50 protein-coding genes and 1 tRNA gene (2 of these 51 running past the window's edge) are annotated in these 57,671 nt (G+C 63.8%); 27 read left to right on the forward strand and 24 right to left on the reverse strand.

The genetic code is table 11. The features are described 5' to 3' along the window. The 10 genes from vgrG to LZC95_08380 all read left to right on the forward strand — a co-directional run. A protein-coding gene (gene vgrG / locus LZC95_08335; protein WXA96843.1) for a type VI secretion system tip protein VgrG crosses the window boundary here: on the forward strand, window positions 1-2,025 show its 3' portion. It extends 207 nt beyond the left edge of the window; 2,025 of the gene's 2,232 nt are visible here — the last part of the coding sequence; its start codon lies beyond the left edge, outside the window; the stop codon is at window positions 2,023-2,025. 7 nt (window positions 2,026-2,032) lie between these two features. After that, on the forward strand, window positions 2,033-3,319 hold the full coding sequence (locus LZC95_08340) for a hypothetical protein (protein ID WXA96844.1): 1,287 nt from the start codon (window positions 2,033-2,035) through the stop codon (window positions 3,317-3,319). Then, window positions 3,316-4,359, forward strand: coding sequence for a PAAR domain-containing protein (locus tag LZC95_08345; GenBank protein ID WXA96845.1), 1,044 nt, complete (start codon window positions 3,316-3,318; stop codon window positions 4,357-4,359). The genes LZC95_08340 and LZC95_08345 overlap by 4 nt, the downstream gene beginning before the upstream one ends. After that, window positions 4,359-8,018: a DUF6531 domain-containing protein gene (locus LZC95_08350; GenBank protein ID WXA96846.1), complete on the forward strand. Its 3,660-nt coding sequence runs from the start codon at window positions 4,359-4,361 to the stop codon at window positions 8,016-8,018. Before LZC95_08345 ends, LZC95_08350 begins: the two co-directional genes overlap by 1 nt. Before the next feature lie 21 nt (window positions 8,019-8,039). Beyond that, a complete protein-coding gene (locus LZC95_08355) occupies window positions 8,040-8,624 on the forward strand; it encodes a hypothetical protein (GenBank protein ID WXA96847.1) in 585 nt (194 codons plus the stop codon). A 155-nt stretch (window positions 8,625-8,779) separates the two neighbouring features. Then, a complete protein-coding gene (locus LZC95_08360) occupies window positions 8,780-9,232 on the forward strand; it encodes a hypothetical protein (protein ID WXA96848.1) in 453 nt (150 codons plus the stop codon). Window positions 9,233-9,344: 112 nt separating this feature from the next. Then, on the forward strand, window positions 9,345-9,926 hold the full coding sequence (locus LZC95_08365) for a hypothetical protein (GenBank protein WXA96849.1): 582 nt from the start codon (window positions 9,345-9,347) through the stop codon (window positions 9,924-9,926). A gap of 492 nt (window positions 9,927-10,418) precedes the next feature. Beyond that, entirely contained in the window at window positions 10,419-10,754 is a 336-nt protein-coding gene (locus LZC95_08370) for a hypothetical protein (GenBank protein ID WXA96850.1), read from the forward strand. Window positions 10,755-10,939: 185 nt separating this feature from the next. Beyond that, window positions 10,940-12,505, forward strand: a complete 1,566-nt coding sequence (gene istA, locus LZC95_08375; protein ID WXA96851.1) for an IS21 family transposase — start codon at window positions 10,940-10,942, stop codon at window positions 12,503-12,505. Then, complete coding sequence (locus LZC95_08380) at window positions 12,502-13,320, forward strand: ATP-binding protein (GenBank protein ID WXA96852.1); 819 nt, start codon at window positions 12,502-12,504, stop codon at window positions 13,318-13,320. Before istA ends, LZC95_08380 begins: the two co-directional genes overlap by 4 nt. 622 nt (window positions 13,321-13,942) lie before the next feature. Here the strand turns inward: LZC95_08380 and LZC95_08385 are convergent. From LZC95_08385 to LZC95_08410, 6 genes are all read right to left on the reverse strand, one after another. Then, window positions 13,943-14,554 (reverse strand): hypothetical protein, encoded by a 612-nt coding sequence (locus LZC95_08385; GenBank protein ID WXA96853.1) that lies wholly within the window; start codon window positions 14,552-14,554, stop codon window positions 13,943-13,945. Between the two features lie 304 nt (window positions 14,555-14,858). Next, window positions 14,859-15,395, reverse strand: coding sequence for a hypothetical protein (locus tag LZC95_08390; protein ID WXA96854.1), 537 nt, complete (start codon window positions 15,393-15,395; stop codon window positions 14,859-14,861). After that, window positions 15,392-16,354, reverse strand: a complete 963-nt coding sequence (locus LZC95_08395) for an AAA family ATPase (GenBank protein WXA96855.1) — start codon at window positions 16,352-16,354, stop codon at window positions 15,392-15,394. The genes LZC95_08390 and LZC95_08395 overlap by 4 nt, the downstream gene beginning before the upstream one ends. Beyond that, window positions 16,351-17,358 (reverse strand): PD-(D/E)XK nuclease family protein, encoded by a 1,008-nt coding sequence (locus tag LZC95_08400; GenBank protein WXA96856.1) that lies wholly within the window; start codon window positions 17,356-17,358, stop codon window positions 16,351-16,353. The genes LZC95_08395 and LZC95_08400 overlap by 4 nt, the downstream gene beginning before the upstream one ends. Next, entirely contained in the window at window positions 17,355-17,534 is a 180-nt protein-coding gene (locus tag LZC95_08405) for a hypothetical protein (GenBank protein WXA96857.1), read from the reverse strand. Before LZC95_08405 ends, LZC95_08400 begins: the two co-directional genes overlap by 4 nt. Next, window positions 17,521-17,880, reverse strand: coding sequence for a hypothetical protein (locus LZC95_08410; GenBank protein ID WXA96858.1), 360 nt, complete (start codon window positions 17,878-17,880; stop codon window positions 17,521-17,523). The genes LZC95_08405 and LZC95_08410 overlap by 14 nt, the downstream gene beginning before the upstream one ends. A gap of 27 nt (window positions 17,881-17,907) precedes the next feature. Between LZC95_08410 and LZC95_08415 the strand changes: the two genes are divergently transcribed. After that, window positions 17,908-18,195 carry a hypothetical protein gene (locus LZC95_08415; protein WXA96859.1) on the forward strand — a complete coding sequence of 96 codons (288 nt, stop codon included), beginning with the start codon at window positions 17,908-17,910 and terminating at the stop codon, window positions 18,193-18,195. A 521-nt stretch (window positions 18,196-18,716) separates the two neighbouring features. On the opposite strand, the gene LZC95_08420 is transcribed toward LZC95_08415, so the two are convergent. Next, entirely contained in the window at window positions 18,717-19,370 is a 654-nt protein-coding gene (locus LZC95_08420) for a hypothetical protein (GenBank protein WXA96860.1), read from the reverse strand. Window positions 19,371-20,720: 1,350 nt separating this feature from the next. Here LZC95_08420 and LZC95_08425 point away from each other — a divergent pair. Together LZC95_08425 and LZC95_08430 are read left to right on the forward strand one after the other, a co-directional pair. Next, window positions 20,721-21,659, forward strand: a complete 939-nt coding sequence (locus LZC95_08425; protein ID WXA96861.1) for a site-specific integrase — start codon at window positions 20,721-20,723, stop codon at window positions 21,657-21,659. A 659-nt stretch (window positions 21,660-22,318) separates the two neighbouring features. Then, window positions 22,319-22,648: a helix-turn-helix domain-containing protein gene (locus LZC95_08430; GenBank protein WXA96862.1), complete on the forward strand. Its 330-nt coding sequence runs from the start codon at window positions 22,319-22,321 to the stop codon at window positions 22,646-22,648. 509 nt (window positions 22,649-23,157) lie between these two features. On the opposite strand, the gene LZC95_08435 is transcribed toward LZC95_08430, so the two are convergent. From LZC95_08435 to LZC95_08455, 5 genes are all read right to left on the reverse strand, one after another. Beyond that, window positions 23,158-23,808, reverse strand: coding sequence for a hypothetical protein (locus tag LZC95_08435; protein ID WXA96863.1), 651 nt, complete (start codon window positions 23,806-23,808; stop codon window positions 23,158-23,160). Between the two features lie 16 nt (window positions 23,809-23,824). Further along, window positions 23,825-23,897 (reverse strand) — tRNA-Ala (locus LZC95_08440). Window positions 23,898-23,994: 97 nt separating this feature from the next. Further along, window positions 23,995-24,591, reverse strand: a complete 597-nt coding sequence (locus LZC95_08445) for a hypothetical protein (GenBank protein WXA96864.1) — start codon at window positions 24,589-24,591, stop codon at window positions 23,995-23,997. Between the two features lie 93 nt (window positions 24,592-24,684). Further along, window positions 24,685-25,134, reverse strand: coding sequence for a response regulator (locus LZC95_08450; protein WXA96865.1), 450 nt, complete (start codon window positions 25,132-25,134; stop codon window positions 24,685-24,687). A 75-nt stretch (window positions 25,135-25,209) separates the two neighbouring features. Continuing rightward, on the reverse strand, window positions 25,210-26,772 hold the full coding sequence (locus LZC95_08455) for a 3,4-dehydroadipyl-CoA semialdehyde dehydrogenase (protein ID WXA96866.1): 1,563 nt from the start codon (window positions 26,770-26,772) through the stop codon (window positions 25,210-25,212). 72 nt (window positions 26,773-26,844) lie between these two features. Between LZC95_08455 and boxC the strand changes: the two genes are divergently transcribed. Genes boxC through LZC95_08470 form a run of 3 tightly spaced genes read left to right on the forward strand, consistent with a single transcriptional unit; the run spans window position 26,845 to window position 31,330 of the window. Beyond that, the gene (gene boxC / locus LZC95_08460) at window positions 26,845-28,515 is read left to right on the forward strand and encodes a 2,3-epoxybenzoyl-CoA dihydrolase (protein WXA96867.1); all 1,671 of its coding nucleotides are present in this window, start codon (window positions 26,845-26,847) and stop codon (window positions 28,513-28,515) included. A 24-nt stretch (window positions 28,516-28,539) separates the two neighbouring features. After that, window positions 28,540-29,976, forward strand: a complete 1,437-nt coding sequence (boxB, locus tag LZC95_08465; protein ID WXA96868.1) for a benzoyl-CoA 2,3-epoxidase subunit BoxB — start codon at window positions 28,540-28,542, stop codon at window positions 29,974-29,976. A 10-nt stretch (window positions 29,977-29,986) separates the two neighbouring features. Continuing rightward, window positions 29,987-31,330 carry a 3-deoxy-7-phosphoheptulonate synthase class II gene (locus tag LZC95_08470; protein WXA96869.1) on the forward strand — a complete coding sequence of 448 codons (1,344 nt, stop codon included), beginning with the start codon at window positions 29,987-29,989 and terminating at the stop codon, window positions 31,328-31,330. Between the two features lie 164 nt (window positions 31,331-31,494). On the opposite strand, the gene LZC95_08475 is transcribed toward LZC95_08470, so the two are convergent. From LZC95_08475 to LZC95_08495, 5 genes are all read right to left on the reverse strand, one after another. Further along, the gene (locus LZC95_08475; protein WXA96870.1) at window positions 31,495-33,210 is read right to left on the reverse strand and encodes a hypothetical protein; all 1,716 of its coding nucleotides are present in this window, start codon (window positions 33,208-33,210) and stop codon (window positions 31,495-31,497) included. A gap of 31 nt (window positions 33,211-33,241) precedes the next feature. After that, window positions 33,242-34,093, reverse strand: coding sequence for a hypothetical protein (locus LZC95_08480; GenBank protein ID WXA96871.1), 852 nt, complete (start codon window positions 34,091-34,093; stop codon window positions 33,242-33,244). An 8-nt stretch (window positions 34,094-34,101) separates the two neighbouring features. After that, the gene (locus LZC95_08485) at window positions 34,102-34,956 is read right to left on the reverse strand and encodes an endonuclease/exonuclease/phosphatase family protein (GenBank protein ID WXA96872.1); all 855 of its coding nucleotides are present in this window, start codon (window positions 34,954-34,956) and stop codon (window positions 34,102-34,104) included. A gap of 290 nt (window positions 34,957-35,246) precedes the next feature. Beyond that, window positions 35,247-36,197, reverse strand: coding sequence for an NAD(P)-binding domain-containing protein (locus tag LZC95_08490; protein WXA96873.1), 951 nt, complete (start codon window positions 36,195-36,197; stop codon window positions 35,247-35,249). A 124-nt stretch (window positions 36,198-36,321) separates the two neighbouring features. Then, complete coding sequence (locus LZC95_08495) at window positions 36,322-37,893, reverse strand: TolC family protein (GenBank protein WXA96874.1); 1,572 nt, start codon at window positions 37,891-37,893, stop codon at window positions 36,322-36,324. Window positions 37,894-38,108: 215 nt separating this feature from the next. Here LZC95_08495 and LZC95_08500 point away from each other — a divergent pair, with 215 nt between their 5' ends. From LZC95_08500 to LZC95_08525, 6 genes are all read left to right on the forward strand, one after another. Further along, window positions 38,109-38,885, forward strand: coding sequence for a haloacid dehalogenase-like hydrolase (locus LZC95_08500; GenBank protein ID WXA96875.1), 777 nt, complete (start codon window positions 38,109-38,111; stop codon window positions 38,883-38,885). Window positions 38,886-38,976: 91 nt separating this feature from the next. Then, window positions 38,977-39,909, forward strand: a complete 933-nt coding sequence (locus LZC95_08505; protein ID WXA96876.1) for a protein phosphatase 2C domain-containing protein — start codon at window positions 38,977-38,979, stop codon at window positions 39,907-39,909. A 28-nt stretch (window positions 39,910-39,937) separates the two neighbouring features. After that, complete coding sequence (locus LZC95_08510; protein ID WXA96877.1) at window positions 39,938-41,077, forward strand: acyl-CoA dehydrogenase; 1,140 nt, start codon at window positions 39,938-39,940, stop codon at window positions 41,075-41,077. Continuing rightward, window positions 41,077-41,799 carry an AgmX/PglI C-terminal domain-containing protein gene (locus LZC95_08515; protein ID WXA96878.1) on the forward strand — a complete coding sequence of 241 codons (723 nt, stop codon included), beginning with the start codon at window positions 41,077-41,079 and terminating at the stop codon, window positions 41,797-41,799. Before LZC95_08510 ends, LZC95_08515 begins: the two co-directional genes overlap by 1 nt. A gap of 19 nt (window positions 41,800-41,818) precedes the next feature. Beyond that, entirely contained in the window at window positions 41,819-42,475 is a 657-nt protein-coding gene (locus tag LZC95_08520) for a hypothetical protein (GenBank protein ID WXA96879.1), read from the forward strand. Further along, window positions 42,465-43,613, forward strand: coding sequence for an acyl-CoA dehydrogenase family protein (locus tag LZC95_08525; protein ID WXA96880.1), 1,149 nt, complete (start codon window positions 42,465-42,467; stop codon window positions 43,611-43,613). The genes LZC95_08520 and LZC95_08525 overlap by 11 nt, the downstream gene beginning before the upstream one ends. Here LZC95_08525 and LZC95_08530 read toward each other — a convergent pair. Then, window positions 43,588-44,472: a DMT family transporter gene (locus tag LZC95_08530; GenBank protein WXA96881.1), complete on the reverse strand. Its 885-nt coding sequence runs from the start codon at window positions 44,470-44,472 to the stop codon at window positions 43,588-43,590. The genes LZC95_08525 and LZC95_08530 overlap by 26 nt on opposite strands. Window positions 44,473-44,546: 74 nt before the next feature. Between LZC95_08530 and LZC95_08535 the strand changes: the two genes are divergently transcribed. The 3 genes from LZC95_08535 (at window position 44,547) to LZC95_08545 (ending at window position 47,692) form a co-directional block, all read left to right on the forward strand. Beyond that, complete coding sequence (locus tag LZC95_08535) at window positions 44,547-45,407, forward strand: LysR substrate-binding domain-containing protein (GenBank protein ID WXA96882.1); 861 nt, start codon at window positions 44,547-44,549, stop codon at window positions 45,405-45,407. A 400-nt stretch (window positions 45,408-45,807) separates the two neighbouring features. Further along, on the forward strand, window positions 45,808-47,223 hold the full coding sequence (locus tag LZC95_08540) for a hypothetical protein (protein WXA96883.1): 1,416 nt from the start codon (window positions 45,808-45,810) through the stop codon (window positions 47,221-47,223). A gap of 10 nt (window positions 47,224-47,233) precedes the next feature. Further along, window positions 47,234-47,692: a hypothetical protein gene (locus LZC95_08545; GenBank protein ID WXA96884.1), complete on the forward strand. Its 459-nt coding sequence runs from the start codon at window positions 47,234-47,236 to the stop codon at window positions 47,690-47,692. Window positions 47,693-47,719: 27 nt separating this feature from the next. Here the strand turns inward: LZC95_08545 and LZC95_08550 are convergent, their stop codons facing one another. Both LZC95_08550 and LZC95_08555 read right to left on the reverse strand, forming a co-directional pair. Beyond that, window positions 47,720-50,905: a CusA/CzcA family heavy metal efflux RND transporter gene (locus tag LZC95_08550; GenBank protein ID WXA96885.1), complete on the reverse strand. Its 3,186-nt coding sequence runs from the start codon at window positions 50,903-50,905 to the stop codon at window positions 47,720-47,722. A 1-nt stretch (window position 50,906) separates the two neighbouring features. Beyond that, entirely contained in the window at window positions 50,907-52,103 is a 1,197-nt protein-coding gene (locus LZC95_08555) for an efflux RND transporter periplasmic adaptor subunit (GenBank protein WXA96886.1), read from the reverse strand. 203 nt (window positions 52,104-52,306) lie between these two features. On the opposite strand from LZC95_08555, the gene LZC95_08560 reads away from it, so the two are divergent. Then, window positions 52,307-53,515, forward strand: coding sequence for a hypothetical protein (locus LZC95_08560; protein ID WXA96887.1), 1,209 nt, complete (start codon window positions 52,307-52,309; stop codon window positions 53,513-53,515). A 13-nt stretch (window positions 53,516-53,528) separates the two neighbouring features. Further along, window positions 53,529-54,170 carry a hypothetical protein gene (locus LZC95_08565; protein ID WXA96888.1) on the forward strand — a complete coding sequence of 214 codons (642 nt, stop codon included), beginning with the start codon at window positions 53,529-53,531 and terminating at the stop codon, window positions 54,168-54,170. Between the two features lie 150 nt (window positions 54,171-54,320). Here the strand turns inward: LZC95_08565 and LZC95_08570 are convergent, their stop codons facing one another. The 4 genes in view from LZC95_08570 to LZC95_08585 are tightly spaced (at most 46 nt apart) and all read right to left on the reverse strand, a layout consistent with a single transcriptional unit that may run on beyond the window. Further along, complete coding sequence (locus tag LZC95_08570; GenBank protein WXA96889.1) at window positions 54,321-54,794, reverse strand: hypothetical protein; 474 nt, start codon at window positions 54,792-54,794, stop codon at window positions 54,321-54,323. A gap of 46 nt (window positions 54,795-54,840) precedes the next feature. Further along, window positions 54,841-55,611: a methyltransferase domain-containing protein gene (locus tag LZC95_08575; protein ID WXA96890.1), complete on the reverse strand. Its 771-nt coding sequence runs from the start codon at window positions 55,609-55,611 to the stop codon at window positions 54,841-54,843. Window positions 55,612-55,628: 17 nt separating this feature from the next. Continuing rightward, window positions 55,629-56,075, reverse strand: a complete 447-nt coding sequence (locus tag LZC95_08580) for a hypothetical protein (GenBank protein ID WXA96891.1) — start codon at window positions 56,073-56,075, stop codon at window positions 55,629-55,631. A 30-nt stretch (window positions 56,076-56,105) separates the two neighbouring features. Then, window positions 56,106-57,671 carry the 3' portion of an amidase gene (locus LZC95_08585; GenBank protein WXA96892.1) on the reverse strand. The gene runs 117 nt beyond the window's last position, so 1,566 of the gene's 1,683 nt are visible here — the last part of the coding sequence; the start codon falls outside the window, past its right edge; it ends in the stop codon at window positions 56,106-56,108.

Consider the following 57,671-nt stretch of genomic DNA (forward strand, 5'->3'; position numbering starts at 1 on the left):
TTTCAGATCCTCCGCGACGACGAACCCTTGCGGATCGTGCGCGGGATCGTCGAGGAGGTGACGCCACGCCGTTCCACCGATCGCCAGCGGCTGATCACCGTCAAGGTTGTCCCGAAGCTCGCCGAACTGCAATACACGGTCGACACAAGGATCTTCCAAGACCTGCCCGTGCACGACATCGTGGCCGAGTTGGTGAAGCCGCACAACATCGAGCTCGAATGGCGCCTGGACCGCCGACCGGAGCCACGCCCCTACCGCGTCCAGAAGGACGAAACGGATTACGCCTTCTTCTGTCGAATCCTCGCCGACGCGGGGATCGCGTTTCACTTCGCGTCCGACGAAGCCAAGGTGATGCTCGTGAACAGCCCCAAGGGCTACGCTCCCATTGATGGGGACCCCGAGCTTCCCTATCGGGAAACGGGAGGGGCGGTCACCGTCGACCATGTGGGGAGCATCGTCCGGGCTCGAGGCCTGCGCCCCGGTTCGATCGTCATGCGCGACTACGATTTCAAAATGTCGCGGGCCGACCTGACCGCGCGCAGCGAAGTCGAGGCGCCGCACACGGGCGAAAACGCGCCGAAACGCGAAGTGTTTCTTTTCCCCGGCGATTACACAGATGCGACCGAGCCGGGAAAGACGCTCGCGGCCATTCGACTCGAAGAGTCGCGGACCACGGCGATCGCGTTTCATGGTCAGAGTTCCTGCGTTCGTCTTCAGGTCGGTCGCAAGTTCACAGTCCACCAGCACCTTGACGACACCTTCAATCAGGAGCTCCTGATCACCGAGTTGAGATCGAGCGGCCAGCGCGCGGGCATCCTCGCCGACACGGGCCAAGGCGGTCATGGGCCGGGGTTCACAAGCACGTTCATGGGCATTCCGAGCAAGACCCGGGTCCGTCCCGAGCGCTCGGCGCAACCCTACGCGCCGTCCGAGCCGGCGCGCGTCGTCGGGCCAGAGAAAGGGACGCCCTTCGTCGACGAGTTCGGACGCGTCAAGGTGCAGTTCTTTTGGGATCGCGAAGGCAAATGGGACGAGAAGAGCTCCTGCTGGCTTCGCGTGATGACGCCAGCGGCAGGCGCCAATCGCGGCATCTGGTTTCCGCCGCGGGTCGGCGACGAAGTCATTGTCCACTACCTCAACGGTGACATCGATCGGCCGTACGTGGCGGGAGCTATCTACAACGCGCAGGAATCGCAGCCCCAAGTTCTTCCAAACGATGCCTCCAAGAGCACGATCAAAACGCTGACAATCCCGGGCGGAAAGGGGTTCAACGAATTGACCTTCGAGGATCGCGCCGGCCAGGAGGAAATTTTCCTGCATGCGCAGAAGGACCGCAAAACCGTCGTCCTTCACAATCATACGGAAGCGGTGGGCGCGAACCAGTCCTCGGCTGTCGCCGGAAACCAAAGCATCGCGGTGGGTGCGAATCGCTCCGTGAGCGTGGGTGCGAACGAGACGATTGCGGTGAAGGGTAAGCGTACGGAGACCGTGGATACGGCGGAGAACGTGACCATCAAAGCCGGTCGTACCCATACCGTGGCCACCGGCGACGACAAGCTCGAGGTCACGGCGGGAAACCGAGACGTGAACGTCAAGTTGGCCGACACCCTCGAGTCGAAGTCGAAGAAGGACACTATTGAAACGACTTACGAGCTCAACGCCGGAGCTTCGATTTGGGCGCACATGGCAGGCGGCGATGCGGAGATGAAGATTGAACCCGGGGTGGCGACACTCACCACCCAAACGAAGGTCGCCCTCTGGACACCATCGGGCAGCATCACGCTCGCGGACAACAAGATCGCCATCAACGCCGTTGACGAAATTCTCCTCACTTGCGGCCCCTCATCGTTATCGATCAAGAACGACGGGACGATCACGCTCAAAGCACCGAAGGAGATTAACAGTGCTTCGGCCTCGAGCTCCGTCAGCGTCACGCCCGCGAAGGCCGCATTGAACGGCCCGAACATTGATGTCGTGGCCAAGGCGATCAACACCGTCGGCGGCGCGCTCGTCAAAATCGGGTGATGCTGCCATGCGCGAACTGCTTGACCAGCTCACGGATCGTCTACGCTCCTTCATCGTCAAGGAGGACGACAAGGTCGTCCTGGTCGTGGAGGTCGTCGACGCGGCGAATGGTCTGGTCGCCAAAACGGTCGATTTGCTTGATGACGAGATCAGGGACGCAGTTTGGCTTTTCGTTGACGGTTATGCGACCCCGGTCGACTTCGCCGATCGCATTGCTCAGCGCGTCTATGAGCGACGGGAACGTGCCTGCAAGCTGCTCGAGCAGGCGAAGGAGCCGCTTTGGCCACCGATTCCGCTGCAGGTCTTCGACCGCAACGCCCCCCCGGTAGCGCGGGTCCGCGCCTCGATGGTCTACGCACGTTCCCTTGCCCCGAACCCGGACGCCGTCCGTGTGGTGTGGGGCCTCTTTCCGGGGCATATCGGCGATCCCGTCTCGTACCGGGCATTCATTCTCGAGTTGCTCGCGCACGAATTTCCCGCCCCGTGGTGCCACCACCTGCGCGTGTTGGTGCGCGACGACTCGGCGCGACCGGCCCTCGCCGACGCCGACCGCCAGCTCCCAGGAACGGCGACGTATACACCTCGCCTCAGTCCAGAAGCGTTCGAAGCCGAGGTGGAAGATCACGCGAGCGACCGCAACCGACCTATCGACGAGCGCATGCCGTCCGTGCTCACGCTGGCGGGGCTCGACCTCGCGCACAAGCGCTTCCCCGAGGCGATTGCCAAGTACAAACTTGCTGCGCGCTACTACGGCGGAATCGGCAACCTGGCGCTCTACGCGTTGGCGCTCAACGGGATCGGCGAGGTGCACGCGCGAGCAGAGCGCGCGAACGAAGCACTCGCCTATTTCGAATCGGCGCTGACTCCCGCGTTCCAACGACTTGAGCAAACGGACAACCCCGGCCGGGTCGATGCGGTACCCATCTTGCTCAATATCGCGTTGAACCTCGGAAATTTATACCTCACCCAGCAGCGGTGGGCCGAGGCGGGAGCCTACTACGAGGCCGCGAAGGGGATGGCGCACGGAATGGCGCACACTCAAGTCGAGATCCAATGCTTCGAGAATATTGGCGTCTGCCATTACCAACTCGGGCAGCACGTCGAAGCTATCCGAGCGTGGGACGCGGGTAGCGCCCTCGCGCGAACCTTCGAGGCGTTCGAACACCTGCACAACCTCCTCGTGCGCCGACGTGACGCGTATTACGCCCTGCACATGAGCGAACGCTACGAGGCTACCGTGGCCGAGATTCATCAACTCGACGCGTACCTTGCGCGCGCTCGGAAGGCGTCATGAGCCTTTCTGACACGGCGATGGCGGGGCTCGCGCAAGATGTGCAGAATGCCGTTGCTCCATTCAAGGCCGCCGCAGAAGGAGGTGCTGCGCCGGCCGGCGGTCAAGGCGGCGTGGGCGGCGGAGGCGCCGGCGGTGCAGGTGGAGCGGGGGGTGGCCCGGGGGGAAGCAGTGGTTCAGGGGACGAGCCGCCGCCGCGGCCTCAGAACGCGAGCCGAAGGTGCCAAGAGGTGGCCGGCGGAGTCATGGGACTTTTGAGCCTCCCAATCGAGATGGCCAACACGGGCGTGGCCATGGCGACTGCGGGCGTCGCGTCGCTTTTCCCGCATTTGCCCGCGGCGACCATGGGCTCGATGTACGTTGCGCCACCCCACGGGCACATGCACCCGCCGAGCTTCACGCCGCCCGCGACGCCGTCCCCGATTCCGCTCCCCAGTTTCGGCGTGGTCTGCCTTGGGTGCTCCCCGAAAGTGCTCGTGAATTACCTACCGGCAGCTCGCGCGGGCGACATTGGGTTTGCGCTCACGTGTGTCGGGCTCATGCCGATGTTCGAGATCAAAACCGGATCCTCCCAGGTGTTCTTCGGCGGCATGCGCGCCGCGCGCATGTTGGATTTCGCCCAGGCGTGCTTTCCGAGCGAGGGCGGCCCCGTCCGCGCCGCGCTCAAGGGGATGCTCAGCGTCGGTACAGCGGTCGGTGTCCTTGGCATCGCCGCAGATATTGCAGACGCCGCGGAGGAGCCCGATCCCGAGATGGCCAAGGCCGACGCCATCGCTGCGGCAATCGACGCCGCAGCGATGGCAATCGACGCGGCAGCAATGGCGATAAGCGCTTCGATGGGCTCCGACATGGCCGTCCCCCCGAGCCGCGGGGTGGTGCTCACGGGAATGCCGAATGTGCTCGTTGGCGGGTTCCCAATGCCCAATATCCCCGATCCCATGCAAAAACTCTTGAAGAAGCTCAAAGGCAAATTCAAAAAGAAGAAGCCCGAAGAGGGGGGCGGCCCGGAAATGCCCGGCGGGTGCCGGTGCAAGGCGGGGTGATGATGCACTGCCATGGGTTTGCAGATCGCGAAGATGGCATTCGTTTTGTCGGCGATCCGGTCGACGTCATCAGCGGCGCGCTCCTCGAGACCACGTACGATTTTCGGCTCGAGGCGCCGTTCGCCTTCGAGTTCCTGCGTCACTACAACAGCGACAAGTGCGGGGAGAACCGCGGCCTCGGCTGGGGCCACCGGCACGACCTCGATGCCGAGTTGCGTTTCACCTATGACAATCGGGTCGGCTATACGGGCGCCGACGGAACGCACGTATCTTTTCCTCTTCTCTACGCAGACGGCACCCGCACGGCCCGCCTGGGGTATCAGCTCGAACGCGTACGATCAAACTGGTATCGCGTTCACTTGCCTGACGATCGCGTCCTCGAGTTCGACCTATGGCGCTCCGACCTGCCAGCGCGCTTGGTGGCCATCTCGCATCCTGCGGGGCGGGTCCAGCTCTATTACGATCGGCAAAGTGGCCTGCTGACATCCCTCGTCGACGCACTCGGACGGACCGTGCGCGTGGACTGGGTTCCGATTTCAGATCCGTTCGGCGGACCCCCGCGGTCTCAGATATCTACCTTCACGCTCGAGTCATCCCCGCCCGGCGGCGCGGCGGAGATCCTCCTCACGTACCATTACTCCAGCAATGGGCACTTGATCGGGGGCACGGACCGATACGGCAACTCGTTCGCTTTCGACTACGACGCGAACGGGCGGATGTCGAAGCTTTCCGATCGCCGTGGCTACACGTTCCATTACTCATACGACAGCCGCGGACGCTGCGTGTACTCCGGCGCGGAAGACGGCGTGGAGGCCGTGCATCTGGAGTACCTCGATGGCGCCACCATCGTGACGCTCGCGGATGGCGGGCGGTGGCTTTATGAGCACCACGATAACTACTTGGCGCGTGTCGTGGACCCCTACGGGGGCGAGCATGTGCGCGAACTCGACGACGACGGGCACCTCGTCGCAGAGGTGGACGCCGCGGGGCGGCGCTTCACCATCGAGCGTGATGCTACCGGCAAAGCCATCGGGCGCCGCGACTCCGTGGGGCGCCTCTGGCCGATGGGAGAGGCGCCCCATGAGCCCGAGCATTACGTCGCGCAAAACCCGCGGGAATGGGAGTTTGGTCTGCTCCTCCCCACCGAGCATGGGCTTCCCATACGCCGCGATCTAGAGGCGGATTTTCTCCCGGAGCACATCGTCGACGCACTAACGCCACGCCGGACGGGAGACATCAATGTAGACGCCGCGGAGCGGTGGAAAGAGACCACCGTTAGCGATGTTCAGGGGCTTCGCCTCCGTGTCGAACGCCTCGATGGTCGTCGCCGGTCCTGGTCATATGACAGCTCGGCGAACCGAACACGGTTCACCGATTTTGACGGTGCAACGTGGCGCTGGACGTTCGCCTCTTGGAATAGCGTACGCAAGATCGAGAATCCGCTTGGCGCGGTTACCGAATTGACGGAATCGCCGCGGCTGAAGCCGGCCAGCGTGGTCGATGCGAGCGGGCTGCTGACCGAATATGGGTACGACCTGAAGAATCGCCTCACGAGCGTCAAACGCGACGGCGCAGTGCGCGAGACCTACGTGCGCGACGCGACCGACGAACTCTCGGAAAAGTTGGATGGTCGCGGTCGCTGGCTGCTTCGATTCGAACGAGGGGATGAAGGCCGCCGGGTCACACTGGACATGGCCAGCGGCGAGCGGCATCAACTCATCTACGATGCCGCGCGCAGGCTCGAATCTGGGGTCATCGAGACGCCGGATGGCCGGACTCATTCCTACGCATTCCAATACGCCTGGGGCCACGCAACGCGCGACGTACGCAACGAGCTCGGGGTCGAGCGCACATTCGACAACGCCGACCTCGCGGAGGTGCGCGTTCTCGGCTTGTTTGCCACGCGCTACCGCAGAACGTTTCGAAACACATTGGAGATCAAGGACCCGACAGGAGCCGTTCAACGGCTGCAGGTCTGCCGCGGCGGAGTGGTCTCGCGCAGGATGTCCAACGGCCGGACCGAAGTCACGCAATACCACCCCGAAGGCTATTGCGTGGCGAAGATCGCCTACACGGGCCAGGGGCAGCGCTGGTCCAGGCATTACGAGCGATCCGGCGAGGGAGACCTGCTCGCAACTCACGACAGCTCCCGGGGTACCCACCGCTATTCGTACGATACGGCTCACCGCCTGACCGGCGAGGTGCTTCCCAACGGCACCGCGTATTCATTCCTCTACACGCCGGGAAACACCCTCATCGAGGCACCTGGCCTCCGCGGCGCGACATCAAGCCATCAGCGCGTCTACGATGCGAACGGCAGCCGGCTCGAGTACGACGAGCGCCAGCGCGTTTCGCTGCGCCGCACACCTTGGGGCACGTTTCAATTTACCTACGATTCGCGCGATCAGCTCCTGGCCATCCACGGCCCAGGCTTCCAATGGAACGCGCGCTACGACGTTCTCGGCCGACGAATTGAGACCACGTTCAACGGGAAGACGACGACCTTCTACTGGGACGGTGACCGCCTTGCTGCGGAGATTCGGCCGGACGGGCAATTGCGCATGTACGTCTACGCGGATCACCTCGCGCTCGTGCCCCTGATGTTCGTCGACTACGCGAGCATCCACGCTGATCCAAAAAGCGGCAAACGCTATTTCGTATTTGCCACCCATCTGGGCGCGCCCGAGCTCATCGAGGACGACGCTGGGAATGTCGTCTGGCGCGCGCGATACGAGGCTTATGGGACCGCCCACGTCGAAATGGGAGCAGATTTTCATCAGCCGATCAGGTGGCCGGGCCATTACTTCGATGAGGCCACGCGGCTTCACTACGTTCGCTTTCGCTATTACAGCCCGGAGCTGGGGCAATTTCTACAATCGGATCCGCAGGGGGTTCAGGGGGGATGGAACCTCCACGCGTACGGCCAGGGCAATCCGCTGAAGTACGTCGACGTTCGGGGGTTCAACGACTGCCCCGAACGCGAGGGCCCGAACAAGAAGAAGAAAGGGAACGCGGACGAGGAAGGGGCACACGCGCCTCCGGCGCCCGACGGGCACGCGGCAAAGCCGCCGGCGAAGAAGGCTCTGAAGGATATGAGCCATGAGGAGCTTCGGGCTCATTGCGAAGAGCGGGCAAAAGCCCTAAAGAAAGCGTTTGCGGCGGCAAACCCAGAGGCCGAAGAGAAGACCACGCTCTCGGTGGGGATCGTGGAGAAAAACGGCGATCCTTCCACACGCAAGGTGGTGGTCACGACGAGCGCGGACAACCAGAAACTCCCGAGACCGGTCGTGAAGGCCATGGAACCCGGCGAGGAGCCACGCCAAGCACCGCCGCACATTGCGCGCAGCCCTCGCCGAGACAACCCGAATTACGACGAGAACGGACCGAAAAATCGGGTGACCAACCCGAAGAGGACAACGGAGCCGCAGATCGTCGATTCCGACGGGAGTAGGGAGTCCTATACTAAGGCGAATCGCGGCGAACCGGTCGAGGGTACCCAACATCACGCAGAGCAGAGAATGGAAAATGGGGCAGCAGAAAACGGCGAAAACCTCTTGGCACAACAACCCACCAAGCCATGCTGCCCGGGGTGCACAACCGTGCTGGGTGAAGGCGGCAATCTCTCGAAGGTTCCGAATCCCACACTTGCTGGATGGTAGGAAGTCATAGGAAAGGCAAACATGGATCTCATAGCTTCTTTATCAGCGCGACTCCGACCAACCGACGCCCACGCTCGAATCGCCCTCGCAGCGGAGCTGGCGGACAGGGTATTCCCGCTCTACCAGGAGTACTGGACAGGCACCTACTCTGAAGAAGTCCGCCGATCCATTGAGCTTGTATGGGCTCGCGCATGCGATGAGCCTGTCGACGACCATGAGTTGCAAGCTTGCCTAAAGGAAGTTCGCGAGACCAATTCCTATTATTTGGATGAAGGCATCGATGTCCTCGCAAACGCGGTCACAGTGGTTCTCCGAGCAATTGAAGCAGTGGTAGCGAGCGAAGATGACTCGATCCTGGCAGTCGCGAGAGCGCTCACCACGGCGATAGATGCCGCGGTTGCGGCCGAAGCAATGGCGAATCAAGAGTCGTCGAACGACCAGCAGAAGGAGTTGGCGGAGGCTGAAGAGGAGAGCTGGCAGGAGCGCGCGCTTGCCCTTGTTGATGGTTGGAAGGGGGTAGCACGGCGCGATATGTTCGCATCACTCGGAGGTAAGCCCCCGGCCTGGCTCGACGACTGGAAAGTGCGCACTGCAAACGTGCGATGACGGAACGACCAGCACTCGAAACCTCGTCGAGCGGCCAAGCGTTGGCGATGAGCTGTGACCTGGGGCCGGCGACACCGTCTGGCTTGCGCGAGAAGAGGCCTATGGGACCGACACTCATCCAAGGCGTAGACGCTCTCCAGCAAGTCGGATGGAAGGTGAAACATCTTGCAGCACCGCAAGGGCTCCCCCTGGCCATCACGGCGCGCTACAAGTGGCTCCCGCCTGATGTGGCAGCTCTTATGGAGTCACTGGAGGAGGTGGCGAGCCCCGACGACAAGTCCTGGCTTTTGACCGTGAACGACTTCAGTGGCGCGTCGCCCTCCGCGTACGCTTGGAATGAGTGGGAGGTGCAATCCTTGGCGGGCGCGGCCGCCGCAGATCAGGATCAGGGGCGGGCAACCCGCATCGAGAACTTCTGGGCTCAACACTTCCCAATTGTGATGTCGCTCAAATCGGGATACGCCTACTTCGCCATCGAATCAGAGTCGCTCGAAATCGTCGTAGGAGAAGAGCCCGAATTCGAGGAAGTGAGCAAGGTTGCGTCAAACATTTCCGATTTCTTGGAAATGATTCTCCGCCAAGATCTGAAGATAGCACGCTGGATTTGATCAATATGGCGCGCCAGAGCCCGTAGCCAAAGGAGTGCGTGAGTCGCGACCCACGGTCGGTCGCAGCCATCGCCGAGACACGTGCCTGAAGTGCTACACGAAAGGACGAACGATGGATGCTATTGACTCAGCGATCGCACGACTTCAACGGATAAGCGCGACCGCTCGCATTGCACTGGCGGCGGAGATCGGCGATCGGGTCTATCCCATTTATGAGGAGTACTGGATTGGAACTTATTCGAACCATGTCCGGCGTTCAATCGACCTGGCCTGGTCGCGTGCGGAGGGCGGTGTTGTCGACCAGAACGACTTGCGCTCTTGCCAGGCAGATATCGAGGATCTCGTTGCGTTTTACGGCGAAGAAGAAGAGAACGACCTACTTCGGGCTGTCGTGACGGTTGTCCTCCGAGTCCTGCAATCTCTTTCGTCTGACTCCAGTGAATCGGACCTCGCGGTCGCGAGAGCGCTCTTGGAAGCTCAAAACGTCGCCCAGGCCGCGGAGGCCATGGCCGATGAGGCGCAGCCGTCGGGCAAGGAGATCGCCGCATTGGAGGAAGAGGAATGGCAAGATCGCGCGCTGGCGTTCCTCGACTCATGGAAAGGGCCCCCTCACCGGCACATGTTCGATGCCGTCGGCGGCAGACCCGCGAAATGGCTTGAGGACTGGAGGGCGCGCACCGCCAACACGCGATGACGTCGTCTCTCGACGAACTTCAAGCATGCGTTCGAGGCGCCAGGCGGCAATGGACATCTTCGATTCGTTGATTGCCCGACTTCGCCCAGTGGCCTCACGGCATGGGCCCATGGGTCCGGCGCGCGGGTGCAAGGTCAAGGAGCACGAAATGAACTCAGTGGAAGCGCCGGCACGGGCTGTTCGGAATGTGGTCCGTTTGCGAAGGATTGCGCTCGCTGCGGAGATGGCTACGAGGACACACTGGAACAGGTTCTCCGGCACATAGGCCGGGCGCGGAACCCCTTGTGCCCCCGGAGCTCCGCCACCGGCTCACGGCCGTACGCAAATCCACGCCGCGGGGCTACCGAGATCCTTCATGCAGAGGGACGTGGAGTCGTCTTCGCGGCGGCGACCGGCTGCGAGCTCAGCGAATTGGCGCTCAGTCGAAAGAAAATGCGCCCCGCTGGCTGGCGCGGGTGGCTGTCGGCAGCGGCAGCGCCTAGCTTTGCCGTCATGACCACAAAAAGCAAAGACCGCAGGGACGACCGCAAGCCGCGCGTCATCGCGGCCGTCGGCGCGAACCTGGCGGGCCCCGTTCTCGACCTGCTCGAGCTCACCGAGCTCGCATGGCATAACCTCGTCGGCGAAGAAGTGCTGCCGGATGACATCATTGACGATATTTTGGCAGTCTCCGAAGGCAATCTGGCCACGATGATGATGGCCGCGCGCCATGCTCTCCTGGATCGAAAAGACTTGAAAGTATGGGCGGAGGATGCCAGTTTGCAGGGGGATGGGGCCAGGTTTCGGCGTTTTGTGCAGGGTCATGGGGCCAGCCACAAAGCAGGATGATGGGGCCACCCGCACGGGGGACGTGACGGAGTTTTTTGCAGGGTCATGGGGCCAGCCTTTTGGGGAATTAAGCAGGGGGAAGGGGCCAGCCCGGGATGATAGCGATCGGGACGTGAGACAGCCTTGTTCCGACGACGGCGCGGGTCGCCGTCGGAAGGAGGCCCATGACCTACCGAGAGCTGATCATGATGGACGTGAAAGAGATGCTTCGGCGCCGCGCGGCGAAGCAGAGTGCGCGCGAGATCGCACGTGAGACGGGAATCGATCGAAAGACGGTGGCACGCTACTTCGCCGCGGCGGCGACGTTGCCATTGCCAACGGACCGAGAAGCGACGGACGACGAGATCCACGAGGTCGCGCAGCGTGTGCAAGCGCGGCCCGTGGTGGATGCGAGCACGCAGTGGAAGCGGGTGGAAGCGCACCGAATCCGTATCGAGTATTGGCTCGGGCAGAAACGCCCGCTTCGCCTCCGGAAGATCCACACACTCCTTCGGCGCGATCACGGGCTCGACGTAAGTTACGACACGCTTCGGCGATTCGTTCGCAAGGAGCTTGGATGGCGCGTCAAAAAGACCACGGTGCGCCTGGCCGATACTGCGCCGGGAGAGGTCGCGCAGGTGGACTTCGGCCTGATGGGGATGCTCGCAGATGCCGATGGCCGAATGCGACGCTTGTACGCGCTGATCATCACGCTGGCCTTCAGCCGCTATCAGTTCGTGTGGCCTTCGTTCGAGCAGTCCACGGAGGCCGTGTGCGCAGGACTGGACGCGGCGTGGCGATTTTTCGGAGCCATGGCCCGCGTGGTGTTGCCCGACAATATGAAGGCGATGGTGCAAGAGGCGGACGAGCTTGCGCCAACTCTCGTGCCTTCGTTTCTCGACTACGTGCAAACGCGCGGGCTGTTCGTCGACACCGCGCGCGTGCAGTCGCCCAAGGACAAGGCGCGGGTCGAAAACCAAGTGCCGTATGTTCGCGAAAGTTGGTTCGACGGTGAATCGTTCTGCGGGCTCGAGGATGCTCGCCTCGCGGCGGAGCGCTGGTGCCGCGACGTCGCGGGCGCGCGCGTGCACGGCACGACGTGCGAGGTGCCGCGCGAAGTGTTCGAAGAGAAGGAGCGGCCGGCCATGAAGCCCGCGCCGACGAGTCCTTTCGACGTGCCGCATTGGACCGATGCCAAGGTTCATCCCGATCATCACATCCAAGTGCTTCGCTCCCTCTACAGCGTGCCGACGCGTTGGGTCGGCAAGGTGGTGCGCGTCCGCGCCGATCGCAAGACGGTGAAGGTCTACGCCGGCACGGAGATGGTGAAGATGCACGGGCGCGTTGCGCCCGGAAAGCGCTCCACCGATCCGAGCGACTACCCGGTGGGCAAAGGCACCATCGCTACGCGCGATATTGCATCGCTCGTCGCGACGGCCAAGAAGTCAGGAGAGCACATTGGGATCTACGCAGAGCGCCTCTTGGCAGTGCCATTGCCCTGGACGCGGATGCGATTGGTCTACGGCCTCTTGCGTCTGTGCCGGAAGTACGGAGATGGCCGTGTCGAAGCGGTCTGCCAGAGTGCACTCGCATTCGACGTCGTCGACGTTCGGCGCATCACTCGAATGCTCGAGCAGGCACAGAAGCCGATGCTGCCGTCGAGCGACGGCGACCGTAAGGTGATCCGACTCGAGCCTCCGCGCTTCGCGCGCAGCATCGAGCACTTCGCGACGCGCGGCGCGATCAAAGGCAGCAAGGATGGTGCAAAATGACTGCGCCGATCGATCCCGAGCTGATTGCCGTGCTCAAACGTCTTCGGCTTGGAAGAATCGCACTCACGCTTCCGGAGCGGCTCGTACTCGCCGAAAAGCAATCGATGTCCCACGAGGAGCTTCTTCTGCTAGTCCTCACCGACGAGATCGCGCGCAGGGAGGCGAGTGCGACGGACAATCGCGTGCGCGCCGCGGAGCTCCATCCCGACATGCGTCTCGAGCTCTGGGACAAGACCGCAAAGGTCTCCTTCGACAAGCGGCTGCTCGCGACGCTGACGAGTCTGCGCTTCTTGGAAGAGCACCAGCACGTAGTGATTCTCGGGTCCGTTGGCGTGGGGAAGACATTCCTCTCGAATGCGCTCGGACACATCGCGTGCAAGCATGGCTACGGCGTGCGCTTCCTGCGTGCCGACGCGATGCTGAAGCTCCTGAAACAGAGTCGGCTCGACAACTCACGTGACGCGGAGATGGCCGCACTCACCTCCGTCGATTTATTGATTCTGGATGATTTTGCATTGGACGCGATGAGCAAAGAGGAGAGCAAAGACGTCTATCAACTCTTCCTCGAGCGCACGGGCCGTGCGTCGATGATCGTGACATCGAATCGCGACACGGCCGAATGGCTCGCGATGTTCGACGACGTCTTGCTCGCGCAGAGCGCTGTCGATCGTTTCAAGAATGCGGCTTACGATTTCGTCGTCGAAGGCGAATCGTATCGACCGCGCCTGAAACCGCAGCTCGATCCCGACACGAAGGAGCTCGTGTCTCCGCGCAATAAGCCTCCGGTGAATCCTCGCAGTCGACGTCGACGCTAAACACGATGGCCCCGGCGAGGATGTTCTCGTCGGGGCTCGCCTTCGGCACCGGTGACGAGGCTCGTCGTCGCCGCTCATGCCAAACGGCGCGGTCACGCGCGCCTCGGGGCGATCAGAACTTCATTCCAAGACGCGAGGATCGGGCCCCCGAACTGACACCCGTGTGGCCCCATCCCCCTGCGTAAAAGATCCACGTCGTCGGTCGCTACGCGACCGACTCCGGAACCCCTCGACACGCTCCGCGGTCTCGGGCATCGTCAACCCGATCGCTGTGTCTCTCCCCCGGCCCCATGTCCCTGCAACGAGGTGGCCCCATCCCCCTGCAAACTGGCAGGAGGACACGCGCAACGCTGCGCAGTAATGGCCCGTGGAAACAATCGCTCAGCGGCCGGATGCCGGATGGGGAGAAGGCTTTGGTGGAGCAACGACGACTGCGCCGAGGCCGTGACACTCGCGACACTCGCGCCGTTCGGCGAGATGCCGTTGATGTTGGCCAGCACATTTCCGCTGGGGCGTGCCCTGTTCTTCTTCCGGGAGATGGGCAGCGGAGGGCTACGTCGCGGACGTGCTCCATAGAGCGCCCGAAGGGTGTGTCGGCGATCTCGTCAGTTTGGGGCATCATTCATCGGCCCTCCCGCGTGGTGTTTGGAACGCGGTGGGTATCCGGCGGCGCGTCGTTCTGCCGCTGTACGCCGATCTGGCGAACCCCGGTGACATCGTTGTCCTCATCAGCCACGGGCCGGCGAATCGCGCGCATCCAATGGAATAAATCAGAGAGGTCGACGACCCGCCCTGTTTCGGGCTCATAGGCCGCCTTGGTGGCGAGCTTGCTCAAGATTTCTCCTGACATGTGGACCCGTGCCTGCGTGTAGCCCGTCGCGTCCGAGGGGAGATTCAACCGTCGAACAAGCGGCGCACCCAGGTGAAATCCACTCCCGTGCGCGAGCATCACGATCGGCACACGCTCGCGGTTAAGCCGAAGCTCCCCAACTGCCCCTTGCCCGGCCAGGCCGAAAGCCCTTTGGATAGCGCGAAAGCGTCCATCGCGAACCATGAGTGTCTTCACGAAATAGGGATCCTCGAGCGGCCGAAGGGCCGAGGCCGGGCGAATGTCCGTAAGGTGGATCGCGGGCAAAGCCGCCGGATCGACGACTGCGTAGAGGTCGCGGTCATGCGACGCCGAATGCGAAAACCAAACAGGAAACTCTAAATCGAAGGCATAAGCGCCCAGCATTGCCCCGCTCCTGAAGACATCGGGGTGCACCCCTCCATTCCCCGTGGAGGGGCGGTTCCCCGTAAGTAACCTCGATTTTGACCTCCGCGCTTACCACCACGGACGGCTCCCCGTGCCGTCAGGGGTCACGTGCGGTTTTTCGCCAGCGAGCGGCCATCCTAGAGATGTCCGATCGCCGCGCCTCGACCAGATAACCAAACCGCTGAGCATGCGCAACCTAAAACCTTTGTAAGATTAAATTTGGTTCACATTCTCTTGTAGGGCTCGATTGGAAGATAAAAGCGGTCGATTAGTCGCGTCGCGACTAGCGGCCTGCCGGCTTGTTCAGGGAGAAGCCGCCGCCGCTGCGGGTCGGCGTCGGTTCATCCCAGTTGGCGGGGTAGCCGCGATTCGACGGCCCGGAAGGCGCGGCACCCGGGGCTGCGCCGCGCGCGATCCGTTGCAGGAACGCCCCAACCTGAGTCTCGCTCATCTCCCTCTTGAAAGGCTTCCGGGGTCCCGCTGGCTGGTCAAAAATGTTGACCTCCATCTTCGTCTTTCCCTGGAATTGCCGGTATTGAATGCCGACACGCACTTTATGTCCCTTGATTGCGGCTCCGACGGCGGCCGCGTCACGCTGACCCGTCCAACCGCATGCCGTCAGTTTCGCGACGGAGTGCTGAAGGGCCTCCCCGGCGAAGGCAAGATAGCTCGTCACGAGGTTGCCGTCGATATCGAGCTGAATAGCAACCTGCTCGCCGTCGCTTTCGCTGAGTCCAAAGTCGACAACGCCGGTGCAGGTTGCATCGTAAAAGCCCTCCTGGATTCTCGGTGTCGTATTTTCTTGTTCGTTCGGATTCATGTTTGCGTGTCCTTTTTGGCAATTTCGTTGGCGAGCACGTTCACAACTTCTTCGAGGCGCGACGTGTCGTCGTCGGGGGCCTCTGCGATGTAGTCGAGCGCCTGCTGCGCGGCGCTCTCGTCATTGAGCTCGAGGAGAAGTTCATCCACCCGACTTCGAAGGTCTTTCTTTCGCGTTGAGACGGCGGCACGCGCCTCCATAAACGCGCGCCACGACACGGGCAGCGTTCCCGGAAGGGCGGGACGGGACTTCGCCCGGAAATACGGCATTGCAGTCGCGTGCATCACGAGCGAGCCGTCTGTCGTGCCGCGAAAACGTTTATCCTTCCCCTTCGTCGTCCAGATCCTCTGTTGAACGAACAGGACGTAGTCGCACCATCGATCAAGGAGGTGAGCCGCCTTCTGATTCTTCAGCGCAATAACATACTTGTCGAACGTCTCTACATCTGGACTTGTCTCCGTTTTCTTATCGGCGTGTGCAATGATGACGATGTGCATCCCCGCGTAATAGAGCTGCTCGATTTCATGCAGAAGCACGCGCCACTGGTCAAAGACCGCTTGGGGGCCCCGGCCGTACCCGGGCTCTTCGAGGGTGGCCCAACCGTTGTCGCGACGAACCTTTTCCTCTACGAATGGTTCGAAGAAACCAAGAGGGTCGAAGACGAACGTATCGTGCTTGTCTCTATGTTGTCGTGCATCGCGAATCGCCTCGACCACCTCCTCGTAGCTCTGGGGATCGGGGTACCGCGCAACGGGAAGATGATCCGACCCATTCTCTCCACCCAACCAAATCGGCCTGGGGGCATGCGCAGCGAATGAACTCTTCGCGAAGCCGGCCTCGCCGTAGATCAGAATTTTCATGGGCCTCTCGAGGACGCCCTTCGTGACGTTTGCGTACACCATACGCGACGGCGGTTTCGGCGCCGCCGTCGGCCTGCTCACAATGGTCGTGACATTCATGCCGCCTCATCCTCCATGGTCTCGAGCTCCTCGTGCGCCTTTTCAGCCACTCGGAAGCGAGGGTCGTCGATATCGATCTCCCCGGAGCAAATCGGAAGGTAGTCGCAGGCCCGTCGATACATTACGCATGCATCACTGTTGCGTCGATATCGGCGAGAGCGTTCCACTCCGCGCATTTCGCCCGCGGTCTGCCACAGGTCGAGGGAAGCCTCCTCCTCTTCGGAGGCCAATCGAATGACCTCAACTCGGGCAAAGTACTTTTCGGGGTTGCTCGTAATTTCCTCAATCAGCCGAGCTTCATATTCTCCGGGGGTTTCGTCCCGTAGGCGCTGGTTGGCGCACGGCTCGCCATCTTTTCGGTACTTGATTTCGGCGGTTTTTTTGTACGGGCGGAGGGTTGGCTTCCTGATCACATCCCACAGGCAGCCTTCCGGCGCGAAGCCGAGCGCGCGAGCGCCCACCAGGTAGTTGCTTATCTGGGAGTCGATGCGAAGTCGTCGCATATAGGGAGAGCCCCCCGTAATATCTTCCGACGTCGTCTTGTGTTCGCAGATCAGCACACGACCGTCGGCGGAGTATCGGAGTATGGCGTCGATTTTGCCGCCGAGTCGGTAGTCCAGTGACGCCGCGCCAGTCGTAGGGTCGATGATGTCGGTCTCGAACTCAGCCTCGACGGCGAGCACTTCGATGGGCTCCGCTCGCCAGCGGGCATCGTATCCCGTCATGAGCGCAACGGCCATTGCCAGGTCAAATGGATCGGTATCGATGCCGCGCTCTTCGAGCTCCCTCCGCGCATGCTCGCGCATGGCATCGATCGCAAGCGCGAGGTTTACCGTCTTCCACCAGACCTCCAAGCCGACGTGAGAGATCGTTCCGAGCTGCAGCGGGCGCGCCTTGACCACCGGACGAATGCGGATGCGATAGGCTAAATGATGCTTTCTTCGACAGGAGTTGAAGGTTCGCACTTCGCTCGTACTGATAATCGGAAGCCGCCGGTTGCTCATGGCTTCACCTGCTCCTTGTGCGCCTTGTAGAAGCGCTCAAGCGCCCGGGTGTAATCGAGTTCGGCAAGGCGCAACGCTTCCGGCTGCGCGCCCCCCAGTCGCAAGGCGCCCAATCGAGCGCGCGCACTTTCGACGGCGTGGGTGACGCCGTTTTCCTTCTCCTTACGCTGCTGCATCGTAGTGCTCCTTTGCGAGGGTCAGGTTTCTGGCTGCGTACCGGATCGCGGAGTCGAGGAGCGCGGTGACTCTTGGGGCGACCGACGGCGAGACTTCCTCGACGATGAGACCGAGGTCGTCGCACGCTCGGCAGATCGTTTCCTGTCGGAGGTTCACGGCCCTCGAGCCGCCGCACATGTAACAAGTCCGCGCAACCTCGTGGGTTGGTGTCGTGGGCTTGGGCGCCCGGGACGCGATCGACGGGCCGGCGGGGGCCGGGTCCTCGGGGGGCCGGCACTTCCAGTCGTCCAACCCAGCGAGCCCCTCATGCGACCACGCGAGAGCGTAGTCTTCGCGGGCGTCCATTTAGGCGGCCCTCCGCCGCTCGTTCTCTTGAAAGTAATCCAACAGCGCATCGTGCATGGTGTCGTCAGCAGCTCGCACGCGAGCCTGGGCTGCGGCGATCACCGTTTCGTCGTGCTCCTCGCCACGGAAAAGGGCGGAGAGGGCCTTTTCGGCGAGGTCCTCCTCCTCTTGCGCGCGATGGACTCGCGCTACAAGTTCGTCGAGGTCAATTCGCATAGCGCGACTCCGCGGGCCGCGGGCTCGAAGCTCGATGACGTGCACGAAGCTCGTCGAGGAGCTTTTCGGCACGCTCGGCGTGGCCAATGGACGTCATGAGGGCCCGAACCTGTGCGACGCGCTCTGCGGTGATACGCGTCCCGATCCGTTCGCACTCGTCGCAAACATGGGTATTTTTGCATCGGCTGCATGGGCAAGGGTTCGGTCGTTCTGCGGGCCAAGCGGCGCAGATCGCGCACGTGCGAGCTTCGATCATGATGTCCTCCCGTCGGACACGTCGTCCGACCATGAGAGAACAATAAGAAACATTAGCGAACATTCAAGGGGAACGTTCACTGATTTTGTGAACGTCGCCCTCTCGGGCCGGCGGCCGGACGCGAATGGAAATGAGAAGGACGTTCCGAGGTCGAACAATCTCCGCACCCGACGGTCGAGGAACGTGCTGCAATGGCGGGGCACACCACCGCAGGCCTCCGGCCGTTCGGCGCGACCGAGAGCGGGTCGCCGGCCGTTCGACCTGCTTCCTGCCTACGACGGTGCGCGGCAGAGCGCGCGCCATCGCATCACGCAGGAAAGGTGGAGCTCGTCAGCCTGAGCGCCGATCGATGGGACCGCACTGACTACGTCGAGCCTTGCCCAGACGAGCCGCGGTGCGGCGCGGGGGGATTGCGACGTCCTCGTTCACTCACGTTCTCGCTCTGAAGGAGGTTGTCCCCACGCTCCACCCACCAATCGACGGTGGGATCTCCGTACGGGATCGGAATGACCAGAAGCTGCTTCTTAACGGTGTCCGTCCAAAATGGCCGGAGCTCCATAGCCGTGGCGAGGTTCGCAGACTCCGCCCCAGTGATTCCGTCGTCGTCTTCTTCCATCATCGGTACCCCGCGCTTCCCCGCGAGAACTTCTGCCCGCATCTGGTCATAGGGCAGGCCGAGCCATTTGGTAGCGATGACTTGCATGACGTTCAGGCTGGGATCTCGCAAGGGCGGGTCCCTCAGAATGTACGAGATGTTGGATTTGGAGAGTCCGGTGACGCGCGCCAGCATCGCGGGTCCACCGCGGTTCGTGGCAGCCTCCCGCATGACGCTGCGGATATATTCTCGGACACGGCGCTCCCCCGTTAACGGCCCCGCGGATTTGGCGCCAGCTTCGCCCGCCAATGGCCGCTGTGCAGCTCGTTCCTTGGGCTCGTCGGGCGATAGCTTCCCCTTCGTCGGCAGACGTTGCTCGGCGTGCTGCGCGCTCTTGGGACCCCGCGAGTTCGGCTTCACCACGTCCAGCACCCTAACAGATGTTAGCCAATTCGTTCTCTCGATCTGCTCGGGACCTTGATTTGTTCGCGAACGTTCATTATTTGTTCGCTCATGCTGTCGCACGGCGCGTTGGCCTTCGGAGCGTTCCTTCGAAGGCATGGAATTTCACAAGCCGCGGCTGCGCGGGCGCTCGGCGTGACCGACGTGGCCATTCACGAATGGCTGGCGGGCTCGCGTCGTCCGCGTGGGCATCGCGCTGCCATTGCCATCTGGACTCGGGGGGAGGTTCCAGAGGACCTGTGGCTTCTTCCGGGAGAGCGGCGCGCGCTCGCTCGAATTCGGCCGTTTGCAAGTGATCGACATGCGCGCTCCCTCGCTGGATGGTGCTACGTGGCGGCACCGCTTCATCAGTCTGCGCGTGCCGCCGAAGCCGCGCAAGTGCTGCGAGCGCGGGGGGTGCGCGTGTGTTCACGGTGGCACGATCTCGTCGATGCGTCCGGGGCCGACCCGCGAGATGAGGACGAGCGTCGCGTTCTGATGCAGGAAAACCTGCATGATCTCTCGAAGGCGAGCGTCATTCTTGCCCTCACCGACCGCGGCACTCCGCGAGCGACCTACGCCGAGCTTGGGTGGGCGCTGGCTCGTGACATTCGCGTCGTGTGGCTCCAGACGCCTCAAGGCGAAGGGGGCAACATTTTCGACGCGCATCCACGAGTCTCCCGCGTCTTCGATTTCAGGGACGCAATCGAGATCGTGGCCTCGAGCAGCGACCCGATCATGAACGTGCCTCTTGGAACTCCAGCCCTTGGAGCTATGACGGACGCAGGGAGCTGCTCATGAGCGAAACCAACGAAGACGTCGTCGCCTGCGACGCTCCGACGCTGAAGGTGCTCGATATGGAAGCGCTGGCCGAAGCCGCGGAGCGCTTGCTCCAAGACGAAGAGGGAGCATCGAAATGAGAGTGTACGTCGCAAGTCCCTATACGAACGCGTCTGGGGTGCGAGACGTTCACGTCCGCCTAGTCGAGAAGGGGATCACTCCTACCTCCGCATGGGCGGAAGCAGCGACCGGCCGCGAACGCCTCAGCGCGTTTTTCGCATCTGAGTTTCGAGCCCTCGCAGAGGCGAACGATCGCGCACTGCGCGTAAGTGACGCCGTCCTGGTGTGGTCCCTGCCCGAAGGCGGAGGGGAGATGTACGCGGAGGCCCGCTTCGCGCTCGTGCTCGAGATCCCTGTCTATTGGGTGGGCCGCCCAATCCTGTCTGCTTATCGGCGTGGCGTTCGACTGTTCGACGACATCGATGCCGCAATCGCTGCGCTGAGCGAAAAGGCACATGCAAGAGCGGTGACTTCGTGAATCGGGAGGAACTTATGAACCAGGAAGAGACTTTGGTCGATGAGAAGAAGGTCCCCACCCTGCGCGAATCGGCGGAGCGGTATCTCGCAGTCCGCAAACGCCAGGTCAGCCCCCGAGCCTGGCTCGAGGAATGGCAATATCTCAACGTGGATATTCTGCCCAAGCTCGGAGACCTTCGATTGGCGGAGTTGCTCGACAACACGGAACTCATTCCGGAATTGTTTCGCGAGCTGGGGACGCGTCGCCCCACACCGTATTGCCTTGCGTGCCACACGGTCTTGCGCCAGCTCATCGAAGCCTCGATATTCGGGGCCGAGTCTCCGTTGACCGTGGCAGGGGGGCGGGCGCATGAGCAGCGCCCACGACAAATCATTCCGATCGCAACTGCCCAACGGCTCCTCACCTCATCCTCCGTTCCGCTCGAACGCCGAGCGGAGTACGCCGTGATGGTCGGCACCGGAGCACGAATCGGCGAGATGCACAGCGCGTGTTGGGGGCATCGCCACACGGCGGCGCCAATCCCTTATTGGGTGGTGGGGGACGGTCATTCGCATTACTGGCGCGTGTCGCGGCGCATTCCGCTCGCGCCCTTCGTTCTTGCAGCTCTCGAGGTGCTGCACGACAGCGCGCGGCTCGCATTGTGCCGCGACCCTCGGCCCGAAGACCTCATGCTCCGGGAGATCCGTCGCCCCGTGCGCCCCGAGGTTCTGCGCGCTGACCTCCAGGCTGCGGGCCTGCCCTCCGACCTGCATGCTTTTCCATTCGTGCTTCACGATGTTCGTCGTTCTGTAAACAAGTGGCTCGAGGACGCCGGCGTCGACGGCGAGACACGTGATGCCTTCCTCGGGCACTCCATCGTTGCGTTCGGGATGGAGACCGAAACCATTTCGCTCGAGCGCATGGCGGCGGCGGTTGCACAGCTCCCGTTCCAGTTCTCGGCGGAGGGTGGGTAGGCCCATGGCTACCGCAAAGCAGAGGGCGAGACACGTCATCCCAGTCGCGAGTGCGCAAGCGCTCCTCGCGTCGCCGCAGGTTCGACTCGTACGTCAGGCGCAATACGCGGTCATGTTTGGCACGGCGGCTTCGATTGGTGAGCTTCTCGCTGTTCGTTGGAAGCATCGGTGCCTCAATACAGCCATTCCCAATTTGGTCGTTGGGAACCGTATTTGCGAGCGCCACATTCCGATCGCCACGTTCGTGGCTGCCGCACTCGATGTTCTTCATGAGGACGGGCGTCGCGAACTAGGACGCGAGCCTCTGCCCGAAGACCCGATATTCGCCGAGAGCCAGCGTTCGATCGATGCAGCCCGCCTCCGCGCCGACCTCCGGGTCGCAGGCGGCTTGCCGAGCGATCTCGAAAATCATCCATTCAGGCTGTCCGACATTCGGCGATCGTTCTGCCTGTGGCTCCGCGCGGCTGGAGTTGACCGCTTGACATGCATGGTGCTCTTGGGTCACCGAATCACGGACTCCGGCATCAAGGCCCCCATGCCGCTGGAACGCGTGGCGGACGCCGTTGCGCGCCTTCCTCTTAGGTTCTCAAAGGATGGTGGGTAATGATGGGCGCTACGAGACCGTTTTCCTCGTCGTCGGGAGCGGAGGAGGTGGCGTCGTGACCGAGCCCGCCCAGGTGACGGTCCTGCCCATGAGCGCGGACGCGTTGCGGTCGCTCGTCAGGGAGGCCGTGCGCGAGGAGCTCAAGACCAATGCGTCTGACGACGACGTTCTCGATCTAGAGGACGTCGCGCGGCTTCTAAAGATATCCACGAAAACGGTGGTGAAATACATCAATAAGAGGGGATTGCCCGCAACGCGTTTTGGTCAGAATTGGCGCTTTCGGCGTGACAATGTTCGTAGCTGGTTGCAAGAGCAAGCGGTGAAGTTCGGCGCTCCGAGCGAGCGCTATGGGGACAAACTGCGCGCGGTGAAAGGGGAAGGCTGATGTCCGTTGAAACCAAGAAGAGGAAAAAAGGCGCCACCCATTACGCAGTATTCAGTTGGCAAGGGGGGCGTGTATGGGAGAAGGCTGGTAGCGAAAAGCGCGAAGCGGAACGTCTCGAGAAGCGTCGACGAGCGGAGGTTGCAAACGGTACGTACGTGCCTCCGGCGATGAGCAAGGTTACGACGGTGGGGCAGTACCTGCGGGCTTGGCTTCTAACGCGAGAGAATCGTACGGCGACGAACGACCGAAGCCGGATGAAGTACTACGTGCTCCCGAAGGAGTGGTTCGTCGAGATGCCCATCGCCGATGTGCGGCCACGCCACATCATCCAGTTGATCCAGGAGCTGAAGAAAACGATTGGCCATCGCACGCGCAAGCCGCTGCGACCCAAGACAGTGGCAAACACGTACACTGCCCTGCGGACGATGTTCCGTGATGCTCGCATCGCTGAGCTCACGAACGTTGACCCGTGCGTGATTCCCAAGGGGCTCGTTACGCACAAGACGGTTTCACGTCGCGGACCCTACGAACTCGTCGAGATTCGCCCGCTCGTGCGAGATGAAAAGGTCGAACCGAACAAGCGCGTCTGGAACGCGCTCTTGTTCTTCACGGGGATGCGGACAGGCGAGGCCGCGGGGCGCCGGTTTCGGGATTGGAAGCGTGATGCACATCCTCTCTCTGCTCTCGAGGTGGACACACAATTCAACGACCAACTCCTCAAGACAGATCAGCAGGTGGCGGGCGAGCACGCGCGCCGGATTCCGGTCCACCCCGAGCTCGAACGTGTTCTCGACTGGTGGTGGAGAGAGGGGTTTGCTCAGTTCTACGGGCGCCGTCCGAAGTTGGACGACTTCATCGTTCCTCTCGAAAGCGACGTGCTTGCGTGCCACACGAATTCGAGCGCCTATCGAGTGATGCGGACCTCGTGCAAACGAGCGGAGGTCCCGCTTCGGGGAGTCCACTCGTCGCGCCGTTCCTTCATCTCGCATTGCCGGCGGGGTGGCTGCGCTAAGGATGTGCTCGAACGAATCACCCACAACGCTTGTGGTGACATCATCGACATCTACACATTTTGGGACTGGAAGCCCCTCTGCGACGTCGTCCTTTGCCTCGACTTGGACCGCCCAGAATGTAGAAAAAGTGTAGACGGACTCGCGCAAGTACGCGGAACCTTTGTGGAGCCGAGGGGGATCGAACCCCTGACCTCATCCATGCCATGGATGCGCTCTCCCAGCTGAGCTACGGCCCCTTGGGTGGAGGGTCATCTACTGCGACGCGCGCCTCTTGTCTACTCCCTCGATGAAGGAAGCTCACAAAAGACGCGGTACCCCTCGTTTTTCCGCGGATTATTTCGCGTCCTTGGGGGCCGCGATGTCGACCTCCCACTGCACCGTGGTGTCGCCGCCGGCCCAGGGCGGGTAGACCAGGTTGGCGAAAGCCTGGGTAGCGCAGCGCCCGGTTGGCTTCCCATCGAAGGGCGCCCCGACGGTGGCTCCCTTGGAGCGCCCGTTGTGACCGAGGTTCACGGTCACCATCGTCTTGCCCCACGGCCCGGATGCCTTGCCGTTTTCGTCCTTCGCCGAACCGCAGTTGTCCTTCACCTGGCGGGCCGCACGCTTCAAGACGACCTCCGTCGCCTCTTTGTCGTACGAATCCGTTCGGCGCTGCGATGTGCCTCCCGCCGGAGCAGCCGCAGGTGCGGGCGCTGGCCTCGAGCCATCCGCGGCGGCCGGTGCCGGCGCGGGCGACGAGGAGAACTGCGGATGCCGCGCGTTGTCCGCGGATTCCGACGAATCATCCCATTTGGGGGCGGGCTCCGACGAGGCCGACGACGTCGAGGCGCTCGAACCGGAAGAAGGATCGGTGGCAGGCTTCGACGACCCCCCGCACGCTGCCGTGCCCACCCCAAGACACAGCGTGATCCACAAATATGTCTGCCGCATAGGACAAATTCTGAAACACAATTTTGCGTAATTCAAATAAAGCGAAATTCTGTTTCTCGAATCTTGGACGGATCCGTTGTCCTTATAAAAGTACTAACTCGACTTGTCCTCCGCGTCCTTGGCGCGCTTGAGGCTAATCACCTTGAGTACGGCGGCCAGAAGATCGCCCAATGGGCACGGTTTGGTCAGGTATGCGTCGCAGCCGCGGTCTATCGCGTCGCGCCAATGCTCCGGATAAGCTTGGCCCGTGACGACGATGACCGGAACGGTTTGGCTTGGGTCGGCATCACGCAAGCGTCGCAGCATTTCCCGTCCGTCCATCACCGGCAGCGAAATATCGAGCACGATGAGATCCGGTCGGAGTGCCTGCGCGCGCTCCAGCCCTTCGGCGCCGTTGCTGGCCTCGGTCACGCGAAACCCTGCTCGCGTCAGGAACGCGGCGTACAGCGCACGGCTGTCCTCGTTGTCCTCGACGCAAAGGATGAGAGGGCGGCGCTGCGTCCTAGGCTCCGGACGGCGCGGAATGGGCGTCGCATCGTTCATATAGGGATCTCCTACAGGCCCCAGGGGAGAACCTTGAACCCTGGGACCTCGATCGCAAGCTCCTCCGCGCGAGCTTTACGCTTTCTCTTCGCGCTGTCCGGAAATCATCTCGAGCAACGCCCGGTCACCCTGCAAGGCCACGCGCTGCATGTAAAAGGCCAGTCCGCGGCGACCGCCAAGCTCTTCACCGCTGCCCGCGCGCCCCGGTCCGCCGTGTACGAGCGGAGCCAATACGGTGCCCGGAGGCACGGCCTGTCCCGCGATTTTCGAAGAGCCCACGGTTACGCGGCCATGGTACGGCGCAATGCCGAGCACCACGGATCGCACGAAGGCCTTGTCGTCCGAGTAGACGCTCGACACCAGACCTCCGCCACCTGCCGCGACCCACTTCACGGCATCGGCCGCATCGGAATACGGCATCACGGTGGCCACGGGGCCGAAGACCTCGTGATTGTGCACTGCATCACCCGGATCGGGCCGCTCGCCGTGTAGCAACACGGGGCTGATGAAATAACCCTTCTCGTGCACGGCCTCTGCGCTTCCGAACACGGCTTTTCCATGGGCCGCGAGCTTGGCGACGCCGGCGCGAACGTCGGCCAATTGTTGCGCTGTCGCAAGGGGGCCCATGCCCACGTCCTCGCGCGAAGGATCGCCCACCTTGATGGCCGCGAGGCGCTCGCGCAGCCGCTCGAGCACCGCAGGCACCTTGTCCGCGGGCACGTACACGCGGCGGATGGCCGTGCATTTTTGCCCCGTCTTTTGGGTCATGTCGCGCACGACATCGCCGACGAAAAGGTTCATCACCTCGGAGTCGTCGCCGACGTCGGGCCCGAGCAACGCCGCATTGAGGCTGTCGGCCTCCACGTTCACCCGCACCGAGTGTTCCCGCACCGCATGCTCGGCGCGCAGGTGCGCACCGGTCGTTCCTGCGCCCGTGAACGCGAGGACGTCTTGCCCGCGCAGGTGCTTCAAGAGATCGCCCGGGCTGCCGGCAATGAAGGAGAGCGCCCCCGGGGGAAGCAGTTTTTCCTCGACCCAAAGGCGCACGATGCGGTGCGAAACCAGGGCGGTGCTCGAGGCGGGCTTGCTCACCACGGGCACGCCCGCACAGAGCGCCACGGCGGCTTTTTCCGCGAGGCCCCACGCCGGAAAGTTGAACGCGTTGATGTGCACGGCCACGCCCTCGCGCGGCACGAAGATGTGGGCCCCCACCAAACGCGGGCTTCGGCCGAGCGGAAGGCTCGGACCATCGAGCAACACCGGCCCGTTCGGCGCCTCTTTTGCCAGTTCCGCGGCGACGTCGGCGTACGCCGCCAAGGTGAGGGACGCTCCGTCGATATCGAACTTCGCATCCCCGCGCGTGTTGCCCCCGTTCTCGATGGCCAGCCCGATGAGCTCGTCGCGGTGGGCGTGGATGCACCGCGACAAAGCGCGCAGCATCTCCCCACGCGCCGCGAAGCTCATGGCTCGGAGCGCGGGCCCGCCCACGTCACGGGCGTAGGCGAGGGCGACTCCGAAATCGAGACCCTCGGTGTTGGACGTCGCGATGGGAGCTTCCGTCGACGGATTGACCAGCGTGCTCGCACGTCCGCTTCCTCGTACCCAGGCGCCTTGCAGATAGCTTTCGAGCTCGATCATAAGCGGACTGTCCGCCGTCTTTCGCTTCAGAGCAAGACTCTCATCGCGGCATCGGGTACGGTTTGGGGTGCCATGGCCGACGCCCTTCACACCGTTCACGCTGGAGTCACGAGTCCGGTCCGATTCGAAACCCATCCCGATCGCTACCGTCATTGGCAACTGAGCTTTCCCGCGGAGTACGGTGGTGCCGTCGCGCGGCTGGCCATGAACGTCAAAGAAGACGGCGGCGGCGACTACGTGTTGAAGCTCAACTCGTACGACCTCGGCGTCGACATCGAGCTCGCCGATGCCTTGCAGCGCATTCGCTTCGAACATCCCGCCGTCAAAGCGCTGGTCATCACCAGCGCGAAAGACCGTATTTTTTCGTCCGGCGCGAACATTTACATGCTGGGAGGCTCCACCCATGCCTTCAAAGTGAACTTCTGCAAATTCACGAACGAGACGAGGCTCTACCTCGAGGAGATGAGCGCCGAATCCGGCGTCTCCAGCGTCGCCGCGCTCAATGGCACGGCGTCGGGTGGCGGCTACGAGCTGGCGCTGGCCTGTGACTCCATCGTCCTACAGGATGACGGCTCGTCGGCGGTGAGCCTGCCCGAGGCGCCGCTGCTGGCGGTGCTTCCGGGCACCGGCGGGCTGACGCGCCTCGTCGACAAGCGCAAGGTGCGTCGCGATCTCGCGGACGTCTTCTCCACCTTGGCCGAGGGCATTCGCGGCAAGCGCGCCGTCGCGTGGAACCTCGTCGACGAGTCGCCCTCGCGTTCGCAGTTCGACGCGGTGGTGAAGACGCGCGCGGAGGCTTTCGTCGCCGCATCGAAGCGCAAGGCCCACGCGCCCATCGTGCTCGCGCCGCTCGAGGCGAACCGCAGTGATAACGGTGCAGAATACAAGTATGTCTCGCTGGTCCTCGATCGCGCCGCGCGGACGGCGACGTTGACCGTGCGGGCGCCGGGCGCGGGGCAGCCCGCGACGCCGGACGAACTCGCCAAGGCCGGTGCCGATGCGTGGATCCTGCGCGCGTTCCGCGAGCTCGACGATGCGCTGCTCGATCTACGCTTCAATCAGCCGGACATCGGCGTCATCGCGCTCAAGACCGAGGGTGATCCCGCCGCGGTGCTCGCCGTCGATGCCTTCTTGCACGCGCACCGCGAAGACCCGCTGGTGCGCGAGGTCACGTTGCTCGTGCGGCGCGTTCTCAAGCGGCTCGATCTGTCGGCCAAGACGTTCTTCGCCTTGGTCGAACCCGGCTCGTGCTTCGCGGGCACCTTGCTCGAGCTCGCCCTGGCCTCGGATCGCGTTTACATGCTCGACGACGATGGCGTCGCGCTTCAAACCTCGAAGCTCAATGCCGGCGCCTACCCCATGTCGAACGGCCTCTCCCGCTTGGAATCGCGCTTCCTTCGCGAGCCTTCGCGGGTGGCGCGCGTGCTCGAACGCACGGAGCCCTTCGACACGAAGCAGGCCCTCGACGAAGGGCTCGTCACCTTCGCGCCGGACGATCTCGACTGGGAAGATGAAATCCGCATCGCTTTCGAAGAGCGCGCCAGCTATTCGCCCGACGCCCTGACCGGCATGGAAGCAAGCCTTCGCTTCGCCGGCCCCGAGACCTTGGAGACCAAGATTTTCGGCCGCCTCACCGCCTGGCAGAATTGGATCTTCCAGCGTCCCAACGCCGTCGGTCAACGCGGCGCACTCACCCTCTACGGCAGCCCCGAGCGCCCCGAGTTCGATTTTCGCCGCACTTGATGCATCCAGGAAGCGAGCAATGTCATGAGCACCACTGCGATCAGCGACGAGAAGATCCCGAACAACGTCAACCTGGCCGGTGACCGCAAACTCCAGCGAGCGCTCGAGGCGTGGCAGCCAAACTTCGTCTCGTGGTGGAAAGAAATGGGGCCCTACGGCTTCCAGACCGACGACGTGTACCTTCGCACGGCGATCAGCGTCGAATCCGACGGGTGGGCTCATTTCAATTACGTGAAGATGCCCGATTACCGCTGGGGCATCTTTCTCGCGCCGGCGGTGGCCGATCGCACCATCGGCTTCGGCGACAACTTCGGCGAGCCGGTTTGGCAGCAGGTTCCCGGTGAACACCGCAATACCTTGCGGCGCCTCATCGTGACCCAGGGCGACACGGAGCCGGCCAGCGTCGAGCAGCAGCGCATGCTCGGTCACACCTGTCCAAGCGTGTACGACCTGCGCAACCTCTTTCAGGTGAACGTCGAGGAGGGCCGCCACCTCTGGGCGATGGTCTACCTCCTCCACTCGTACTTCGGGCGCGATGGCCGCGAGGAGGCCGAGGCCCTGCTCATGCGCCGCAGCGGCGATCGCGATACGCCGCGCATTCTCGGTGCGTTCAACGAGCCTTGCACCGACTGGCTCTCCTTCTTCATGTTCACGTTCTTCACGGACCGGGACGGCAAATTCCAGCTTCTCGCGTTGGCCGAGAGCGCGTTCGATCCGCTGTCGCGCACCACGCGCTTCATGCTCACCGAGGAAGCGCACCACATGTTCGTGGGCGAGACCGGCGTGGGGCGCATCGTCGAGCGCACCGCGGAGCTGATGGAGAAGAACAAGGTGACCCACCCCGATGACGTGCGAAAGCTCGGCGCCATCGACCTTCCGACGATGCAGCGGTATTTGAATCTTTGGTATTCGCTGTCGCTCGATTTGTTCGGCGGCGAGATTTCCTCCAACGCCGCCTCGTTCTTTGCGACGGGGCTCAAGGGGCGCGCCAAGGAAGACAAATACGAAGACCACCGCGCGCTCGACGGAACGTACGCGATCGACGTGGTCAAGGATGGCGCCATCGCCACCGAGCAGGTTCCCCTGCGCAATGCGATGAACGAGATTCTGCGCGACGAGTACGTCGCCGACTGCCAGCGCGGTTTGGATAAATGGAATCGCCAGCTGGCCGCCCACAACGTCGAGTTCAAATTCGAACTACCGAACCGTCGTTTCCATCGCCACATCGGCATTTATTCGGATATCAACGCCGATCCGTCGGGGAAGTTGATCTCCGCGGCCGACTTTGCCCAGCGCCGCGAGGATTGGCTTCCGAGCGAAAAGGACAAAGAGTACATCCGCAGTTTGATGCAGCATCCCATCTTCGATCCGAAGCAAATGGCCAATTGGATTTCCGCACCCAAGCAGGGCATCAAGGGGCGTCCGGTCGATTTCGAATATGTTCGCCGCGGCGAAGGCTGACGTGGAAAGCATGGATAACGACTGGTCTCCTGTTTCGTGGCATGACAAGCCGGTGACGCAGCAACCCGCGTACGAAGAGTCGGACAAGCTGGAAAGTGTCCTCTCGGAGCTCGGGAAGCTGCCGCCGCTGGTAACCTCGGGGGAGGTGCTTGCGCTCAAGCAAAGGCTTGCCCAAGCGCAGGAGGGAAAAGCTTTTCTGCTGCAGGGCGGCGATTGCGCGGAGCGTTTCGACGATTGCACGTCGGGGCATATTTCCAACAATTTGAAGGTGCTCCTTCAAATGAACTTGGTGCTCGTCCACGGGCTCAAGTTGCCCGTGGTGCGAATTGGGCGCATTGCGGGGCAATACGCGAAGCCGCGCTCGGCCGACGTGGAAACGCGGCAGGGCGTTTCGCTTCCGAGCTACCGCGGCGACTTCGTGAATGGCCCGGAATTCACCGCGGAGGCGCGCAGGCCGGATCCGCAGCGCATGCTGCGCGGTCATGCGCACTCCGCCATGACGATGAATTTCGTGCGCTCGCTGCTCGACGGCGGCTTTGCGGACGCTCACCACCCCGAATACTGGGACCTGGAGTGGATGAGTTGCTCGCCGATGCACAACGAGTACCGGCGCCTGGTGCAGGCCATTGGCGATTCGGTGCGTTTCGTCGAGGCGCTGAGCGGCGATCGCGCCGGCGGTGCGCGCCCGGAGTTCTACACCTCGCACGAGGCGTTGGTGCTGCAGTACGAGCAGTCGCAGACGCGGCAGGTTCCGCGGCAGGACGGGTGGTTCAATCTGTCGACGCACTTTCCTTGGATCGGGATGCGCACGGCCCACGTGGATGGGGCGCACGTCGAATACTGCCGCGGGGTGCGCAACCCCATCGCGGTGAAGGTGGGCCCGGGCTTGGAGTCGGACCACCTGAAACGGCTGCTGGCGATTCTCAATCCGGACAACGAGCCTGGGCGCCTCACGCTGATTCACCGCATGGGCGAGCGCAACATCGAGAACGATCTGCCACCGCTGATCGCGGCGGTGTGTCAGGAGGGCGCGCGCGTCCTCTGGTGCTGCGACGCCATGCACGGCAACACGGAGACGCTCGGCAACGGCGTGAAGACGCGCCGCTTCGAGAACATCCGCACGGAGCTCGAACGCGCTTTCGACGTGCACGCCGCCTGCGGCAGCCGCCTAGGAGGCGTCCACCTCGAGATGACCGGCGAAAACGTCACCGAGTGCCTCGGCGGCGCGCGCAACCTGCGCGAAGAAGATCTCGCGCGCCACTACCGCAGCCAAGTCGACCCCCGCCTCAACTGCGAACAGGCCCTAGAACTCGCCATGCTCATCGTCCGCAAGCACACCAGCGCTGCCCCCTGATAAGCCTAGGAGAGAATTCACATGAAGGCGGGAAGGCGGGAAGGAGTTCCGGCGCGAAGCGTCGCAGAAGGCTTTTTTGGGTGTTTCAGTGCGCCCACTGGGCCGATTGAAAACTCAAAACCTTCCCGCCTTCCCGCCTTCATGTGAAATTCTCCGGGAGCGTGCTACGAGTCCGCGGTGCGTTCGATTTCGAGCGAGAGGATGCGGCGGACGATGGCGATGGCGCAGGCGTAGGTGCTGTCGACGCCGAAGTAGCTCAGGCTCTTCGAGAGGAGCGATTGGCGGCGTGAGTACGGGGTGTCCGATGCGTAGTGCACGAATCCCACGTCAATGGGGACGGTGGCGCTCAGGTTGATGATCTCGTCCTGCGGAACCCGCGTGGGGTGCACCAGTTCGTAGACGGCGGCGAGGAAGGGGCCGGCCTCCATTTCGAGCACGGTGTAGCCGTCGCGGTAGAAGGCGCTCATGTAATTGCGATTCTGCAGAAACGCGCTGCGTACCGTCAGGGCCGACTGATTGTCGAATACGCTGCCGTAACGAAGGTACGGCCGAATATCCTTTGCACCGAACGCATTTCGGAAAAGGAACGTGTTTCGCGAATGTTCGTCGAAAACCGTGCCCGATAGCGCAACGTCGCCCACGCGCCCATTGAGGGTCGCGGCCTTGCCCATCACGTAGAGACCGTGCAGCTCGCCCACGCCTTGGCCCACGCGCGACATCAAATGATACGCCGCCATGCCCAGCGGGTAATCGATGTTGATGATCACCGCGTCGCTCTTGGGCAGCGCGGCGGCCAGCCCCGGAAGGTTCAACCGCGGGTCGATCACGCTCGGGTTGATCTTGCCCACCTCGATGATCTGCGCATCGACGTCGATGTGTCCCGGCTCCGACAAGTGCGTCAGGCCGCAGCTCGCCTCGAAGGCGCGGACCTCGCGCATGCGATCGCGCCCGGGCCTCGCGTGGATGTAACCGCGCAGCAAATAATAGAGGAACGGCAGCCGATCTTCCTCGTTGCCCGAGGCTTGGGCCGCGGCAATGGTCTCGGCCAGGCCCTCGGGGTTCGTCTCGCGCCCGAATGCCAAAATCGCATCTTGGTGCGTGCGCGCATAGCCACCGACCAGGTTGGCGATGGCATGCGTGTTCGAGGAAACGAAGTACACCGGCCGCCGCCGCGGCGGCTCGGAGCGAACGTAGTGCGGCTCGATGCCGCTCCACCATCGCTGCGCGGAGCGCTGGTACTGCGAATACGACGCGGCGAGCAGCCGCACGTTCACGTCGACGGGGTGGTTCGCGATGTTGGCGATGCCTTGCGCGAGCCGGCCCCCGAAGGCCTGCGTGAGCACGTCGACCTCGTCGACGGAGATGCCCAGGTAGCGCGCCACCTCCTCCGTCGCGGGCGCCGCCTTGTCGGCTCCCATATCGGCGGCGAGCGGACGAAGCCGCTCGTGCATCTTGTTCCACTCGATCTGAAACGCCGTCAAAATGGGGATGAAGTCGTCGATGTCGCTTTCGCTGGCGATGAACACCGCGAGCCGGTGTCCCTCCGGATCCAACCGCAGCGGGCGCCGCCGGCCGCGCGTGCGGACCGTGCGCCAGCTTTGCACTTCGAAGCCCGCGGCCTCGAACAGCTCGTGCGACTGGCCGAGCACCACCAGGTCGATGCCCGGCATGTCATCCGGCAATCGTGCGGCGGCATAGGCAAAAGCCGATACATCCGGCGTGGGCGAGAGCGCCCCCGGATGCAACGACGACCCTGCGAAGGCATGCGCCTCCTCGAAGGCGCGCACTCGAACCTCGACGGTCGAGCGAAGCAGAGAGGTATAAGTTCGGACGTAGAGATCGATCTCGTCGGACGGTGTAACGGGGGGCCTGCGCTCCATGGCGCACTCTAACGGGTTTCGCGCTGGCTAGCTAACGCGTTTTCGCGGTTCCCAACAAAGGACCACTCGAGAAGAGTCGCCCCAAGAGGCCGCGCACCGGCGAAAGCTCGAAGAAGCCCAAGGCGATCTCCTCCGGGCGCTCGCGCAGGCCGTCCACGATCTCTTCGTTCGAATCGACCCATTCCAGCGCCTTGTCGAAGGCTTCGCGCTGGGTCGTGTCGAGGTGCGCACGCGCGTGCGACGGCTTGATGTCATGGTGCCGGAGGAACAGCGCCAGCGCCACGGCGAGCTCCTCGACCGAGAGCTGCGTGACCTTTTGCACGCGCGCGCCACCGCACGATTTGCCATAGACGTACGAGCCTTGGTGCAGCAGCACGCCGAATCCGCTCGCCACGGCGGCGATTTCGCTGGCCAGGTCGAGGTCGGCCTCGGGCACTTCTTCCCCCGCCTCGGCGAGGACGATGGCGCCGATGCTGCGCACGAGGCTCGTGGTGAGCAACGTCGGGTTCTGCACGTGCGCGGTGCTCAGGATCGCGATGTAGCCCTCGTCGGTCTCGAGCATGTTCCCGGCCGCGCGGGCAGGGGTCCCGTCGGTGGAACAAGCTCCGGTGCCGCACCCGCCGGTGCCGCAGCCACCGCCACTCGAGGCTTCGCCGTCGAGGAATTGAAGTCCGAACTCCAGATCGTCCGAAACGGGGGCGTACGAGAGCATGCGCTCGAACAGTCGCGCGATGCTCTGCACGTCGAAGGTGAACTCGTCCGGAAAGAACTCGCCCGTGGGCAGCACCAGCTCGGGTTGCCCGATCGCCTCACCGTGCTTGGCCACGAAGTCGGCGTAGTGGGTCACGATCCAGCTTAGCGTCTCGTCGTTCGGCAGTTCCATCCGTTACCCTACTCGAAGCGTACCACGAGTGGGGCATGGTCGGAGTCGGGGGTGGGGAACTCGTGCACCGGGAGCAGAGAATGATCGCGCAGGCCCTCGTTGAAGTACCGGACCCGCGTCATCCGGGCACGCAGCCCCGCCGAGAGCAGCATGTGGTCGATCTCCGCGCGGTCGCCCCGATGCAGGACGCTGAAGCGGTCGCCCTCCAAGGCGTCGGCGGTGGCGGAACGAAGTGCGTTTGGCTCTGCGCCTGACACGATGCGCAACGTGGTCGAACCGGGAACGTCGTTGAAGTCGCCCGTGACCAGCAGGTGGTGCCCGGGGTTTTTCGCCGCAACGTCGTCGACCAGCCCGCGCACGAACAACGCCTCCGAGGCGCGCCACACCAAGGTGCGCAGCTCGCCCTCGGCCTGCTCGCGCGCGGTCACCGGTTCCACGGCCACGCCATCGGCGCGGCGAAACGGCACCGGTCGCGCCGACTTGAAGTGCAGCACCAGCGCGTGCACCACACCGAGCGCGCCCGCGTCGACCTCCGCGTGCACGATGCCACGGCGCAGCGGAATGCGCGCACCGAAGGGCGCCGGATCCACCTCGTGGAAGCGCGGAAAATCCAGCTGCTCGGTCGCGTGCACGTCGTAGTTGCGCACCGGCAGTCGGGAGAGCAGCGCGCATCGGATGCCACGCGCGTCGGCCGTGCCCACCATGCGAAAGCCGTACATGCCCGGAAGCCGCTCGCGCAATCGATCGAGCACCGACTCCGAGCCAACCTCTTGCAGCGCCAACACGTCGGCATCCACTTTGGAAACGACGGCTGCAAGCGTGTCGAGCTTTCGATTCAAATGGATCTTGCTTATCTCATCCACTGAATCGAAGAGATCTTTTACATTGTAGGTTGCAAACGTAACCGCCACGGCTAACCCAAAAGTCGACTGAACCTGACAGTCCCCCAAAGCCCTTGCCATCGAGCCGCGGCAGCGGGACGAGCCCGGCGAGGCCGGCGCCTTAGCCCTTGCCCAACGAGAGGATCGTCCGACGGGTTGGCGATCCTGGCGTTCCGGACCCAGACGTCGCGCCGGTCTCGCCGGTTCCTTCTCGCTGCCGCGGTTCCTGCACCAGGTAGTTTCAAACTCGACACATCCATTCGACTGTTCCCTTAACTCAATTTCTGGACGGGTTGCGCCATGAGCTCGCGCACCAGATCTTCGGCGGTGCGGCCAGCGAGCATGCCCTTCGAGAGGCCCTTGAAGATGGGGATGCGCACGCCGCGCACCGCCGCCCATTGCGCGATGCGCGGAATGAGCTCGATGGCCTCGACGCGCAGCTTTGCCTCGGCCACCGCTTGTTCCGCCGTCAATCCACGGGCGAACGCGCGCCCCACGACGACCTCGGGACGCGCTTCCTGCGCGACCGACGCCAGCAGATCGCCGTAGCCCGCGAGCCCCAGCAAGGTGCGCTCTTTGCCGCCAGCTGCGGCCGCGATGCGCGAAGCTTCTTCCACGCTGCGCGAGATGAACGTGGCCACGAGGCCTGCGCTTACCCCCACGGCTTGCGCATAACCGACGCCGATGGCCAAGCACCCCACGAGGGCGCTCGCCCACTCCAGGCCGATCAAGTCCGGTGTCTCGTAGATGCGCAGCGACGGTGACGCGAAGGCCGCGAGAAGCGCCGCGTTCACCTCGGGGTACGCCGAGCCGCAGATGAGCGCGCACGGTTTGCCGTCGCGCAGCTCCTCGGCCAGCGCGGGCCCGCTCAGTGCACCGATGCGGCGGGCGGGCGTCTCACGCCGCACCACCCGCGAAATGGGATCCAGCGATTCACCCGCCAGCCCTCGGATCGCGTGCACCACCAGATGGCGCCCATCGACGTGGTCGCCCAGCTGGCGCGCCACGTCCGCCGCGGTTTCCGACGGCACGGCCAGCACGAGGAGCCGCGCACGTTGCGCCAGCTCCTCCATGTTGCCCACTTGCTCGACACCCGCGGGGAGCGTCGATGAAAGATCACGCCGTGACTGAATCAGCGCCTTCGTCCCGGCCCGTGCCGCCGCCGCTGCCAGCGACAAACCCCACGGGCCACCGCCCACCACTCCAACGTGTGCGAGATACACGATGGATCTCGCTTATCAGGGTTTAGGGTTTAGGGGTTAGGGTTTAGGGGGGAGAGAGAAGGGGTTGGGGGTTAGGGGAGAGACCGGATTCCGTCCCTAAACCCTAAACCCTCGACCCTAAACCCTACTGAATTTTCACGTTTTTCGTGTCGCGGCCGAGGGCGTGCTCCAGCCGGACCCGCGCGATGCGCGCATCGACGCGGGCATTCAGCTCGGCCAGGCGGGCGCGCGTCAGTTCGGTCTCGGCGTCCGTCAGGGTCGTGGAGGTACCGCGGCCGGCGTTGAAGAGCTCCCGGGCCACACGGTAGGCCTCCGTCGCACTTGCGAGCTGGCGCTTCGTCGACTCCATGGAGAAGTCGGCCTCTTTGACCTGTTGGTAGGACTGCAGGACCTCCACCTCGATGCCATCGCGGGTGACCTGCTTCTGCGCCTCGATCTGCGCAGCCTGCGCCTCGAAGCTGCTCGCATTGGCGCCCGCGAGCGGAATGTCCGTCGGCGTCCACGTGAGCTGCGCGCCCAAGTCCCAGGTGGCCCGCCACTGGTCCGTTGCCGGAACGATGCGTTGGTTCGGATTCTGGTAGTACGCGTTGCCGAAGGCACTGAGGGACGGGTAGTTCCCCGCACGCTGCGCCTTGGCGTTTTTTCGCGCCGCCTCGGCGTTCGCATCGGCGCTCTTCACCTCGAAGCGCGCGGCCAACGCTTCGTCGGTGAACGCCTTGATGTTCCCTGCCACCGGGGGCGGGGTCGAATCGAGGCCTTCGCCCGGAACGAGTCGCTCGTCTTCCTTCGCATGGATGGCGACGCGCACCTGCTTCTCATTCAGGTCGGCCGCGTTTTTCGCCTGCTCCACCGTGAGCTCGGCAGAAGCCACGTTCGTCTCCGCGCGGAGCACGTCGGCACGCGAGGCATTGCCCACGGTGAACTGATTCGTCGCGTCCGTGAGATGGTTCCTCTGATCCTGCAGGGCCAACACCGCCACGACCACCTGGTTGCGCGCGCGAAGCCAATTGTAGAACGCCACGCGACCATCCGCTGACGACTTGGCGCGCGCCGACGCCACGTCGAAGCGCGCGGCCGTCTCGGCGTGCGTGGCCGCCGTGTAGTTCTGGTTGACCCTCAGGAAGTAATCGCTGATCGGAATCGTGATGCCGGCCTGCAAGGACCACTGGTCCAAGAAGATCGGAAAGCTGAAATTGAACGCTGTCGGATAGGTGCTGGCCGGATCGACCGGGGGCTGATCTTCCGGCCGCACTCCGGGGACGGGCTGCTGCTTCGTCCCCACGATGTTGAAGCCGCCGAACGGCGGGGGCGTCAAGTTGCTGAGGCGCGTGTAGCGTGCGGTGCCCGTGATCTTCGGCAGAAAGCCTGCCCATGCCGCATCCACTTTGGCCTGCGCGGCATTGAGTGCTTCCATTTGGGCCTTCGCCTGAAAGCTCGTCGCCGCTGCCCGTTGTCCGACTTGATCGGACGTCACGCCCGAGGGGGAGAACTCCGTGAGCTCGGTGGGAATGCGCTCGGTCGGTGCGGTCACCGCCGGCGTCGCCGCGCCCGGCTTCGGGGCCTGCGCGCCTGCAGGGGGCGTCGCTCCCGGCTGCGGGGGACGCGCCGCCTGGGCCCAAGCGCCCGTCGCGAGAAACATCATTCCGCCGAACACGGCTGTGGAAAAAGGCAAAGTCGATCGGATGAACGTGCGCATATCGGGTTTTCTCTCGCTCGGTGAATCTTAATTCAGAATTGTGAATCTACGTTCAGTTACAAACGACAGTAAGCGATGACCTAGGGCCACGCCAGCGGAAGAGAAACCCCTCGTGAGGGCCCGACCGCCTTCCCCACAAAGCGACCTTCTTCGCGCCCTACCGGATGCGGTCGACCTTGCCCAGAGTCAAGGCCCATGGACTATGTTGACGGGCCATGAAGAAGGTGAGCAGCGAAGAGGTTTTCGCACGAATCGAGCAGGAAATCGTGAAGAATCCCGGGGGTGCGGTGGCCTTCGATGGCGACGGGACCCTATGGGAAGGCGACGTCGCCGAGGACTTCTTCTTCACACTTCTTCAACATGACGACTTTCGCGCGCCTGCTGTGGAGGCCATGCGAAAAGATGCCGAGGAGTTCGGCATCGACGCCCATGGCGACGGTGCGACACTCGCGCGTCGTCTCTTCGACGCGTACCAGCTCGAGAAGTACCCCGAGCTTCGCTGCTGCGAGATGATGACGTGGTGTTGCGCGGGTTGGCGTCGCGACGAAATTCACGCCTTTGCACGACAGGTCGTTCGCGAGCGCAATCTCGCGTCGCGACTGCATCACGATGTGGTGGCCATCATGAATTGGGCCCGCCAAAAAGGCATCGAGGTGCTTCTCGTGAGTGCATCGCCGCGATCCATCGTCGATGCGGCGGCGGAGTTGCTCGATTTTCCGTGCGCCCAGGTGGAAGCGGCAACGGCTTGCTTCGAGGGCGACATCATGGCGGCTTATATGGACGGACCGGTTCCATACGATCCGGGCAAGATGGTCGCCATCGAGGCGCGCATCGGCAAGCGCGTGCTCTATGCAGGATTCGGCGACAACATCTACGACGTGGCGATGTTGAAGGCTGCACGTCTTGCCGTAACGTACAAGCCAAAAGCGCGTCTGTTGAAGCGTCTCGACGAAATTCCAGGGCTCGTGGAACTGGTGCCCTCGAAAGCGTGACGAACCGTAGTGGACGAGGTACGAGTCCACGAAGGTCCACGGAGCGAAGCGGAGTGAAGGCGGCCGCGGCCTGGCGTATATTCTGTCGGGCATGATGGACATCCGTTCGGCCAGCCGCACGCACGTGGGCGGCCGTGAGGTCAACGAGGACGCGGCCCTGGAGCGTCCCGATCTCGGGTTGTTCGTCCTCGCGGACGGCGCGGGCGGGCAGGGCGCAGGCGATGTTGCGAGCCAGCTTGCCCTGGGAAGCTTGGCCACCGCGTTCGAGGCCAGCGGTGAGGGTCGTGCGGAACGCGCCGATGTCGACAGCTTCGGGCTCTACGTCGATGCGCGCCGCCTCGTCAGTGCCATCCAGCACGCCAACCGCGCCGTGATGGAGCGCCGCCAGGCCGAAGGCCAGAACGCCATGGGCACCACCGTGGTGGCTGCGCTTCCTGCAGCTTCGTACGGCTCGATCCACGTCGCCCACGTGGGCGACAGTCGCTGCTACCGGTGGCGGGACGGCCTGCTGGAGTTGCTCACGGAAGACCATTCGCTGCTGCAAGACGTGCTCGAGATGTGGCCCGACATGGGCGACGACGTATTGAAAAAGCTTCCACGCAACGTGGTGACCCGGGCGCTGGGCATGCAGGATCCGCTTCGGGTCACCGTGCGCACCTTCGAGCTGGTGCCGCGGGATCGTTACCTCCTCTGTTCCGACGGCATTACCGAAGCGCTGGCGCCTTTTCGCATCAACGCGCTCCTCGGCATGGCCCATTCGCCGGAGGAAGCCGCCGAATCGCTGGTGGACGCCGCTCGTGAGGCGGGTGCGCGCGACAACATCACCGCGCTCGTGGTGGTATGCGCGCCCGGTGAAGACACCGAGGCCGTCGCCCCGCCCTCCGTCGAACCAGCATTTCTCGTCCCCACCGGCGAGCGCGAAAGCGTGCCCCCCCACGGGGACGACGAGCCCGAGATCGTCATTTTGGGCGAGCTGGGCCAGGAATGGCGCGAGGCGCTCGACGAGCTGACTCGGAAGGCCTAGGGTGCCGGCGCGCACAGGAGTCAAACACGTGGATTTCGATCTGACCGAAGAACAGAGGCTCATCATCGATACGGCGCGCGACTTTGCCGCGCGTGAAATCGCCCCCAAAGCCGCCGAGCTGGACAAGACCGGGCGATGGCCGACGGAAATCGTCGCCCGCATGGCCGAGCTTGGCTTCATGGGCATGTGCATCCCGCCCGAATATGGAGGCGGCGGGCTCGATCCATTGAGCTACGCGTTGGCGATGGAGGAGATCAGCGCGGCGTGCGCCTCCTGCGGCGTCATCATGAGCGTGAACAATTCGCTCTTCTGCGATCCGGTCTACAAATTCGGAACCGAGGAACAGAAGAAGAACGTACTTACGCCGGTGGCGAGCGGGCAGAAGCTCGGGTGCTTCGGCCTCACGGAGCCGATGAGCGGCTCCGACGCGCAGACGATGATCACCACCGCGGAAAAGACCGCGGATGGCTGGGTCCTCAACGGTGCGAAAAATTGGATCACGAACGGGCCGCACGCCGACTACATCCTGGTATTCGCGGTGACGGATCGCACCGGCGGCAAGGTTCGCCACACGGCGTTTCTCGTGGAAAAGGGCACGCCGGGTTACACGCAGAACGCGCGCGATCACAAGCTGGGCATCCACGCCGCGCACTCGTGCACCGTGTTCTTCGAGAACTGCAAGGTGCCCGACAGCGCCATCGTCGGCAAAGTCGGTGAAGGCTTCAAGGTGGCCATGGCCACGCTCGACGGAGGCCGCATCGGCATCGCCTCGCAGGCGCTGGGCATCGCCCGCGCGGCGCTCGACGTGTCGGTGCAGTATTCCAAGGAGCGAAAGAGCTTCGGCGTCCCCATCTCGCAGCACCAGGCCATCGCGTTCATGCTGGCCAACATGGCCACCGAGCTCGATGCCGCGCGGCTGCTCACGTGGCGCGCTGCGTCCATGAAGGAAAAAGGCGTGCGCCATTCCCCGGAGAGCGCCATGGCCAAGCTGTACGCGAGCGAAATGGCCACGCGCGTCGCGCACAAGGCCATCCAGGTGCACGGCGGATACGGCTACTCGACGGAATTCCCGGTGGAGCGTCACTACCGCGACGCGCGCATCACCGAGATCTACGAGGGCACGAGCGAGATCCAGCGCATCGTCATCGCCGCGAGCGTGCTTGCCTGATGCGCGCAGGATCGTGGGCGAGTGTTTGGCTGATGCTGGTCATCGGCTGCGGCGGCGCCCAAAAAGAAGCGCAGTCGCCGGAGACGGATACGGAGACGACGGCCCAACGCGTGCGGCCGCAGGGCTCGGGCATGCAGGTTTCGACCGAGCTCGGGTCGATCGATTCGCGCGCGGTGGAGCAGACCTTCTGGCGTCTGCAGAACAAGCTGCAAGCCTGTTACCGAAAGGGCCTCCAGCGCGTCGAATACCTGGAGGGCGACGTCAAAGTCTTCCTCCGCGTCGGCCAAGACGGCACCGCACGATACGGATACATGGAGGAGTCCACCCTGGGCGATCGCGAAAGCGAGCGATGCATGATGGACGTGCTCACCGGGAGCGCATGGCCCAAGCCGCAAGGTGGCGAGGCCGAGGTGCGAAACAGCTTTGGCTTCGACGGCCCCGGCGACGTGCGCCCGCCGGTGAGCTGGGGTGCGGACCGCATCTCCGACGCGATTGCCAAACAATCCGACGCCCTCGGTAAATGCAAAGAGGGCGTGAGCGGCCGCTTCCACGTCACCGCCTACGTCGAACCCGACGGCCGCCAAGGTAAATTCCAAGCCATCGGCATCACCCCCCCGAGCAAAGAGGGCATCGACAAACTCGACTGCCTCGCCGACGCCCTCAAAGGCGCCGCCCTCCCCAGCCCGGGCAGCTACGCCGCCAAGGTGAGCTTCGATTTGTAATGACTGCTAGGATGTAGGTATGCAGGATATTGCTCATGTTCTCGGAGAATTGCGGAGGTTTGCGCGGTTCGCGAGGCCCGAGGTGAGCGAGGTCGACGTCGCATACGAGGCACTTCGGCCTCTACTTGCGGAGCTCACGTCCCCGTACAAGCTCGTTGGTGGTCTCGCGGTCATCCACCACGGCTACGAAAGATTTACGGTCGCTATCGACTTGCTGGTCAGCCCGGACGCGCGTCGAGAACTGACGGAACGCGCGCCCGCGCACGGGTTTGCGGTGGTTACGCCTCGCCGTCTTCGTCATGAGCCGACCGGAGTGCTCGTTGATCTTTTGGTCGAAGGGCAGCCGATCCCGCGGGGAGGGGCAGGCGTGACCTTCCCCTCCCCTGGTAGCGTCGGTGAAAGTCCAGGCGATGCGACGTTTGTCGGCCTGCGAGGTCTCCTCGAGCTCAAACTGCATTCACGACGCAATAAGGACGTGGCCGACGTCACCGAGCTTCTGAAGAAAGTCGACGATGGCCGTTATCTCGTCTTGGAATCCGAGATGCCACGAGAATTACGGAGTGAACTCGCTCGACTTCGAAACGATGCGCTCGAGGAACTCGAATGGGCGCGGCGCGACGCGGAGCAGGACGCGAAATACGACGCAGAATACGAGAAAAAAGACGATGGAACTTGAACTCAACGAAACGCAAAAGCTCGTTCAACAGACGGCGCGGGATTACGCACGGCGGGTGATTCTTCCGCAGGCGGCGGACCTCGACAAGCACGAGCAGTTTCCGCGGGAGATCTTGCGCGGGTTGGGCGAGCTCGGGTTGCTCGCTGTGAACGTGCCCGAGGAGCTCGGGGGTTCGGCGGCGGGCGCGGTCTCCTATGCGCTGGCCATGCAGGAGATCGCGTATGCCTGTGCGTCGACCGCGGTGACCATGGCGGTGACCAACATGGTGGGCGAGGTCATTGCGGCCTTCGGCACCGAAGAACAGCGACAGCACTGTTGCACCAAGCTGGCCAGCGCGGAGTGGATCGCGGGAGCCTTCGCGCTCAGCGAGACGGGGGCGGGCAGCGATCCGGGCGGCATGCGCACCACCGCACGGCGCGATGGCGATGACTGGGTCATCGATGGCGACAAGCAGTGGATCACCAGCGGCGCGCACGCGGGCGTCTTCGTCGTGTGGGCGCGCACGGGCGATGCCACGAGCTTGCCCGGTACGCGCGGCATCTCGTGTTTCCTCGTGGAGGGCGGCACCCCCGGCCTCACCGTGGGCAAGCCCGAGGACAAAATGGGCCTGCGCGCATCCAACACCGTGCCGCTCCACTTCGAGGGGTGCCGCGTTCCCGGCAGCGCGTTGCTGGGCAGCCTCAATGGCGGCTTCAAAATCGCCATGATGGCCCTCGACGGAGGCCGCATCGGCATCAGCTCGCAGGCCATCGGCATCGCGCGCGCCGCGCTCGACGAAAGCGTGACCTACGCGAAAGATCGCCGCGCCTTCGACCAGCCGATCTCCGACTTCCAGGCCATCAAGTGGAAGCTCGCCGACATGAAAACGGAGCTCGACGCCGCCCATCTCCTGTCGATGCGCGCCGCCTTCCTCAAGGAAAAGGGCCGGCCGTTCTCGCGTGAAGCATCCATGGCCAAGCTGTTCGCGAGCGAAGCGGCCAACCGCATTTGCAACGAGGCCGTGCAGATCCACGGCGGCTATGGCTACGTGCGCGAATTCGCTGCGGAGCGCCACCTGCGCGACGTTCGCGTGACCACGATTTACGAAGGCACCAGCGAGGTGCAGCGCATCGTCATCGCTCGCCACGTGCTCGGTTGATCCGTAGAAACTGCGCAACACCGATGAGCAACATGCCGACCATCTGCGCCGCGCTGAGCGCGCGGCCGTAGACGAGCCAGTCCATCGCCACCGCGCAACCGGGGTAGACGAACTGCAGCACGGCGATGCGGCTCGCCGGCAAAAGACTCATGCCGGCGTAGAGCAGCACGTACGCGAGGCCGGTGTGGATCACGCCGAGGCCCGCGAGCCAGCCCCACGCCGCCCCGAAGGCCGGAAGGCCGTGCGCGAGCGGCCACCAGGCGAGCGCGATGGCCCCCACGACGCATTGCCACCACGCCAGCGCGAACGAGCTCGCGCCCGCGGCCGTCTTCGCGATGAGCGTGACCGCGGCATACGCCAGCGATCCGCCCAGGCACATGAGCAAGCCAAGCACGTAGCTCGCGGACACCGTGCCGTGGTCTTCGAGCAACCCGGTGGCCAGCACCAACCCCGCGAGGGCCAGCGCCGTGGCCAGCGCTCGAATCCGCGAGAACGTCTCGCCCAGCCACAAAACGCCCGCGGCCATGACCCACACCGGCTGCACGTGGAAAACGACGGTGGCCACCGCAATGGACGTGCGATCGAGCGCCGCGAAAAAGAGCGCCCAGTTCGCCGTCATGAGCAGGCCCGTCGCGATGGCTGCCGCGAGCGCGCGCCCGCGGAGCCACAATTCGCCATTCCGGTTTCGCAGCGCGCCCCATAGCCAAAGGGCCGTTGCACCGAAGGCGCACCGGAACCATACCGCAGTAAACGGAGCCTGCCCCGCCTGCTCGACGAAGACCCCCACCGTGCCCAGCACGGCACCGCCCGCGACCATCAGCGCCGTGCCTTTGCGGCCGGCGCTCTCCGTCGTGTCCATGGCACAGACGATGCGATTCGATGCACATTTCGTAAAGCGAATCCTCGTCAGTGTTACATTTCGATTTTCGAAACATGGGAACGGCGGATCTTCAGCTCGATTGGCTTCGCACCTTCGTCGCGGTGGTGGACGCGGGCTCGCTGGTGGCGGCGTTGCCGCAGCTGCATTGCTCGCCTTCGGCCGTCAGCATGCAGCTCAAAAAGCTGGAAGACGCGGCCGGTGCGCCGGTACTCGTCCGCGATCCGCGGCACATGTCCCTCACGCCGACCGGGCGCGAGCTTCTCGGCTACGCCCGCCGCATGCTCGAACTCCACGATGAAGCGCTTGCCGCGCTGCACGGTCCCCAAGTTACCGGTCGCGTTGTTCTCGGCGTGCCCGACGATTACGCGTTTGCCTATTTGACACCGTTGCTGCGCGCGTTTGGCAATCAATACCCCGCGGTCGAGATTTGCCTGTGGTGCGAGCCCTCGACATGGCTCGTTCCCAGGGTGCAGCGCGGTGAAATCGATCTTGCCGTGGTCACGCGGGACCGTCCGGGGCGCGGCACGTTCCTCTTCCGCGAACCCGTCGTGTGGGTCGGCTCTGCCGAATACGAAATGTGGCGCAAGGACCCACTTCCCATTGCCGTCTACGAGACAGGCAGCCGCGCCCGCCGGGATATCGTGGCCGCGCTCACGGCGGCACGACGCGCTTATCGCATCGTCATCTCGAGCCGCAGCCTCGTCGCCCAATTGGCCGCCGTGGAAAGCGGGCTGGCGGTTGCGGCCATTGCAGCATTGGCCGTTCCACCGCGCCTTTCGGTGCTTGGCCCCGAGCACCGGCTTCCGGCGCTCCCTGCATTGGACGTCGCCCTGGTTCGCAGCAAGACATCGTCACGGACGCCCGCCGCGATCGCCATGCACGAGCAAGTCGTACGCACATTGCGCCGCGGATAAAAAAAGAATGACGCCCATCACGAAGCTGGCAGGCGTCGGCCATCTACCCTAAGAGCACGAGCAAACCGGAAATCCCGCGGGACCGACACGCGAGGAACATGGCCCCGTTTGCTCTGCGTCAGTTGCATCGGCCCCTCCGGACTCGACGGGGGAGGTGATTGCATTTCGAACAGCGTCACATTTCGTGATTGTCGATATGAAGTTGGCAAATTGGCTATCGATTTATCGATTCAATTGCGCAAACCAACGAAGCTGAACTCGAATTCACGATTGTCGTCGAAATCGGAAACACGCTCGATTGGGCAATCGTTGGATAAGGGAAGTCAGCTTTACTGAGAGGACCCTTAGAATGAAACCCTGGTACGTTGCTGTCGTTTGTACATCTGTCGCTGCCTCCTTCATGGCTTGCTCCGACGGAGGCGGCGAGGCCGATAAGGGCAGCTCCAAATCGGCACTCCATGCAGCGTCTTGCCCGTCGGTGCAGCCCATTCCGGCGCGCTCGCTGTTCGTTACGGATGCTGCGGCACTGGCGAAGTTCCCCTTCGAAACGGTGATGAATCGAATCGTCGCGACGGGGAGCACCACCGGCCAAACCGCACTCTCCGTTTTTCAACAAATGATGGATACCTTGAATACTCAGGCCGGCGCGAAGACGCAGGGAGGACCTCACTGCGACGACGTGAAGGTGGGTGAGCAAGGATCCATCAACGGATTTCCCATCGAATGCCCTCGCGCCGAAGGGCGATTTGCGACCAGCAATCCATTCGCGCCCGCGCCCGCTCCGGATGGTTACGAACCGGTTGGACTCGTCAATCGATTCGACCTTGCCCCGCAGAGTGGCGCCAATTGCGGACAACACCGAATCGTCTATGCCAAACGCTCGGGCAAGACGAGTTTCTCCGATCGGCTTCTCTTCATCTTCGAAGCCACCTTGCCCAATCCCAATCCCAGCGCAGGCATTGCAGGGTGCTTGCCGGTGGCCGAGTTCTGGGCAAATCTTTCCACCGACGACGACACGAACTCGCGCGCGACGAAGTTGGCGGATTTCTATTTCACCGGCCTGCCCGGTTTCGAACCCGTCGTCAAAGCCTCGCACTATGGATTCGATGGCGGCGTGGACACGGGGCAGATTCGCGCCAATCTGTTCAGCACGCCCGCGGGACAGCCGCTGGTTCAATGGCAATTGCGTGAATTCCGGCTGTCGCAGCAATGCACCTCGGGCGATTGTTCCTTGGTGGCCAAAAATACGTTCGTGCAGGTCAATCCATTCGGTGGCTTGTTCGGCGGCGGCGATTCAGCGAGCGCGGCATTCCAGAACGCGTTTTTGAATCAGGTGTCCTCGCTGGCTTCGACCAACGTCAACACCATTGGCATGTCCTCGAATGGCCCCGACAATGCGGGCCAGAGCAACGAGCAGGACACGTCGAACGATTACCTGGCCCAGGCGCAGAACAATGCCACGTTCAAGAGCGCCATTACTTCGAAGCTCGCGGAGATCAACCGGACGGATCTCACGGCGGACGATATCCTCAATCGCGCCACCACCCAGTCGTGCGCCGGTTGCCATCAAGTCAGTGCCGGTCGCTCCGTGGGGGCGGGGATCACCTGGCCCAAGACCCTCGGCTTCGTGCAAATTGGGGAAAGTAGCCAGCTCTCGCCGGCGCTTACCGAAACGTTCCTTCCGTTCCGCGCGCAGGTTCTCTCCAGCTTCATCGATTCGCAATGCTCGGACGCCGGTCCGTCGCTTTCCAACGATGGGAACAACGTCGATCCCAAGCGCACCATCGGCGGCGGTCTCGTGGGCGCGGCCAATTGAAGGGGATACCATGCATTCGCATACGCGCACCCTGCAGCGAAACGCGACACGGCCCGCGCTTCCTTCGCTGACGTTGACCCATCATGCCAGTTTGCGGCTGCTTCGCTGGTCGCTCGGTTTGGTCTTCGTCTGGTTCGGCGCCTTGAAGATCACGGGGGCGACGCCGGTCGCTGCCCTCGTGGGGCGCACGGTGCCTTTTCTCGACCGCACATGGTTCGTTCCCGCGCTCGGCATCTTCGAGGTGGTGCTCGCCATCGCGCTGGTCGCAGCTTGGCAGCTACGCTGGGTCGTCACGGCCATGGTGGCGCATCTCTGCGGGACGTTCCTCGTCTTCGTGACGCAGCCCAACGTAGCGTTTCAACATGGCAATCCCCTCCTGCTCACCACGGAAGGGGAGTTCGTCTTCAAGAACATCGTGCTCATCACCGCGGGCTTGGTCGTCGCCACCCAGCTTCCACGCCGCGGGTAAATACCCGTCACGACCAGGCGGGGCGGTTTAGGTATCCATTGGCTTACTGGGCGAATTGGAAACCAAAAATCTCCCCGTCTCCCCGCCTCCCTGTGAATCTTCTTCTTCGGCGGGAGCGGGCAGCTCGAGCTCTTTGCCGACGACAATCTCGTAGATCGCCGGTAGCACCAACAACGTGAGCAAGGTCGCCGAGGCAATGCCGCCGATGACCACCGTCGCGAGCGGCCGCTGCACCTCGGCGCCTGCGCCCTCGGCGAGGGCCATGGGCAAGAACCCCAACGAGGCCACCAGCGCCGTCGTCAGCACCGGGCGCAAGCGGCCTTCTGCTCCGAGCCGCACTGACTCGGCCAGCGGCATGCCTCGGGCGCGCAGCTTCTCGATGCTCGAAACGAGCACCAGGCCGTTCAGCACCGCCACGCCGAACAAAGCAATGAAACCGACCCCCGCGGAAATGCTGAAGGGCATCCCGCGCAAGGCCAGGGCCAGCACGCCGCCGCTCACCGACATGGGGACGTTGGAAAAGATGAGCAGCGCCTGTTTCACCTTGCCGAAGGTCGCCACCAGCAGAACGACGATGAGCAGCAGCGCCACCGGCACCACGACGAGAAGCCGCGCCGTGGCGCTCTGCAGCCGCTCGTACTCGCCGGCCCATGCCAGGAAGTAGCCCGCGGGCATCTTCACATCGCGCTCCAGGGCCACCTTCGCGGTCTCGACGAACGACGCCAGATCGCGCCCGCGCACGTTGGCCTGCACGGAAATGCGCCGCGACAGCCGCTCGCGGCTGATCTCCGACGCGCCGGGCGCGACCTTCACGTCCGCGAGCTGCCCCAGGGGCAACAGCGCACCATTTTCGGTGCGGATCGGCAGCGCGGAAATGCTTTCTGCGCTTTTGCGCGCGTCGGGCGAGAGGCGAACCTGGATGGGGTAACGCTCCGCACCGGCGGCAATCTCGCCGACCTCGATGCCGCCCAAGGCTTGCACCGTGTCCAGGACCTCCTTCGCATCGAGCCCCTGCCGCGCGATGGCCGGCCGATCGATGTGCACCGTGAGCGCGTTCAAGCCCGCGACCATCTCCGCGCGCACGTCCTTGGCCCCGGGAATGGCGCGCAGCACCTGCACCGCCTGGTCGCCCAGTTGCTTCAATTGTGCGAGATCGCGGCCGTAGATCTGCACCGCGACATCGGAGTCGATGCCCGCGAGAAGATCGTTCGTGTTCATCTCGATGGGCTGCGAATACGAAAGCCCGATGCCGGGAATGTTGTTCGACAGCTTCTCGTCGACGGCAGCGATGAACGATTCTCGATCGTGCGCCGTGGTCCATTCGTCACGCGGTTTGAGCATGACGTAGATGTCCGTCATGTTGATGCCCATCGGATCGATGGCAATCTCCGCGCGGCCCGTGCGGCAGATGACGCTGGTCACCTCGGGGAACGACTCCTTGAGCAGCTTCTCCACCTGCGTGGTCTGCGCCACGGAGGCCTCGAGCGACACCGAGGGTAGGCGGATGCTCGGGATGACCAAGGTCCCTTCGTCGAGCTTCGGCAGGAACTCGCGCCCGAGCTGGCTGCCCACGACGAGGCTCCCCGCGAACGCCGCCACCGCGATGGCCGCCGTCACCTTCGGCCAGACCAGCACCTTGTTCAGAATCGGCTCGTAGATGCGCGATGCCGCCCGCACCAGCGGGCTCGGATGGTCCGTGGCATCGCGCGAGAGAAGCATCGAGGCGAGGGCAGGGACCAACGTCAGCGACAACACGAAGGCCGCGGCCAGTGCGAAAAGCACGGTCAGGGCCATCGGGCGGAACATGCGCCCCTCGACGCTGGAAAGCGCCAGAATGGGCACGTACACCAGCGCGATGATCGCTTCGCCGAATGCCGTGGCCCCCCGAACCTCGCGCGCCGCCGCCACCACCGTTTCTTGCCGTTCGGCATCGGTGAGCGTGCGCCCTAGCTCCGCGCGCTTTTCGGCCAGGTGCCGCTGCGCATTCTCGATGATGATGACCGCGCCGTCGACGACGAGACCGAAGTCGATGGCCCCAAGGCTGAGCAGGTTGCCCGACACCCCGCCGAGCCACATGCCGATGAACACCCCGACCAAGGCCAGCGGAATGGAAAGCGCCACCACCGTGCCCGCGCGCCAGTTGGCCAAGGTGACGAAGAGCACCACGATGACCAGGACGCTCGCCTCGAGCAGGTTCTTCGACACCGTGTGGATCGTCTTGTGAACGAGCTCCGTGCGGTCGTAGTACGTGTCGATCGTCACGCCCTCGGGCAGCGATTTCTGAATCTCCGCGAGCTCCCGTTTCGTGTCGTCGACGACCTCGCCCGAATTGGCCCCGCGTCGCATGAGCGCCACGCCCACGACGATTTCACCGCGCCCATCACGGGTGACCGCGCCATAGCGCACGCGGGGCGCATAGTGCACCTGCCCGAGGTCCTTCAGATAGAGCGGCGTCCGATCTCCGCGCGTCTCGATGACGACGTTGCCGAAGTCCTCCACCGTGGTCACGCGGCCTTCGCCCCGCAACGTGATGTTCTCGCGGCCATCGACCATGTAGGCGCCGCCCACCGCCAAGTGGTTGCGCTCGATGGCCTCGACGACCTGTGTCACCCCCACGCGCGCCGCCGCAAGCCGCTGCGGATCGAGCTCCGCCTCCAGCGTTTTCGCCTCGCCGCCGAAGGTGTTCACCTCGACCACGCCGGGCACGAGCCGAAGCCGCGGGGCAATCTGCCAATCCAAAATGGTGCGCAGCTCCATCAAGGAGCGCCCCTTGCCGCCCACCTCGAAGTGCAGCACCTCCCCGAGCCCGCTCGACATGGGCCCGATTTCGGGCTCGCCGTAGCCCGCTGGGATGGCGTCGCGCGCCTTGGGGATGCGCTCGGCCACGAGCTGGCGCGCCTCGAGCAGGTTCGTATCGTCGTCGAACACGAGCGTCACCACCGAGATGCCTGCGCGCGAATTGCTGCGCACCTGCGTGAGCCCCGGGGTGCCGGCCATGGTCATTTCCACGGGAAACGTGACGTACGTCTCCACGTCGAGCGGCCCGAGGGCAGGCGCCTGCGTCAGCACCTGGACCTGCACGTTGGTCACGTCGGGCACCGCATCGATGGGCACCCGCGTCGAGGCGAATGCGCCGAGCAGCACGAAGACGAAGGATAGAAGAATGATCAGGACCCGATTGCGAACGGAGAGCTCGATCAATCGGTCAATCACGTCAGTCGTTCTTTCCCATCTGCTCGCGCAGGGCTTCGCTCTTCAGCACGAAGGTCCCGTCGGTCACGATGGTTTCGTCCTGCTTCAATCCCCGACGGACCTCGACGTCGCGGCCGATGTCCGCGCCTCGTTCGATGGGGCGCAGGTTGAACTTGCCGCCGCCTTTTTCGACGAACACGAACTCCTGCCCGTCGATCATCTGAATGGCACCCTTCGGCACCACGAGCACCATCTGCGTTCCGGCATCCGCCGCCCCCGGCACCACGCCGAAAATGTGCGCCGACGCGCTCATGCCCGGACGCAGCGCACCGTCGGGGTTGTCCAGCACGATGCGCGCCGGAACCGCTCGCCGCACCGGATCGACGATGCCGCCGACGTAGTCGACCTTTCCCGAGAACACCCGGTCCGGGTAGGCGATGACCGTGGCCTTGGCCTCGTCGCCCACGTGCACCTTGGCCAAATCGCGCTCGTACACGTCGACGATGAGCCACACCTTGTCGATCTCGCCGACCACGAACAGCGTGTCCGTCGAGCTCACCGCCTGGCCCACGCGTGCGTTCACGTCCAGCACGAGCCCGCCCAGCGGCGTGCGCAACGTCATCGCCGTCGAGGGGCGTCCCGAGCCGGCGCCCGCATCGGCCTGGGTGAGGTCCTCCAGGCGCACCCCTACCGCGTGCAGCCGCTCCGCCGCCGCGCGGATTTCCAGGTTCGCGAGCTCCCGATCCGTCTCGGCGTTGATCACGTTTTGGCCCGTGGTGACGCCGGCGTCGGCGAGGCGGTACTGCCGCAAACGCTCGCGCTCGGCGTACTGCATTTTCACCTGCGACGATAGAAAATCGGACCGCGCCTTGCCGATCTCCACGCTCTCCACGGTGGCGAGCACCGTGCCCGGGGCCACGTGCTGGCCCGGGTCGACCCGGATGGCCACGACGCGGCCCTCGATGATGGGTCCCACGCGCGCCACGCGGTTGGGGACGAACTCGAGAACGCCGGCGACGGCCACGCTGGCACGCCGCTCCACGAGATGGGGCTTTCCGCTGGTGAGCGCCGCCGCCTGCAGGGCCGCTGGACCGAGCTCGACATCGGTTTCCGGCTTCACCTCCGGCACGTCCTCGACCTTTTTCTTGTGGCAGGCGCCAAGAAGGCCCGCGCACGCGAACGCGCAAACCCACAAGAGACCGATACGAAGCCGGGACATCACCTGAAACTATAACCTCCTACCACTCAAACGACGAAACCGCCGTCGGATGGTGGCGCGCGAAAACCCTAGCTTTTTCCTAACGCCCTTCGTAGTAAAGTTTTTGCGCCGCACTTTGGCCTCCAGCTGTCTCGGGGCCGGTTGTTCGGCCCAACTTGGGCAGTGGCAGTCATGTTTGGCGCGCGTTTCTCGAAAGGAAGCCCTTGCCGATCCCCGCCCGCCCTCGACTGACCCGACTCGCTGCCATCGTGCAGATCGTGTCGCTCGTCATCGCGTTCATCGGGGCCATCGTCATCCTGGGCGCGAAGGTCCACGCCGCCGACAAGCCGCCGCCTGCAGAGAAATCTCCGCCCTCGACCGCGGGAAAGCCCGACGCGGGCGACAAGCCAGCTGCCGCGGCGCCCGTCGTCGATGCGGGCGCGCGTGATGCGGGAAAGCCCCTCGATTACGCCGTGTTGCCGGGCGAGGACGACCTTGACGATCACCTCAGCGAGGAGCAGAAAGCCTCGATCGGCGAGGGCAAAGTTCCCATCCACCGCGAGGGGAAGTTTCGCTCGCCGTTCGCGCACCCGCGTTTCGGTGGTCCTGCGACCGCCAAGGTGGGGTTGGTCATCAACAACGTGCGCGGATACGACATTCAGCACGGCTCCTTCGATGCGGATTTTTTCCTGTCCCTCACGTCGGACAAGCCGATGGGCAAGGTGGAGCTGTTCTTCACCAACGGCCACGAGATCACCGAGACGATCCTCGCCGACACGCCCACGTTCAAGTCGTACCGTTACACCGGGAGCTTCATCAGCCGGGTCGACCTGCGAAAGTACCCGTTCGACACGCAGTATCTGACCATCGAGCTCGAGGATCTGCGCGCCGGCGTCGATCAGCTCGTTTTCGAGCCCTACCAAGAGCGAACGTCGCTGGATGCGCAGTTCATCCTGTCCGGGTGGGGCGTCGAATCGATTGGCGCGCGTGCGTACAAGCACCTGTACCCGCCGCGCTTCGATCGGGACGACCTTTACGTGTCGCGTTACAAATTCTCGCTCGGCATCGAGCGCTTTGCCACGAGCGCCGCGTTCAGCGTCTTTTTCCCGGCGTACATCATCGTGCTCATTTCGCTGATGGGCCTTTGGGTGCGGGCCGAGCGGCTGGACATCCGCACCAACGCCGTCGCGCCCATGCTGGCGGCCGCCGTCTTCTTCCACTACTCGCTCACGCAGTCGCTGCCCTCCGTGGGGTATCTCACGCGCGCCGACAAATTGATGCTCGGCGTTTACGTGGCCCTGCTGATGAACATGCTCTCCACGTGGTCGTTCTTGATCATCGGCGAGAAGCACCAGGAAACCGTTTTTCGCCTTGCGCGTGCGTGGGTGCCGCCTGTCACCATCGCGCTGATGCTTGCCGTGTCATGGATCTAGAGGAAAGAGGAGAATGAACACCGACGATCCCCAACGGCCATCGCACGCAACCGAGGGATACCCGAGCGGACGCCGCCCTGGCTGGATGGTGGTTCTCGCCCTGGGTACTTTGGTCATCGGCCTCGTGGTGGGCTACTTCGTCGGTCGCTTTTCGCTCGACCGCGAGTGGCGCAAGCCCACGGTGCGCATCACCAAGGAAAACTACGAGGAAGCCTCCCGCGACGACGCGGATCCCACGCCGGCCGTCGACTCGGTGGTGATGCGCCCCATGCCGCTCCGCCGCACGCGGGATACCGTTCAAGAGCGCATCGCAGGCGATCCCGTCGCGCCGTTGGTCGGTTCCATCGGCCGCAACGACGGCGAGGTGGAGATGCATCTCACCGTGCAAAACCGCGGCACGTGCGATGTCGCGAAGATCGAGGGCATCGCGTACGGTTTCGACGCGTACAACCGCCCCGCGAAGATGAACCGCCACGGCGAGCACTACGTCGCCTTCACCGCGCCGCTCCCCGGCGACCGCGAGCCCCTGCGCCTGCGCCCCGACGAGAAGCTCGTCATCTCCGAAAAACTCCGCTACGTCGACGACGCGTCCCTCGCCCTTGCCGAAGTCACCCGCGTCACCTGCGCCGACGGCTCGGTTTGGAAGAAGCCCTGACCCATTCTCGGCCAGAGAGATTTTACAGGGAGGCGGGGAGGCGGGGAGTTTTTGTGGTTTTCAGTGGGCGCCCTAAGCCCATTGAAATTCTAAAAAACTCCCCGTCTCCCCGTCTCCCTGTGAATCTTCATTCTTCTCGCCGTCCAATGATTAGTCCCGCGCCATCCAGGGGCAGACTTTGACGAGTTGACGGAATGGCTTCCGGCTGCAGGTGAAGCCCACCGGGCGGCCGTAGGCTTTGCGCTCGGTGCACTCTTGCGATTTCTCGTACGAGCCCTCCGACGTGCGCTCGATGGGGCGCGGGCAGTCGCCAACCTGGAAGAGATCCCACTTGTAGTAGCCGCGCGCGTCCCACTCGTGGAGCACGTGCACCGGTACGTAATCGCCCACGTGGTACTTCATCATGCACTGGGCAAACTCACGCCCGCCGCGCACCACCTGGAACTGGTCCCCGGGGCAGGGATCCCATTCCAACTCGAGGTCCATCAGCTCCGGCTTGCCCTGGGCGTCCGTCTCCACCACGTCCTGGCGGGTAATCTGGCAGACGGACTCGTATTTCTCTTCTTTCGGCCCGCAGCCCTCGATGAACGCAACCGAGATGAGCGCAACCGAGGTCAGCGCCAACGACGTTCCTACCCATCTCCGAGACAGCTGCACGCCGCTACTTTACTCAACGGCTTCCCCAGATGAGAAGCCGCTTGAACGGATAAAAGAACGGCCGCGTGTCGGCGAGCTCGGGCAAGAGGCGCTCCTTGTACCGCGCCAAAAAGAGCTCGTACAGCTCCGGCGAAAGGCGCGACTGGTAGTCCGTCAGCAGCGAACCCTTGACCCACTCGACGACATCCTCGCGGGAGGGCAGCAAATGCGCATACACCTGCAAGCGCACGCACTGCTTCGTGTAGCCCAAGTCGTACAGCAGCTTGGCGTAGCCCTCCGGCGTGAGCAGCGGAAAATCCCTGCGGTATGGCGTGGCGGCACCTTCGGCGAAGGGCGCCTCCGCGGCCACTTTCGCCGCGATCACGTGGGTCGGGTAATCGAAATTGGCGGGCATCTGCACGGCAATCTGTCCACCCGGCGCCACGAACTTCGTCAGCCGCGCAAACAACGACGTGTGATCCTGCACCCATTGCAGCGCCGCGTTGGACCACACGAGGTCGAACGGCGCACTCGGCGCGAAGGTCTCGATGTTGGCCTTCTCGAAGCGCAGCCCCGGGACATTCGGCGCGCGCGCCAGCATCTCGGCCGACGAATCGATGCCCAGCGTCTCGGCCGCGCCGAGATCGCGATGCAGAACGCTCGTCAGCTCGCCGGTGCCGCAACCGAGATCCAACACTCGCATTGATCGCGCCGGTCGCGGATCCCGCCGAAGCATGCCCATCAAATCGAAGAACGGAAGATCGCGCTCCGCCTTGAAGCGCTCGTACTGGTTCGGATTCCACATGGGCAGTACCTAGGGTCTTAATGCCCGTGCTCGAGGTACTGCATGGCCTGAATTTCCGACATGAACACGGCGGCGTGGAGCGCGCCGTCTTCGTGCATGTGGCGTTTGACCTGAAGCAGCCCCGTCGCCGACTTCACGATGAGCGCCGTGCGGCGGAAAGAGGTGACGAGGCCCTTTCGGTAGCGATCCATCTGCGCTTCGAACTCGGTATCGTTGCGGCGCGGACCCTCGCGAAGATCGACCAACAGGCGCCACGACTTGCGATCGATGGCCTGCAGCGCGCGATCGACTTGCACGAACGACGCGTTGATGTCCGACAACTCGACGTACGGCGCGGGAGTTCGTATCAGCCGCACCAACTGGTGTTCTCGTTCAATGGCGATCTTCCAGAAAATCGTTTTCTCCACCGAAATGGCTACCATCGGCGTGACCGCGTGCACCATGGCCCCGAAACCCTCCCCCATGGTCAGAATGCCACGCGATTTCGCGGGATGCTACGGCAGAATCCGCACGGACACGGCCGGTCGCTCGACCTTCGCCGCACCCAGGCGCTCCAGGTGCGCGGATGCAGCCAACACGGTTGCTTCGTCCCACGCATCTCCGACGAGCTGAAGACCGATGGGAAGAAGCCGCGCATCGAGCCCGACGGGTGCGGAGAGGGCAGGCAGGCCCGTGAGGTTCGCCAGAAAGTTGAACCGAACGAGCCCTGCCAGCACGCGCGCATCGAGGAAACCCGACGCCATTTCGTCTTCGGAGGCCGCGGTTGCGGTGTCGACCGTGGTTGGCAGCGCCAACAGATCGACGCGTTGGAAGACGCCCGCCACCTCGCGTCGCAATCCGCTGCGTAGCCGCTGCGCGTCGACGTGATCGGTGGCTTTCGCCTCGCCGAGGGCCGCCATGGCTATTTGCAGATCGTAGCCCATGTCGCCGGCGTGTCGCTTCCAGTCGACCTGCAGCGCGCCACGCGTCTCCAGGCCGATGGCCATGTATCCGATGAGTGGCGCTTGCCGCGCCAGACCAATGCGCACGCGCTGCAATGTTGCACCTTCGCGCTCGAGTGCGCGCAGCGCATCTTGCCCCGCGCGCTGCACGCTGGGGGAGGCGTCGGCCCATTCCTCTTCGTCCACGCCAATCACGAGCCCGCGCACACCACGGCCTAGCGCCGCGAGGAACTCGCCGGCGGCAGGCTTCGCAGGCGCCGCGAACAGCGTCTCCGGGTCGAGCGGATCGGGGCCGGAGATGGCCTCGAGCACGCGCGCCAAATCCGCCGTGGACGACGCGATCGGTCCCACGTGCGCGACGGTGCTGTCGACGGCGTAGTCGCCGGCCCGGCTGACGCGCCCCCATGTCGGTTTGATGCCGAAGACGCCGTTGATGGCCGACGGAATGCGGATCGAGCCGCCCCCATCGGCGCCCAATGCAAAGGGCACGAGGCCGGTGGCTACGGCGACGCCGGAGCCCGTGCTGGAGCCGCCGGCGATGTGCCGTGGGTCGTGCGGATTCTTCGGCAGCCGACGATGTTTGTTCTGCCCCGACGGCGACATGCCCAACTCGGTCATGGGCGTCGTACCGAGAACGAGCGCGCCCGCGCGACGAAGCTCCGCGACGCACGTGCCGTCTTCTTTCATCGGCATCGGGTCGATGAAGATCGTGCCCACCTGCCGCGCGAACCCGCGCACGGCGGTCTGCTCTTTCACGGCGAACGGCACGCCGTCGAAGCTGCCGCGGGGCGCCTTTGCCGCATAGCGCGCACGGCTCTCGCTGGCCTCACCGAGGGCCGCTTTTTTGGGCATCTCCTCGTGCAGCGGCCCCACGGTGGGCATGCGCCCGGCGAGCTCGCGCGCCGCGGCCAGGCAGCGCACGACCACGTCTTCCGGCGTCAGCGTGCCTTGCGTGTAATGTGCAACATAACTGGCGCTCGTGCCCGACCATGGGGGCGCGGGCAAGGGGAGTCGCGCATCCTCGGCGGCGCGAGGCGGCCGCGCCGCAACGACGCGGTTGTGCAATGGAGGACCGCCCCGCGCTTCTGCAGGTAGCTCTTCGAGCTCGCCGATCTTCAA

Source organism: Sorangiineae bacterium MSr12523 (assembly GCA_037157775.1).
Classification (GTDB): domain Bacteria; phylum Myxococcota_A; class Polyangia; order Polyangiales; family Polyangiaceae; genus Pendulispora; species Pendulispora brunnea.

Excerpts from the sequence above, each read along its gene's own strand:
- LZC95_08340 (WXA96844.1), top strand. The coding sequence starts at position 2,033 with ATGCGCGAACTGCTTGACCAGCTCACGGATCGTCTACGCTCCTTCATC.
- LZC95_08345 (WXA96845.1), top strand. The coding sequence starts at position 3,316 with ATGAGCCTTTCTGACACGGCGATGGCGGGGCTCGCGCAAGATGTGCAG.
- LZC95_08350 (WXA96846.1), top strand. The coding sequence starts at position 4,359 with ATGATGCACTGCCATGGGTTTGCAGATCGCGAAGATGGCATTCGTTTT.
- LZC95_08355 (WXA96847.1), top strand. The coding sequence starts at position 8,040 with ATGGATCTCATAGCTTCTTTATCAGCGCGACTCCGACCAACCGACGCC.
- LZC95_08365 (WXA96849.1), top strand. The coding sequence starts at position 9,345 with ATGGATGCTATTGACTCAGCGATCGCACGACTTCAACGGATAAGCGCG.
- LZC95_08370 (WXA96850.1), top strand. The coding sequence starts at position 10,419 with ATGACCACAAAAAGCAAAGACCGCAGGGACGACCGCAAGCCGCGCGTC.
- istA (WXA96851.1), top strand. The coding sequence starts at position 10,940 with ATGATGGACGTGAAAGAGATGCTTCGGCGCCGCGCGGCGAAGCAGAGT.
- LZC95_08380 (WXA96852.1), top strand. The coding sequence starts at position 12,502 with ATGACTGCGCCGATCGATCCCGAGCTGATTGCCGTGCTCAAACGTCTT.
- LZC95_08385 (WXA96853.1), bottom strand. The coding sequence starts at position 14,554 with ATGCTGGGCGCTTATGCCTTCGATTTAGAGTTTCCTGTTTGGTTTTCG.
- LZC95_08390 (WXA96854.1), bottom strand. The coding sequence starts at position 15,395 with ATGAATCCGAACGAACAAGAAAATACGACACCGAGAATCCAGGAGGGC.
- LZC95_08395 (WXA96855.1), bottom strand. The coding sequence starts at position 16,354 with ATGAATGTCACGACCATTGTGAGCAGGCCGACGGCGGCGCCGAAACCG.
- LZC95_08400 (WXA96856.1), bottom strand. The coding sequence starts at position 17,358 with ATGAGCAACCGGCGGCTTCCGATTATCAGTACGAGCGAAGTGCGAACC.
- LZC95_08405 (WXA96857.1), bottom strand. The coding sequence starts at position 17,534 with ATGCAGCAGCGTAAGGAGAAGGAAAACGGCGTCACCCACGCCGTCGAA.
- LZC95_08410 (WXA96858.1), bottom strand. The coding sequence starts at position 17,880 with ATGGACGCCCGCGAAGACTACGCTCTCGCGTGGTCGCATGAGGGGCTC.
- LZC95_08425 (WXA96861.1), top strand. The coding sequence starts at position 20,721 with ATGAACCAGGAAGAGACTTTGGTCGATGAGAAGAAGGTCCCCACCCTG.
- LZC95_08445 (WXA96864.1), bottom strand. The coding sequence starts at position 24,591 with ATGCGGCAGACATATTTGTGGATCACGCTGTGTCTTGGGGTGGGCACG.
- LZC95_08450 (WXA96865.1), bottom strand. The coding sequence starts at position 25,134 with ATGAACGATGCGACGCCCATTCCGCGCCGTCCGGAGCCTAGGACGCAG.
- LZC95_08455 (WXA96866.1), bottom strand. The coding sequence starts at position 26,772 with ATGATCGAGCTCGAAAGCTATCTGCAAGGCGCCTGGGTACGAGGAAGC.
- boxC (WXA96867.1), top strand. The coding sequence starts at position 26,845 with ATGGCCGACGCCCTTCACACCGTTCACGCTGGAGTCACGAGTCCGGTC.
- boxB (WXA96868.1), top strand. The coding sequence starts at position 28,540 with ATGAGCACCACTGCGATCAGCGACGAGAAGATCCCGAACAACGTCAAC.
- LZC95_08470 (WXA96869.1), top strand. The coding sequence starts at position 29,987 with ATGGATAACGACTGGTCTCCTGTTTCGTGGCATGACAAGCCGGTGACG.
- LZC95_08475 (WXA96870.1), bottom strand. The coding sequence starts at position 33,210 with ATGGAGCGCAGGCCCCCCGTTACACCGTCCGACGAGATCGATCTCTAC.
- LZC95_08480 (WXA96871.1), bottom strand. The coding sequence starts at position 34,093 with ATGGAACTGCCGAACGACGAGACGCTAAGCTGGATCGTGACCCACTAC.
- LZC95_08495 (WXA96874.1), bottom strand. The coding sequence starts at position 37,893 with ATGCGCACGTTCATCCGATCGACTTTGCCTTTTTCCACAGCCGTGTTC.
- LZC95_08500 (WXA96875.1), top strand. The coding sequence starts at position 38,109 with ATGAAGAAGGTGAGCAGCGAAGAGGTTTTCGCACGAATCGAGCAGGAA.
- LZC95_08505 (WXA96876.1), top strand. The coding sequence starts at position 38,977 with ATGATGGACATCCGTTCGGCCAGCCGCACGCACGTGGGCGGCCGTGAG.
- LZC95_08515 (WXA96878.1), top strand. The coding sequence starts at position 41,077 with ATGCGCGCAGGATCGTGGGCGAGTGTTTGGCTGATGCTGGTCATCGGC.
- LZC95_08520 (WXA96879.1), top strand. The coding sequence starts at position 41,819 with ATGCAGGATATTGCTCATGTTCTCGGAGAATTGCGGAGGTTTGCGCGG.
- LZC95_08525 (WXA96880.1), top strand. The coding sequence starts at position 42,465 with ATGGAACTTGAACTCAACGAAACGCAAAAGCTCGTTCAACAGACGGCG.
- LZC95_08530 (WXA96881.1), bottom strand. The coding sequence starts at position 44,472 with ATGGACACGACGGAGAGCGCCGGCCGCAAAGGCACGGCGCTGATGGTC.
- LZC95_08535 (WXA96882.1), top strand. The coding sequence starts at position 44,547 with ATGGGAACGGCGGATCTTCAGCTCGATTGGCTTCGCACCTTCGTCGCG.
- LZC95_08540 (WXA96883.1), top strand. The coding sequence starts at position 45,808 with ATGGCTTGCTCCGACGGAGGCGGCGAGGCCGATAAGGGCAGCTCCAAA.
- LZC95_08545 (WXA96884.1), top strand. The coding sequence starts at position 47,234 with ATGCATTCGCATACGCGCACCCTGCAGCGAAACGCGACACGGCCCGCG.
- LZC95_08555 (WXA96886.1), bottom strand. The coding sequence starts at position 52,103 with ATGTCCCGGCTTCGTATCGGTCTCTTGTGGGTTTGCGCGTTCGCGTGC.
- LZC95_08565 (WXA96888.1), top strand. The coding sequence starts at position 53,529 with ATGAACACCGACGATCCCCAACGGCCATCGCACGCAACCGAGGGATAC.
- LZC95_08575 (WXA96890.1), bottom strand. The coding sequence starts at position 55,611 with ATGTGGAATCCGAACCAGTACGAGCGCTTCAAGGCGGAGCGCGATCTT.
- LZC95_08580 (WXA96891.1), bottom strand. The coding sequence starts at position 56,075 with ATGGGGGAGGGTTTCGGGGCCATGGTGCACGCGGTCACGCCGATGGTA.